Consider the following 57,671-nt stretch of genomic DNA (forward strand, 5'->3'; position numbering starts at 1 on the left):
ATACTAATCGGTCGAGGGCTTATCCTACGAACATCTGCTCGGATGTTCAACTTCGGACAACAATCAGCTAATGAAAACCTTCGCAAAGGTTCGTATCCAGTTTTCAAGGCGTAAGCTTTGAACAAGGTTCCTGAATAACACTGTTCCCTGATAGCTCAGTTGGTAGAGCACTCGACTGTTAATCGAGTTGTCACAGGTTCGAGTCCTGTTCGGGGAGCCATCATGCTCTCATAGCTCAGTCGGCAGAGTGCATCCATGGTAAGGATGAGGTCACCGGTTCGATTCCGGTTGAGAGCTCCAGTGATTTTTTGCAAGATGGCCCGTTGGTCAAGTGGTTAAGACACCTCCCTTTCACGGAGGTAACAGGGGTTCGAGTCCCCTACGGGTCACCATTTTTTCTCTCTATCTCGGAGGCTTAGCTCAGCTGGGAGAGCATCTGCCTTACAAGCAGAGGGTCGGCGGTTCGATCCCGTCAGCCTCCACCAGTATACTGGGGATTAGCCAAGCGGTAAGGCAACGGACTTTGACTCCGTCATCCCTAGGTTCGAATCCTAGATCCCCAGCCATTTTAGTTTGAGTCATTAGCTCAGTTGGTAGAGCACCTGACTTTTAATCAGGGTGTCGTAGGTTCGAATCCTACATGACTCACCATTTTCACCTATTGAGAATGGAATTGGATATGCGCGCGTATGGCGGAATTGGCAGACGCACCAGACTTAGGATCTGGCGGGCGACCGTGGGGGTTCAAGTCCCTCTACGCGCATAACAAACAGAAGACCCTCGTTGAGGGTCTTTTTGTGTATAACTCTGTAGATAACTATCGCATAATCGGTGAAACACTTGCTATGACTGCATTACTTATCCACAATTTCGCCGAATGTTGTGACAATTTGCACGATAATAAACGGTTCTTCACAGAGTTGTGCATGGTGTGGGGATATAATTTCAATGGGCTCACGCTAACACTTGACGGATCTAGTGAGAATGATTATCATGATATAGTACAATAATGAGAAATATTATCAGAGCAGGACGGTTTGTTCTGCAAGGAGCTGTAAATAGATGAATTCATTCATGACTTCCAAACTCAATATCGGCTATGAGGAACGCCTTATTGTCGAGAATCTAAATATAATCATCCCTAAAGGTAAAATCACTGCGCTTGTGGGAGCCAACGGATCTGGTAAATCGACGATTCTGAAGACGATGGCTCGATTGATGTCCCCTTCTGCAGGAACGGTGCTCCTGGACGGCAAATCGGTGCATAAACAATCCACGAAGGAAGTGGCGAAGCAGCTTGCAATCCTGCCCCAGAATCCAACGGCTCCGGATGGACTGACAGTGGCTGAGCTTGTCTCTTACGGGCGTTTCCCTTATCAGAAGGGTTTTGGCTCGCTCAGCAAGGAAGACCGATCTGTCATCCAGTGGGCAGTTGAGAAGACGGGGATGACGGAATTCGCCGATCGACCAATTGACCGTCTATCTGGCGGTCAGCGTCAACGTGCGTGGATTGCGATGGCACTGGCTCAGCAGACAGATATGCTATTCCTTGATGAGCCTACAACATTTCTTGATATGACGCATCAGCTTGAAGTATTGGAGCTCTTGCAGCATTTGAATGAAACGGCTGGCAGAACCATTGTTATGGTCGTTCACGACTTGAATCATGCTTCGCGGTACGCCCACCATATGATTGCCATCAAGAGCGGTAATGTGGTTGGGGAAGGTACACCGGTTGCCGTTATGAACAAGGATGTCCTCCGTGAAGTGTTCAGCATCGAAGCGGATATCATTCTGGATCCTCGATCTGGCGTACCGCTGTGTTTACCGTATGCACTGGCTCGTACAGGAGCTCCTGCGGCGGTTCAACAAGAGATTCCACAGCCGCTCAGTATGTCGGTATAGCAGCTGTGAGAGCAGCGTCATAAGCGCGATACATCGCTGGTCATAGCAGTATGGCCGGCGATTGCAAAGGAATCATATTTTTTTTAATTAAAGGGTTGCTTTTCATAATTCAGCATGATATATTATTACTTGTCGCGCTTGAGATAAAGCGACTGCCACTATGCGGAAGTGGCTCAGCGGTAGAGCATCGCCTTGCCAAGGCGAGGGTCGCGGGTTCGATTCCCGTCTTCCGCTCCATTAGTGCCCTTAGCTCAGCTGGATAGAGCGTTTGACTACGAATCAAAAGGCCGGGAGTTCGAATCTCTCAGGGCACGCCATTCTTTAATTGCAGCATTACATAACGGGATGTAGCTCAGCTTGGTAGAGCACCTGGTTTGGGACCAGGGGGTCGCATGTTCAAATCGTGTCATCCCGACCATCTTCTTCTGCGGGTGTAGTTCAATGGTAGAACTTTAGCCTTCCAAGCTAATAGCGTGGGTTCGATTCCCATCACCCGCTCCATACAATTGATAATCAAAGCCTTGGTACTCCAAGGCTTTTTATTTTTATATAGTTTCACCCTTATTCTTCCATGCAGGAAAAAGCTTCAACCGACTGTTAATTTGTAGTATGATGGTTAAAGTTAAAAACCGACAATACGGGTTAAATGGGCTTATGTTGATGATTTTAAGACCTGAAATCTGAGAGTAAGTCGTATAAATACACATGGCAAGTAGAATTCATGCGTTAAATCCGAAGATTTGCTTACGAGTGTTTTTGCTCCGTTACACACAAAGACTATGCTTACGAGGTGGTTTTGCATCATGCGAAACCTGGAGGAGGATTAGGGAATGTCGGAACATGCTGGAACGACTGTCACAAGCACAAGGCCGCAATCAAACAATTTACTTCGCCGAGACGTTCGGTTCTTGGGGAACATTCTTGGGGATGTACTTGTCCACCAAGGCGGTCACGAGCTGCTGGAGAATGTAGAGAAAATCCGTGAGATGAGTAAAGCGCTGCGTGCGCAATTCCTGCCGGAGCTGTATGAAGAATTCACTGCAGTTATTGATGCTTTGAATCCGGAGACGCGTCATCAGGTTATTCGTGCGTTTGCGATTTATTTTCAACTCGTTAATATTGCGGAACAGAATCACCGTATTCGCCGTAAACGCGATTACGAGCGTTCTGCCGGAGAAACGGTACAGCCAGGATCGATCGAGAGCGCCATTCAAGTGCTTAAAGATCAAGGAATTGATGTAGACAATGTTAGAAGCATTATTGAAGATATTTCACTTGAGCTCGTAATGACGGCTCATCCAACAGAAGCTACTCGCCGCGCCGTGCTTGATATTCATCAGCGCATTGCAGCGGATGTCGTGGAGCTGGACAATCCAACGCTGACTTACCGTGAGCGTGAGAAATTACGTGAGAAGCTGCTTAATGAAGTACTGACGTTGTGGCAAACGGACGAGCTTCGCGATCGTAAACCTACGGTTATCGATGAAGTTCGTAATGGCATGTACTATTTTGACGAGACCTTGTTCGAAGTGCTTCCAAGTGTTTATGAAGAGCTTGAGCGCTGCTTGGACAAGTACTACCCAGAAGAGCGCTGGCATGTGCCTACGTATCTCCGCTTTGGTTCGTGGATCGGCGGCGACCGTGACGGTAACCCTTCGGTAACGGCAAAAGTAACTTGGGAGACTTTAACGCTGCAGCGCGGACTTGTACTGGAAAAGTATGAGGAGCTGCTGAAAGAAGTTATGAGTCAGCTCAGCTTCAGCACGAATATCATTGAGGTTTCACAAGAATTGCTGGATTCGATTAAGAGTGATCGCGAGAAGATCGACACGCGCAGTGTGGATCTATGGCGTAACGATAAAGAACCTTACCGGGTTAAGCTCGGCTATATGCTGGAGAAGCTCGCTAATACATCGAAAGATGCACTTAAAGGCTCGGTTAAGCGCTATAACAGCGCGGATGAGCTGAAAGCGGATCTGTGTATCATCGATAGAAGCTTGCGTAATCATTTTGCTGATTATGTTGCGGATACGCACATTCGTAAACTGATTCGCCAAGTTGAATTGTTTGGCTTTCATCTTGCTGCACTGGACGTTCGTCAGCACAGTAAAGAGCATGAGAATGCGATGACTGAAGTGCTTGCGAACATGAATATCGTGAATAATTATGCGTCATTAACAGAAGACGAGAAGATCGAGCTGCTGCATAAGTTGCTGAACGATCCGCGTCCGCTGACTTCGCCGCATTTTGAATATTCCGATAGCACTCGCGAGTGCTTGGATGTTTATCATACGATTTATCGTGCGCAAGCAGAATTCGGTGTGAACTGTATCTCCAGCTACCTGATCAGCATGACGCAAGGCGCGAGCGATATGCTTGAAGTAATGGTGTTTGCCAAAGAAGTCGGTTTGTTCCGTAAGGAATCAAACGGCAACGTTCGCTGCACGCTGCAGGCAGTACCTCTATTCGAAACAATCGACGATTTGCATGCGGCACCTGGCATTATGGAGCAGCTGTTTGCACTGCCGATCTACCGACAAGCTGTTGAAGCGCGCGGAAATCTGCATGAAATCATGCTCGGATACTCCGACAGCAACAAAGACGGCGGCGTGGTTACGGCGAACTGGGAGCTGCGCGTAGCGCTTAATGCGATTACAAGTGCAGCGAAGAAATTCGACGTGAAGCTGAAGTTCTTCCACGGTCGTGGCGGAGCGCTCGGACGCGGCGGTATGCCGCTGAACCGCAGTATTCTTGCACAGCCTCCACATACGGTTGGAGGCGGTATTAAGATTACGGAGCAAGGGGAAGTACTGTCGTCCCGTTACTCGATGAAGGGCATTGCTTACCGCAGCTTGGAGCAAGCGACTTGGGCGCTGGTTACCGCTTCCCGTTTGGCGAAGTATCCGGAACAAGAAGCCGGAGCAACTGCAGAGTGGGAAGAGATCGCACGCGGCATCTCGGAGACGGCGCTCACGAAGTATCAGGATCTGATTTTCCGTGATCCGGATTTCATGACGTTCTTCAAGGAGTCGACACCTCTTCCGGAGGTTGGCGAGCTGAATATCGGTTCCCGTCCGGCCAAACGTAAAGGCAGCGACCGTTTCGAGGATCTGCGCGCTATTCCGTGGGTATTCGCTTGGACGCAAAGCCGCTACTTGCTGCCTGCATGGTATGCAGCCGGAACGGCACTGCAAGGGTATGTCGCAGGTGACGAGAAGCGTATGAACACGCTGCGCGTCATGTACGAGAAATTCCCGTTCTTCACCACATTAATTGACAACTTGCAAATGGCGCTTGCGAAAGCCGACCTGCAAATTGCCAAAGAATATGCCTGCATGATTTCAGACACGACGATCCGGGACCGCATCTTCACTCAAATCGAGGAAGAGTATGCCATGACATCTTCGTTCATTCTGCAAATCACAGGCCAAGCGGATATTCTGGATAACGTACCTGTTATCCAAGAGTCGATCCGTCTGCGTAACCCGTACGTAGATCCGCTGAGCTACATGCAAGTGCAGCTCCTGAAGGAACTGCGCGAGAAACGTGCCAACGGCGAAGCCGATGATCCGGAGCTGCTGCGTGAAGTGCTGCTCACAATCAACGGAATAGCGGCAGGACTTCGCAACACGGGCTGATGCACGACCATTGGTTTGGGTGACCGGTAGGTCACACAGCATTGGTCGACGACCATTGGTTTGGGTGACCGGTAGGTCACACAGCATTGGTCGACGATCATGGTTTGCACTAGCCTTCGGCTTGGGCAGCATTGGTCGAGATGTTTGTCCCCGAAGGGGGACAGTAGCATCCCTTTATCATATCGTGCATAACATTCATAAAAGGGGCTGGACGCCCGGACAGCTGTTGTCCGCCCGGGGTCCGGCTTTTTTTCGTTGTTATCCGGTCATCTGGCAAGGGAGGCGGCTGCGCATGAAGCGGGATCCGTTGTATTGGTTGTCCTTACTCTGCGTACTGATGGGGGCTGCGAGCTACGGGCTGCTGCCGGTTATTATTAAGAAGGCGTATGAGGACGGCTTTACGCAGGGGCAAGTGACCGTTCATCAGACGGGCATTGCGATGGTGTTGTTATGGCTGATTGCACTCGTACGGTGGAAGCGGTGGCAGAATCCTCTTCGAGGATCGTGGCTGAAGCTTGTTCTAATCGGTACATGCGGACTCGCGATGACGACGATTCTATATAATGCGGCGCTGCAGCGCTTGGACGCATCGCTCGCGATAGTATTGCTTTTTCAGTTTACATGGATTACCATCTTGCTAGACAGCATTCAGAAACGGACATGGCCCGGCAAGCTGCGTTTGCTTGCGATTGTTATCGTTATGATGGGTACCGTGCTTGCCGCCCAACTGCCGGAGAACGGGCTGACCAAGGTGAGCGTCACCGGTGTGCTGGCAGGATTCTTGTCCGCCGTGTCTTATAGCTTGTTTATTTGGTGGACGGGGCAGCTTGAGGGGCAACAGGATACGGTTATACGCTCCGCTGTCATGGTCAGTGCGGGTTTTATACTCATTACGCTTCTCTATGGCTCTGGGGCCTTCCCAGCAGGTCGAGAAGCAGCACTGGTTGGCTGGGGATTGCTGCTTGGTACATTGGCCCAAGTCGTACCCACATTGCTGTTTAATATCGGGATTCCCCGCATTGGCAGCAGCTTATCTGCCTTGCTCGGCGCTGTAGAGCTGCCGGTAGTGATCTTGACGGCATGGGCTATCCTTGGAGAGCCGCTCAGCTTAGGGCGGGTAGTTGGTATCTTGCTTATTGTAGCAGGGATCGGAATAGCCGAATTGTCGACCGGTAAACGGAAGGGGAACTCGGCGCGTTTGGAGGAGAAGCATTGAAATCAGTTGAGGCGAGATTAGCCAAGTTAGCTTTGAAAGGCGACCAACGGGCTTTTGCAGAGCTCGTGGAGCTTTATCAGGACAAGCTTTATCATATGTCATACCGAATGCTGTACAACCGCCAGGAAGCGGAGGATGTCGTACAGGATGTCTTCCTGCGTGTATACAAGAATCTAGAGCGTTACGATGACACGATGAAATTCTCAACCTGGATTTATCGGATCGCCACGAATTTATGTATCGACCGATTGCGCAAGAGGAAGCCGGTGTATTCCTTAGATGCGGAATCAGGTGAACACGAGGGTCTTGATGGTTACGCCATGATCCCAAGTGATAACCGTACGCCGGAGAGCGAGATGCTGTTATCGGATACGCAGCGAATCATTCATCAAGCCATTGAGACGCTGCCGGCTAAGTATAAGTCGGTTATGGTGCTTCGCTACTTAGAGGAGCTGTCCTTGCAGGAAATCGGGGATGTGCTTGATATGCCGGTAACGACAGTGAAAACCCGTGTCCATCGCGGACGGGAGTTCCTTCGTAAGAAACTGGAGCATAAGCTGTAGGCAGAAGCGGATGAAGCCGGTTGTTAAATTCTGGTCAAGCGCGGATATTCAAAAAAAGTGAAACATCGCCGCCTTGCACACGTAACGTATATTACTGTAACTAATGAAGAAAGGAATGGCTGCTATGAATTGCAACGTCGCCGTCATGCTGATGCATGATTATTTGGATGATGAGCTGCCTCACGATGATCTGGCTGAATTGAAACTTCATATAGATTCCTGTGAATCATGCCGCGTAAGGCTTGAGCAACTGGAACGGACGGAAGCGCTGACACATTCGATGATGGACACTCGCGTCACGATTTCGCCGCACCAATCCGCGCAGCTCACGAGTCGCATTATGGGCTCGCTGCCCGTGAAACGCCGTAGAATCGGTTTTGCCAACTGGATTCGGAATCATCCCGCCGTGTCGGTTGCCGCCGTATTTGCCCTTGTAATGTTCTCCAGCTTCCTCGCTATGTGGCAGCAGGATAACGATCTCACCGTACGCGGTGCGGATCTCGCACAGGTTATTATTGAAGGAGATACCGTTACTGTACCGGAAGGCGCCCATGTGAAGGGAGACCTTACGGTTGAGAACGGCAAAGCAAACGTACTTGGCGATGTAGAAGGCGATGTAACCGTGATTTCAGGTAAGTTGTATCAAGCCTCTACCGCACATATATCCGGAGAAGTGAAGCAGATTGACCAGGCGCTGGACTGGTTTTGGTACAAAGTTACGCATTCCATCAGCAGTTTGGCCTATTGATTTATGACTGCCTCCTCTTGCGGGAGGTTTTTTTGTGAAAAAAAAAGGATTTGCATCCCCGGTTCTAGAAAATAATAAAGTTAGAAATCCGATAAAAGAATTAAAATGCCCAGGCATTTGGTCTTTGGGGGTTGGCAGATGAACTATTTTGCAGATTTGACTTGGAAAGAATGGATCAAAGATCTTATTGATATTTCCGTTGTTAGCTACATTATCTATAAATTGATTCTGCTTGTCCGAGGAACAAGAGCAGTTCAGCTGTTGAAGGGGATCATTGTCCTGGTTGCGACATGGGCCATCAGCACCTGGTTCAATTTGTATACGCTCAAGTGGCTTATGAATCAAATGTTTACGTTCGGGGTCGTTACGATTCTGATTATTTTTCAGCCGGAGCTTCGCAGAGCGCTGGAGCAGCTTGGACGGGGCAGTCTGTTTAGCCGGTCCTCTGTAGTGGAGCGGGATATTAGTGATCGGATCGGAGAGATCATTAAGTCGCTTAATTATATGGCCAAACGCAAAATCGGCGCATTGATCGTCTTTGAACGCAATACCGGGTTATCCGACTACATCGAATCCGGAATCCAAATGGAATCCATCGTGAGCTCGGAGCTGCTTATTAATATCTTCATCCCGAATACGCCGCTTCATGATGGAGCCGTTATTATTCGAGGTAGTCAAATTATGGCGGCGGGCTGCTATTTGCCGCTGTCGGAGAACCCTTTTATCAGCAAGGAATTAGGGACAAGGCATCGTGCCGCAATCGGCGTGACCGAGGTGTGCGATGCCGTGTCGATCGTCGTATCGGAGGAAACGGGTCAGATTTCACTTGCAGTCGGCGGGATGATCGTTCGCGACATTAAAGAAGAATCATTGATCTCGAAGCTGTTCGAGGAGCTGAACCCGAACTCCAAGGCGCGTGAGCGTCAAGGTGCGAAGAAACCTTTCTGGAAACGGAAAGGAGGCAATCAGCATGGATAAATGGTTAAGCCATCCGACGGCGATTAAGATCCTCTCGCTGATGATCGGAATCCTGATGTGGGCCGTTGTGCATTTCGATTCGGAGAAAACGCCCAATACGGTGGCTAATCTGACGGAAACACAGGAAATTGATGCGGTTCAGGTCACGCCGATTGGAATGGATGATAAGAATTATGCGCTTCGGCTGCTTGATCCGGAAGTCGTTCATTTGACGGTACAGGGCTCGAAGTCGGATTTTCTGATCGCTTCACGCAACAATGATTATCAAGTCACGGTCGATCTCAGCCAAGCAACGGAAGGACGAAAGGTGCTTCCGGTTAAGGTGAATTTGCCGCGCGGACTGGAGCTCATTGAAGTGCGACCAAGCAACGTGACGGTCGTATTAGAACGTATCGTTACGAAAGAATATGAAGTTACGGTTAAGACCGACGGTATTCCGGGTAAAGGGTACAAGATCGGACAACCTGTTGTGAAGCCGAACAACCGCGTGCATGTGACACTGCCGAAGGATCAGATGGATTTGGTCGCATCAGTCGGAGGAACGGTATCGGTTGAAGGTGAAGAAGAGACGGTTAACGATAAGAAGATGAAGCTTATAGCTTACGATAAGGAAGGCAATGAGCTCACGGACGCAGTCATCAACCCGAGTGTGGTCGAAGTGGAAATTCCGATAACAAAGCCGTTTAAGAAGCTGCCGCTGCAGATTGGATTTACCGGAAAGCTTACGGACGGTTACGCGATTGCCTCCTTTAAACAGAGTGTGGAACAGATTACGGTATACGGACCTCAGGACGTGCTGGACAAGTATGATTATTATGACGGCATTACAATTGACTTGTCGAAGCTGACAGAATCAGGTACGATGGAGCTCGATGTTCCACAAATAGAAGGAATTGCCACAGTAGATCCGCTGACAGTCAAGTTCGAGTATTTGATTGTACCTGCCGAGACTAGAGTAATGTCACATTTGCCGGTGAAGATGATTGGTCTGTCGGAGGGCTTGAACGCCAAAGTGACGATGCCGCCAAACGGCATGGTTGATGCGATCGTGAAAGGGGCCTCGAACGTTCTGGCTCAGCTGCAGTCCAAGGATGTTCAGCTCATCGCAGACTTAAGCGGATTGGGGCCAGGCAGCCATGATGTTCCGCTTGAGGTACATCTGCCGCGGTTCGTCGATCAAGCACCAAATGCGCCGATAACGATTACGGTGGAGATAACAGACAGTACGGAGACGATTACCGATCCTGGCGGCGGGGGAGACTCCGGAGGAGATCCGGCGACGAACACGCCTGATTCCGAGGCAGTGAACGGCGGAGAAAATGCGATAACCGGAGATGAATCTGCCGGCGAGACTAAAGGTAATAGTGGCGGCGCAACGAATTCGAATGCAAACTCCAACACAGGAGCATCGGTGCCGTAGCGTGGTCAATGTTGAATGATGCCTATTTGAGAATAGATAAAGGGGATTTCAGTATAATGGGAAAATATTTCGGAACAGACGGTGTACGCGGTGTAGCAAACCGCGAGCTCACGCCTGAGCTTGCTTATAAAATCGGTCGCTGCGGCGGCTACGTTCTTGCCGGTCAGGCTGAGAAGCCGAAGGTTGTTATCGGGCTCGATACCCGTATTTCAGGTCCAATGCTGGAGGCATCGCTGATTGCGGGTCTGCTGTCCATTGGGGCAAGCGTTGTACGAATCGGGGTTGTATCGACTCCTGCAGTGGCTTACTTAACACGTGTGCTGGGTGCGGATGCGGGTGTCATGATCTCCGCTTCGCATAACCCGGTTGAAGATAACGGCATTAAATTCTTTGGCGGAGACGGCTATAAGCTCTCCGACGATACAGAGCTTGAAATCGAGCGTTTGATGGATGCGGAAGTGGATGAACTGCCGCGTCCGGAAGGCGGAGATATCGGTACGGTTACGGTGGATGATACGGCAAAACGCCAATTTATCGACTTCTTGAAGACGACGGTTACGCATTCTTTCACAGGGTTAAAGATCGTGCTCGACTGTGCGAACGGTTCCGCGCATTCCATTGCGCCTACTGTGTTCCGTGAGCTTGGTGCAGAAATCATTACGGTCGGCGCTGAGCCGAACGGCCTGAACATCAATGATGGCGTAGGTTCGACGCATCCGGAATATCTGCGTGAAGAAGTGCTGAAGCATGGCGCGGATTTCGGACTTTCCTTCGACGGTGACGCGGATCGGTTGATCGCGATTGACGAGAAAGGCGAAGTAGTCGATGGCGATTACATTCTGTGCATCTGCGGTGATGCCATGAAGCGGGCCGGCAAGCTGAAGAACGATACGGTCGTAACGACAGTTATGAGCAATATCGGTTTCTTCAAGGCTGCTGGCAAAATCGGTCTGAACACGGCACAAACGGCGGTCGGTGACCGTTACGTGATGGAAGAGATGCGCCGCGGCGGATTTAACTTGGGCGGCGAGCAGTCCGGTCATGTTATTTTCCTCGATTACAATACGACCGGTGACGGTATTCTCACTGCCTTGCAGTTGACGGACACGCTCGTTGGTTCCGGCAAGAAACTTAGCGAACAGCGAACATTGATGCGCAAATATCCGCAAGTGCTGATCAACGTGCGCGTTGCAGATAAGAGCACCTACAAGGATAATCCGGCGATTGCCGCGGTTATCGCTGAAGTGGAACAGGAGCTTGGCGACAACGGCCGCGTGCTTGTGCGTCCTTCGGGCACAGAGTCACTTATCCGCGTTATGGCAGAAGGTCCGGATAAAGAGCAAGTTGAGGCTTACGTAGCTCGTATCGTAGACACGGTGCGCGCAGAGCTTGGTGCAGAGTAGTAAATTGAGGCATTATCGTTCATAACTATTGGTGATCGGGCAACCCTAGACATACGCAGTTACTGCGAACGTCTGGGGTTGCTTTTTGCAAGGAATGGGATCATGCGAAGTAAGATAGGCTGTTGGATAATATGTGCGTTTTGTAAACGGTTACCTCAATTATTAGTTGCACCTCAGCATAAAAATGAATATAGTAGGAGAAGTATCATTCAGGAAGCGAAAGTGAGGATAGAGGTTGTAAGCATCGCAAAGCGCCAGAGCTTGCAAGGGTTTATACAACTGCTGCACGGTCCATTCGGAAATGGCCATGCAGGTAGTCGGGTGTATAAAGCGGCAAGCTGACGAGGTGGAGGTGTTCGGAATGTTCGGCGGGGACCTCCCGGTATTGCATTTAACCGTAAGCCGATACTCAAATAGACCGGGCGACCGGGCTGACAAAGGGTCGGTAAAATGCTCCATAGGATTTGTGAAGCACCTGCGGCAACGGAAGCCGGAGTGTGTCGATTTGAGATTGTAGATGTACACGGCAGTGGCAGCAACCCACAGAGGGGCTGTCTCTATTGCGTTGTGTTCGGACTTATTTCTTGTTATTTTTCAAAACGCACGGATGGTGCGCTTTCTTTCTTATTGTCTTTTTTTGATATTTCGAACCTTAGCAGGGACGATGCCGGCGAACGGAGGCGGCTTTGTGCCGACCCATTCTGTATTCATGGCAACCGTTGAAGCGGGGTAAACTACCCAATACGGAGGTCTATTCATATGTGTGGAATTGTAGGATATATTGGTAAACGGGATTCGCAGGATATTTTGATCGAGGGCTTGAAGAAGCTGGAATACCGCGGTTATGACTCGGCGGGTATTGCTGTTTTCACGAAGAACGGTCTTGAAGTGCGCAAGTCGATCGGTCGCCTTGCAAACCTGGAGCAGAAGTTAGACGGACAGCCGCTTGAAGGCTCCGTTGGTATCGGTCATACGCGCTGGGCTACGCATGGCAAACCGTCGGATGCTAACTCCCATCCGCATACAGACAACTCGCATAAGTTCTCTGTCGTGCACAACGGCATCATCGAGAACTATCTGGATTTGAAGGATGAGCTGATCGCCAAAGGCTGCAAGTTCGTATCCGAAACGGACACGGAGGTTATTTCCCACCTGGTTGCCGATGAGTACGATGGCGATATCGTGAAGGCGGTACAACGTGCGGTTAAACGGATGCGCGGTGCTTTTGCACTTGGCGTATTGACCGAATATGAACCAGAACGTCTGGTTGCTGTACGTTTCGCTAGCCCGCTCGTTATCGGCGTTGGCGAAGGCGAGAACTTCATCGGATCGGATATCCCGGCTATTCTGGAGCATACGCGTAATGTGTACATTCTGAATGACGGCGAAATGGCGATTTTGACGAAAAACGGTGTCGAATTGATGACGACTGAAGGCGAATTTATTTCCAAGGAAATATTCCATGTCGATTGGGACCTGGTAACGGCGGAGAAAGCCGGATTCGATCACTTCATGCTGAAAGAAATATATGAGCAGCCAAAAGCTTACCGCGACACGATGATGGGCCGTATTTCGGATGATGGCCGTTCCGTGGAATTGAACGAAATCGGCATGACTGCAGACGAGATTCGTGCGATCCGTAAGATCCATATCGTAGCTTGCGGTACGGCGATGCACGCTGGTTTGGTTGGTAAAACCGTTCTTGAGAGCCTGGCTCGCATTCCGGTTGAAACGGATGTGGCGTCGGAGTATCGTTACCGTTCCCCAATCATTACGCCTGACACGCTTGTTATCGTAGTTAGCCAATCTGGTGAGACAGCTGATACATTGGCTGCCCTGCGTGAAGCTAAACGCTGCGGCGCACGCGTCTTGGCGATTACGAATGTCGTAGGCAGCTCGGTTTCCCGCGAAGCGGATGATGTGATCATCACGCAAGCAGGACCTGAGATTGCGGTTGCTTCGACGAAAGCTTACACATCTCAATTGATCGCGTTCTACCTGCTCGGTCTGTTCTTGGCGGAAACGCTCGGTACGAAGGACAGCGCGTTTATCGCTGAAGTAGTTACGGCGATGCACCAGCTGCCTGAGCAAGTGGAAAGCATTCTGGATAACGCGCCTGTACTGAAGCAAGTGGCAGATAACCTTTCCAAGCACAACAACTTGTTCTTCATCGGCCGCGGCGTTGACTTTGCAGTGGCGCAAGAAGGCTCGCTGAAGCTGAAAGAAATCTCCTACATTCACTCCGAGGCTTATGCAGCGGGTGAGCTGAAGCACGGTACGCTTGCGCTGATCGAAGAGGGCATTCCGGTGATTTCGCTGATCACGCAAGAAGATCTGTACGAGAAAACACTTAGCAACATTAAAGAAGTGAAAGCTCGCGGCGCGCATGTGCTTGGCGTGATCAATGAAGGTTTGGAAGTAGAAGTGGCGAAGTCGGTTGATGAGCTCTTCGCGATTCCGAAGACGCTGCCTCTTCTCTCGCCGGCATTGTCGGTTGTTCCACTGCAGTTGATCGCGTACTATGCGTCGCTGGCACGTGGTAATGATGTGGATAAACCGCGTAACTTGGCGAAGAGCGTTACGGTGGAGTAGGGATTTAGCAGTAAGGTGACAACAACAATTACAGACTAATATAAAGGGCAACCAGAGGAGCATCACTCTGGTTGCCTTTTTTAATGGGGTCAAGTTTATGGCGGACTCTAAAAGTCAGCTTCTAATTTCTATAAAGTAATTTTACCGGCAGCCGTCACCGCCTCGTCAATCGTAAAGCAGGGCTTCATCCGGAAGGGCCGGGATCGAGTTCAGAAGCTATGTTTAAGGTGGTACCGTTTGGTCTAGGTTTTAAAGATACGAGTCCGCCGACTACAGAAGTAATGAAGCGATCCCGTGCGGTAATGATGCGAGTACATCGGTTTATGAAAGCCAAGGACTGCTTTTATTGTAATATACAATACAAATAAATAAAAAAAAATACATAACATATTGTCATCACCTTTTACATTTGTTATCATAATAACAACGAAATACAATTTAATACAAAACAATACAATTTTCGAGAGGATGATACTATGTTAAGTAAGTCGATACGATTAACAAAGGGGGACGTAATCGGTCTTCAGGAACTCATAAATCATGATCCTAGAATTGAAAAGGGAAAAAGTGAAGCGCTATATTATTCATTTAAAGATGCAGCTGCAAAGATTCCAGATTGGCGAGAAGTAGCAGCAACTAAATTTGAAGGTGATAACAATGTTGAACTTGATCCGAATGAATATTCAACTATTAGGACGTTTAATATTGAACAGGGGGATTTCAATGTAGTTGTGAAAAGCTTCAGGGATCAGTTAGATTTATCAAAGCCTAGAATTAGTTATATGACTAGGCTTTGTATTCTCGCCGCTAGAATGAGATTGAATGTGAATAAAACAACTGTACCCGTAGAAGTTATAAAGCTCAAGGTCGATGGCATTTCTCTAATTCGAAAGGTAGCCGAGTTATTAGAAAGTGATACCGAAGAAGCATGGGGGAAAATTACAGCTATCAAGAAAATTGTAGATGGAGGATTGGAGTGACAAATATAAATGAAGTGAGAGCTACCGTCCAATTGTTAGCAAAGCATGCCGATTATATTGCGTGGACAGAGTTTGGTGATAAAGGAAATTCTTGTTGCGGTCCATACAGATTGGATTCAGAGGATGAGATCAATAAAGATGCCCTCGCTTTAGCTGCGGTAAAAATGGTTGTACCGAAAGAGTCGTCAATTCACCACGATTTGACCAGATCTGTGGCCCGGGTTATTGGACTCAAGCGCGTTAAATATGACTGGCTAATTAAGCTTCTTGGAAGAATCGTTGCTGTGTCTGGTTCTTTTAATGCGTTTCTTGACATGCTTAAGCTTTCGATAGCAGTTAAAACTGCTATGTAACAACGTGGGCTAACCACAAAAGCAGTGTTGCTGAGGAAGTTTCTATGTCACCTCCAAGCATAGCCCCAATCTGAAGCCATTTCTGGAAGCGAGGAGACTTGATGTGGATAATAAAAGAGCAGAAATCACTTGCAATCGTTGTGGGAAAGCCAAGGAAGTTACTGATTATGGTTATGAGGACGACCAGTTTCATGAAATTGAGTTCGTATTCGGATATGGCAGCAAATTTGACACTGAGAGATGGAGCTTCAAGCTTTGTGAAGACTGTATCATAGAATATGTAAAGGCATTCAAGTACCAACCAACGAAGACAGCATATCTATAACATTAAGAAATTGTCATATCATGTGCGCAGCGAGACTATTGAATGCGGGGATGACTATGAAAAAAGAACTAGAAGAACACTTGGCGAATCAATTTTTTTTCATGAAAAGAGGAGAAAGTTATGAAGAACAGGAGGAAAGTGGCCAAATACACGATTTATTTGGTGCTTACGGATGTGAAGTTGGCAACGGGTGGCATGAGGTGCTCCGCGGACTTTGCACTGAAGTCAAAAAGTCATACGAAAGCGCGGGGTTGCCTGTAGACATTGTTGTTGATCGGGTAAAGGAAAAGTTCGGGAAGTTACGTTTCGATTACCATCTGATAGATAGTGGTATTAAAGCCGTTGATCCCTTTGATGATGGCGGTCTTCAGGCAAAATCCAAGCGTTCCGAGCTTCATCGGGATGTTAAGAATATTGTACGAAAATGGGAAGATGCATCAATGGCGGTATGCGAATCTTGCGGTGGTGCCGGCGTGTTGCGAAGGGATTTAAGGTGGGTACAGACCCTATGCGAACAGTGCTATTCACCACGGAAACAAAAAATCGACGAGTTGCGATCGAGAAAGGAGTAAAGTAATGGACAAAGTAAATGAAGAAGAAGTAGAAGTACAAGTTAATCAGGAGGCATTTGACTATTTTTATGATGAAGCCTTGTGTAACCTAAGTGAAGAGGATAAAGGTGAAGTGTTCGACGGCTTTGATGACTAATTAGGTTAGAGAGCCAAAGGATAGTCTAATACTATTTTTCTTTTAGATGATCACACTTAAGGGCCTGGGAGAGAATTCCCAGGTCCTTGTTGTATGCTGCGCTTATTTTTCGGAGTTGTTCCTAGTTTAAAATACTAGCAATATTGAACGATTAGCTAGTTTATACGAACTACAATTCGGTAACTCTAGTAGTACTACCAAAATGTCATGAGAGGAGCGCTAACTATTGAAATGTATCAATTGCAATTCGATAGATATCGGAAAGATTGGTCCTCATCAATATTTCTGTTGGAATTGTTGTATCGAAATGAGTCTCGTCGGTGAGAAGCTAGATGTGTATCAGGTAGAAAAGGATGGATCGCTTAGTTCATTGAATGATTTGTTCACGGCAGAAGAGGTTATTAATCCTGAAAATACAGAAACTCAGGATAAGATCGTTTTGTAGCGGAAGTATCCCCCAATCAGTTTGCTTGGTATCACGGCTTGCAACAAGCAGAATGAAGCTGTCGAACCGCTGCCTGTAAAAGCTACTTACACGGGTTATATCACCCAAAAAACCTCTGATCCAATTCTTGTAGCATCAGAAACAAAAATGACCGGTAGCGAGATGTATGGGGCCATATGGCTGGGGCCTCCGATATGTACTGCACATTTAAGGGCCTGGGAGAGCAGCATTCCCGGGTCTTTTTTTGTAATTTAGAAGACGATACTAACTTATTCGTAAAACAGCCCCGGCGAGAGGAGGGCTCGTGCAGAAGACCTACCCTTGGGGCGACGAGCTCGAGCCCGGCGGCGAGCACCGCTGCAACATCTGGCAGGGGACGTTCCCCCCACTTAAACGAGGCGGCCGACGGATACGCGGGAACCGCGCCAGTTCATACCTACGAGCCTGCGCGACAAGCGTTGAACCGGGCGCCTGTCTAGGCACATGCTCAAGAGTCCGACTAGAACTTCATGTTATAACGCCTATAAGTAAACCTAATAAGCCGCATAAATACTAACGTTCCAATAACAAACATTAATTTCCCTCATCAACTGCCATTATTGTGGAATCCGGAACGTCGAGGGTTTGAATGTGTTGTATGATTTGATCTTGTCTAACGACCAATCTTCTTCTATAATAAATCGTGTATGATACATTAAAGGGTCGGTGATCACTGTGAAAAAGGGTTTAAGCCGATATGTGCTTACCGATGAGATTTATGCTTTGCTCAAGAGACAGATTATGAATCACGAAATCCCTCCTGGCGAGAAGATCAATATTGATCAATTGGCTCGCGAGCTGGAGGTCAGTAATATCCCAATTCGAGAAGCGCTGTCCCGATTAACAGCTGAAGGATTAGTTCACATGGTGCCTTTCAAAGGCATGTACGCGAATGAGATGACGCTGCAAGAGTTGGATGAAATTTTTGAAATTCGAATGAACCTGGAAACGCTTGCTCTATCTAAAGCAGCACCTCTCATCCCCGACAACAGAATTAGAGATATCGTCCGGGACATGGAAGAATGGTCTACTAACAAGCCAACGGAAAACGAAGAGAAGCTTCAGCGGATTGCGGAAATGAATCGGAACCTTCACGGTTTACTTTTGCAATACTGCGATAACGAAACGCTAAAAAATCTAATCAACATGTATATTGAGCGCATACATAGATATTTATCGTTTATCCATAAAGAGATGGAGCTTCAAGTCATTGAAGAAGAGTGGGCGGAGCACATGCTTGTCGTCAATGCTTTGGTTTCCCGCGATTTTGATGGTGCAGCAAACCACCTTCTTCAGCATTTGAAAAACTCGCATATACGTACGAGAAACTTCTTCCTATAATTTTTTTTTTTGAAATAAATCATACATGATTAATGATTAATTATTGTTGGGCGATTAGACGAGTTAGTGGGGAAAACGGCTATCGTGACCCGGAGAGGTCCACTCCTCAATTCGGTTTCATTACGGGCGTAACTCTTCCAGTAGATGGGGGAGCGTCACTCGGTTACTAATAGTTTCATACTTTCATATCCAATGAATGGAGCGGTTACAAATGAAAATTACGAATGTAGAAACGTTTGTCCTGCACGTACCGATCACACCTCCGATTACTGATGCCATTAACGTCGCGACGCATTGGGGCTTAGCTGGTGTCCGCATCTATACGGATGAAGGCTTTATCGGTTATGGATATACGGGAACTTGCGCCCATGGCGACGATATGATCGCCGATACAATTGAAAAGTATTACAAACCTCTATTAATCGGTAAAGATCCGTATATGGTAAAAGAGCTGTGGGACGAGATGCGCTTTGGTAAAATGCACTGGATTGGCAGAGCTGGAGTTACGCACATGGCACTCGCGGCGGTGGACATTGCGCTGTGGGACATTATGGCAAAAGCATCGAATAAGCCGCTCTGGCAACTGCTTGGCGGAGCGAAGTCCAAGCCGATTAAAGCGTACAACACGAACGGCGGATGGCTCAATTGGTCGAAAGAGCGCCTGCTGAAGGATGTGGCAGCGATCGTCGAGTCGGGCTTTACGGGTGTCAAAATTAAGGTCGGAAAGCAGGATCCGCGCGAAGATTACGACCGCTGTAAAGCGGTTCGCAAGTTAATCGGTGACGACATTATATTTATGATCGACGTCAACCAACAATGGAACATCAATACAGCGATGACGTGGGGCAAGAAGCTTGAAGAATTCGACCTGTTCTGGCTCGAGGAGCCGCTCAATCCGGACGACATCATGGGTCATAAGAAGTTGGCCGATGAACTGAACGTACCGATTGCGCTTGGCGAGCATGTTTATAACAAATACGCCTTCCGCGATTATATTCATCAAGGTGCCGTAGAATACTGCCAAGTAGATGTGACGCGCGTAGCCGGCATTACCGAGTGGCTGCAGGTTGCGGGACTGGCTGCATCTTACGATGTACCGATCTGTCCGCATGTCGGGGATATGGGTCAAATCCATCAGCATCTCGTTGCCTCCACTCAGAATGCGATAATGCTGGAGTATATCCCTTGGATTCGTCACATCTTTGAAGAGCCGGCTACCGTCAAGGAAGGATTCTACGTGCTGCCTGAAATGCCAGGTGCTTCAACGACTATATTGCCGATGTTCTTTGATGAATACCGTGTAAGGTAAAACGAAAGAAAAATGGATGAGTTCCCGATGGCTTCCTTCATCGGGAACTTTCCTAGATGGAAAGAACCCGAACAATGGGAAATTGTTCCGGGTTCTTTTAGTTACCTAATGGTCTTATTCAGCTTTTTCTGATCTTCCGGCAGCTTTGCGAACTTCTCGCGGTACATGTCCAGCACGCGCTGGTAGCCCATTCTGCCAAGCTCTTCTTGAAACGAGTTCCAGTCGCTATCCATGTTCAGCTCGCCCGTGACGAACTTGATCAGCTTCCCCGTTATCAATTTGTCTAGCGGGGTCATAATCTTCGTAATCGTGTTTAGCTCATCCTGCTTGAACGGAACAGCCGGCCCATCGAAGAATCCGATCCGGCTTGCGTTTTCGTTATAGGACTGCTGCGCTTCGAGCCCCAGTGCTCCCCAGCTTCGCTTATACTCCGCATCTTGATCGTAGGGCACCCATATACCGGTTCGGCCGTCGATACCTGGCTGCTGCGGCGGAACTGTCCCCGTCGGGTTCAATTTCGTTTGAATCTTGGACGTATACGTACGCTCCCCGTTAGCCCAAACGAACGTATCTCCTTCGATCCCCCAATTGACAAGCTCCATCATTTCAGCCGAATATTGAGCATCAAGCAAGCGGATCAATTCGTCGATATGTTTGGATTTAGCGTTGATCGCGATGACCCACGTTCCCTGCGTATTCGGGTACTGAACTTTCTCGAGTGCTTGAAGGCCGGTATCGGTAATGAAAGGGAGGACTGCTTTCAAGTTAAAGAAGGAATCTTGTTTTTTTCCTTTTTCCTGCCACCCGTCCATCTCTATAAAATAATCGTTAAATATAGCGAATGTTTTGCCCGATGTAATGTTCTCGAAATACTGCGACTCCGCGGTCGTTGCAAAATCGGGATCAATCAGCTTCGCCTCGTAAAACTTCCTGGCAAGCTCGACCGCCTTCTTGTAGTTGCTCTCCACAGGTCCGAACTTATAACTCAAATCTTCGTTATTGAAGTAAATGCCGTAATGCGTGTGATAGGCCATGAAGAAGCTTTCCAAGAGCCGGTTCGGCCCCCACCGATTCGAAATCGGCTTCGAATCCGGATACATGTTCTTGAGCTGCTTGAGCGAATCGTATAACTCATCGAACGTCTTCGGTAGCAGCATTCCGTTGCGATAGAAGATATCCGCACGCAGCATATAGCCGACCGGCATTTGCCCATACGTGTTGAAGCCGTCAATCCCATACAGCTTGCCATCCTCGGTGACGATGCTGCGGTAGATTTGCGGGTACTTGCTTATCCAGCGCTGCAAATTCGGCATCCGATCCAAGTAGGGCTGTAGATCGAGCAACATCCCTTGCGGACCGAACCGCTGCACCATTTCTTTGTCGATGATGAAGATATCCGGTTTCTCTCCGGACGAGGCCAGCAGCTGCTTGATGCGTTTGATATAATCGTTCACCGGAAACTGAATCCAATCGAACTTCAACTGCGTAAGCCGCTCGTACTCGAGGTCGATCATCGTATTTCGTTCCCTAGCGAAGGAAGGGACGGCCGCTTTAATTACGATCGGCGGCTCAGCTTGCTTGCCTTCAGCCTTCTTATCGAATACGACGAACAGACAAGCAGCTGCAAGCAGAAGTATCGCGGTCAGTAAGGGTACTAGGATGATTGTTCGATGTCTGTACAGCATATATCTCATCACCTCTCTGCTGCTGCTTGCTGATGCAGCGCTTGGTTGCCCTTGCGGTACTCGTTAGGCGTCACGGCTTCGAGCTTCTTGAACATGCGAATAAAGGCGTTCGCATTATTGAAGCCAACCTGTTTGCCGATGTCATTTACCGTAAGCGCCGAGCCAACCAAGAGTTTCTTCGCTTTATCGATTCTTAGTCCATTAATGTAGTCGGTAAACGTAACGCCTAGCTGCTTCTTGAAATATTGCGAAACATAGTTGGCATTCATGCTGAAACGATCGGCAATCATCGTCAAATTGGCCTCCGGCAAATGCTGCGCAATATAATCCAGCATCCCATTAATCGTCTTCGACGATTGGAGCTGGTTCTGGATATGAACGGATAGCGCGCGATAGATATCTCGGCATAAGGACTCCATGATCCGGGGATCTTGAACGGTGCCGATGTAAGGGATGACTTCGTCGGCAGGCATGTCAAATAAAGATTGATCGTCTATGCCGCGAACATAGACGATCTCGACCGCGAGATAGACCAGATCGCTCGCCAGCTGTTTGAACGATTTAAACGGCATGTCCTGATTGTGCGCCTCCCCAAGCAGCTGTTCCAACAAATGAGCGGCGCCTTCCACATTTCCGTGATCCAAATGCTTGTATAGCATTTCTTTCTTGTCTGCCGCGAGATAAGCGCTAGCTCTGCCGCCTCGGGATTCATCCGCGTCCGTAAATAGGACGCCCTCTTTATTCACGCTTCGCAAATCCAAGACAGCACAAGCTTCTTTATAGGCCTTCGAGGTTTGCTCTAATTGATGAAATATCGGGCTGATGCCTACAGCTAGATTTACGCTTACAGGCTGATCCTCTAGGAATGCCGCGAATAAATCGCCTAACCGCTGAACACACGCATGTATGTCCTCCGCGTTATGTTCCTGTAAGAAGAGAATGCTCTCATGCTCTGAAATATCAAGCGCAGGTTTGTTGAAGTCGGCTAAACGCCGTTTCAAATCTGCAGGTGACCGCTCGCTCCAAGCGGAGAAGCCGACTCTGACGACCGCAAGGGCGAAGCAGTCCCCGCCCCGAAAAAAATCGTATTTCTGCTGCAGGCGGTCAATGTCTGCCTGATCAATCTGCTGATTCAGCGCACGGTAAAGCAAGATTTGCAGGAGCGAGGGCATGCTTTCCTGATGAAACTGCTGCAATGACGTCATATTTTCTTTTATATAATCGTATTCTGATCCGCCATGCTCGAAAGGGGACATTGCAAAGCGTTTCATCTGAATGACGATCTCCGCCAGCGGCGAATAGATGCCCCGCGTGAATACGGCCGAAATGAACGTCCCGATCAGCATGAACAAGACCATTACACCGATGGTCCAATATAGAAAATGGTTCGTTGGGCCGGTCAGCATGTGCTCCGGAGTCACGATCAGGAATCCAAGATTACTCCAGGTCGAATGTTGAAAAGACAGCATGTACCGTTCACTGCCGATTTTCACGGTCGATTCGGTGCTGCCGTCGGTCGCATTCAAGCGGAGTGACTTTGCATCGAACGTTTCGCCAAGCTTTTTGCGGTCTGTTGTGCTAATAAATCGGTTATGAAGCGTATCGACGAGGTAAATATCTCCCTTTTTCGTAATGTTCATGTCGTCAATCAATCGATAGATTTTTTGTTCGTCTATATTAATGGCCATGTAGCTGCGCGCATGAGCAAGGCTTTCGATGTTGAGAAGAAGCGGAACGATGCTCTTATATCGTTTCTCTCCGGAGTCGCCGCTCTGCGTCGTTACGTCGGTAGCGGGGAAGATGGAAGAATCGCTGCCACTCTCGGGCGCGTTGTTCCAGAAGGCTTGCGGGTAGTCCTTGTAGCGATAATGACGATTGAAATAAAAAGTCGGATCGTATGATCCGGAACCGGCCAGTACAGTATTAAGGTTCTGGAAATAGATAAAGGCATCATCGACTACATCATCGCTAATATACAGACCGTACAGCTTATTGCTCAATTCGTAAGAGGCGGAGCTATAGTTCTTTTGCGATTTGTCCGTCATGGCAACCAGATTGAGAAAATCGGTATCGGAGGCAATGCTATAGCCTTTGTCTTTAAGCTTGTTGAACAAGCCATCAAGCGACGAGGAGACAGCGCGCAAATAGTTCCGGTTCGATTCTTTCGCGTCGCCGATCATCCGGTAGTTCGAATAAACAGCTATCGTGGCGGACGAAACCATCAGCAGCACAGTCAGCACAAAAAAGCGCAGGAAAATGCTAACCAACGTCTTCTTCTTCATGCTAGCCGTCGCTTTGCGCGGAATCGACTTCAACAGTTGTATCATGATTTCCTCCTAGGACGAATAAAGGACAGACATGTAGGTCTCACCTTACATGATAAGAACGGATAGCGTCAAGAAGCTTATTTCGCCTAAGGTACCTAACAAAAGTTATATGGCCGAATCTAACATTTTGATGATGATCTAACATCTTTTAAATTGCGGTTGAAAACGGTTTCTCCTATCGTTAGGTCAGACAGCGGACGTTCGAAATGAACGATAACGGGTCTAAGCATAAAGAAGGAGGAATCGCGTCGTGAATCAGACGGCATCTGCGAAAGGCATAATGAAAGCGCGTTCCGGCACAAGCGGGCCAAACCGATTTTTGAGTGAATGCATGCAGCAAAAATATTTGTACCTCATGGTACTCCCCGGCTTTTTGATCGTGCTGGTGTTTGCCTACTTTCCAATGTACGGCGTGCTTGTAGCATTCAAAGATTACAACGTGGCAAAGGGAATATGGGGGAGCGAGTGGGTCGGTCTCAAATACTTTAAGCAATTTCTGGACAATCCAATGGCCTTGCGAACGATCAAAAACACGCTCATTCTCGGTGCGTACGGACTCGTATTCGGATTTCCCGCACCTATCATTCTAGCGCTGCTCCTTAATGAGATCAGGCATACGGCGTTAAAGAAGTTCGTGCAGACCGTCTCATATTTTCCGCACTTCATATCTACCGTCATTATCGTGGGGATGCTCAAAGAGTTTGCATCGCTCGATGGCTTGTTTAACCAGATTACGGGGCTATACGGCCTAGAACCAATTAACTTTATGACAGAATCGAAATACTTCCGCACGTTGTTCATCGGCTCGGGCATCTGGCAGGGGATTGGATGGGGAACCATTCTATACTTAGCCGCTCTCAGCAATGCGGATCCCACGCTTTACGATGTGGCATCGATCGATGGAGCAAATCGGTGGCAGAAGATCAGGAATATATCGATTCCGGCTATTATGCCTACGATTATCATTTTGTTCATTTTGTCCGTAGGTGGAATTCTAGGTACCGATTTCATGAAGGTGCTGCTCATGTACAACCCGAGTACTTACGAGAAGGCTGATGTAATCGATACCTATGTGTACAGATTAGGGATTGAAGGTGGACGATTCGAGTATGCGGCAGCCGTCGGATTGATGATATCGGCGGTATCCTTCCTATTCGTCCTCATTACGAATCGACTGTCACGCAAATACTCGGAAACGAGCTTATGGTAGGTGAATCGCATGGTATATAAATCAAGTTTGGGATCCCGTATTTTTGATGCGGTTAATATCGGACTCATGCTGTTGCTAGTGGTTGTAACAATATACCCGCTGCTCAATGTAATTTCGGTTTCCTTAAGTCACTCCGATTATATTTCGCTAGGGAAGGTAACATGGTTCCCAAGAGGGTTTAACACGATGGGATATAGCGTCATCTTCGAGAAGCCGATGCTCTACATCAGCTATCGCAATACGGTGCTTTACGCCGCGGCGGGTACACTGTTGACGCTGTTTCTGACATCGCTGATGGCGTATCCGCTCACGATTTCAAAATTTCAGCTCAAGAAAAGCATTACCGTATTTCTAGCCATTACGATGTTCTTCAGCGGGGGCATGATACCGACCTACTTGATCATCAAACAGCTGCATATGCTGAATACCTTCTGGGTTATGGTCGTGCCTGGCTGCATCAGCGCCTATAACGTTATTATTTTTCGGACATTCTTTCAAAATATTTCATCGGAGCTTCGGGAATCGGCTTATATCGACGGAGCGAATGACTTGGTCGTACTGTTCCGCATCTATTTGCCGCTGTCCAAGGCGCTGCTAGCCACCTTCGCCTTGTTCACTGTCGTGGCGCACTGGAATGTATGGTTTAATGCGCTGATTTATTTGAAGGACGAGAATCGGTATCCGCTGCAAATGTTCTTGCGCTCCATCATTTTCACGCAGCAGGAAGGGCAAAGCTCGCGTGTAAAGGAGATGATCCTGAACCGGCAGATCAATCCGAAAAACATCCAGATGGCGGCGATCGTCATCACCATGGCTCCGATTCTATGCATCTATCCGTTCGTGCAAAAGTATTTCGTCAAGGGCGTCATGGTAGGTTCTATCAAAGGGTAACGAGCTTCATCTCTGATTCTGTTGCATGCCCTATGAAGGGAGGTGAACGTTTCAACGAGCTTTGCGGCAGGGATAGAGAGTTGCATTTGCATTCCAATCCATTTCGTTCAACCTAGAGGGGGATCTAGTATGAAAAAATCGTTTTCGATCTTGAGAGTACTGATACTGATTACGCTTATATCGACTGTATTTCTAAGTGCATGCAGCAAATCGAATGATGGGAATACCGCTTCATCCAATAATTCCGAAGCGAACGCTCCCGCGAACGAAGCTTCCGCACCCGAAGAATTGAAGCTCAAGGTTGTGATCCCGCACTTCGGAGGCGATCCGACGGGAACGCTCATCCAGCAGCAATATGAGAAAGAAATCGAAGCCTACATGGGGACTAAAGTCTCGATCGAGTGGACGCGCATTCCATGGGGCGAGTACAGGGAAAAAACGCAAATCATGCTGACAAGCAGCGATATTCCGGACGTTATGCTCGTGCTCGGCAACGATAATATTGTCAAATACGGCGTGCAAGGTCTTTTCCTTGACCTGAACAAATATATCGATCAAGAAGAGAACTACAAAACCTTCGTCGACGCTACCGAGAACAAAGAACAATACTTGATGACCGAGAACAATCAATTGTTTGCCTTCTACGACGGTTATTCGAATCCTTCTGATGTAGAGCCAAGCCAATACGCTGCCGCCTACCGTCTTGATGTATTCGAGAAAAACAACATCAAAGTGCCGGCTACGCAAGAAGAAATGTATGCGGCCGCGAAGCAGCTGAAGGCGTTGTATCCGGATTCTTATCCGATCGGTCAAAGCGAACAGTATTTGGGCTACGACGGCATTCTGAACGCCAACCATACGTCGAGCGGCATCTACTGGAATGGCACGCAGTATGTATACGGACCGACTGAAGATGCGTACAAAGAGGGGCTCATGTTCCTTAACAAGCTTTATTCCGAGAAGCTGATCGATCCGGCCTTCTGGTCGGACGAGATCGATCAGGCGAAACCGAAAGCAACGAGCGGCAAAACGTTCATTTATCCGCAGCTGTGGTCTGGTTACGTTGCTGATTTCAATGCGAATAAGGAAGCGGGCGTAACATGGACGCTTGCGATGACGGCAGATAATCCAACATACGGTAAAGCGTGGAAGTACGACAGCGAGCCTAAAGGAAAAGGGCTGCGAAACGGCACTGGCCTCGTCATTTCCGCGAAGACGAAACATCCGGAGCAGGTCGTGAAACTGCTTGATTATCAATACAGCGACCAAATGATCGAGCTGTTGATGTGGGGGATCGAAGGCAAATCATACGAAGTGAAGGACGGACATAAGCAGTATCTTTCAGCGCTCAAATCCGCTCCGGACTTCGTAGACCAGCTCGCGAAGATGGGGGTTTCCGCATCCATGAGCACGCGTCCTGGCATCGTCTTTACGCCGCAAGAGAGAATCGCCGTTTATACTTCCATTCCGGATGTGCTGTTCTACCACGACGGCAAGGCGCAATTGGAAAACTATTATATGGCGTCGAATAACTATGGCGGCAGCGAATCGATCTCGCCGAATGACAGAGCGCCGAAGGTGATGCTGTCGAAAGACGAAACCGATGAAGTAGCGAATACGATGACGCCGATCGACACGTATGTCAAAGAATCAGCGGTCAAATTTATTAAAGGCGAGATGGGCTTTGACCAGTGGGATAACTACCTGGATACGATCAAGAAAATGGGAGACTTGCAAGCGATTCTCGATTTGCAGAATAGTAAAGTGAAGAAATAATAAGGCAAATAAACCATTTCCTCCTTTGATGCTTCCGAACAAGGGGGGATGGTTTATTTATACCGGGAGGCTGAAGCGATGAGCAAGCATGACTTGATAGTTGATCAACCAATCGCCAGATGGGATGAGGCGCTGCCTCTAGGCAACGGATTGACCGGTTGCCTCTTATGGGGAAATGGGAAGCCGCTCCGATTCAGCTTGGACCGCGGCGATATTTGGGATTTACGGCTGGCGCCTGAGGCGCTGGATAACGGGTTCACCTATGCGGAAATGATCGATTGCGTGCGCCGCGGTGATCAAGAGTCGCTTCTTAACCGGTTCGACAGCTTCTATGAGACTTATCCTTACCCGACGAAATTGCCAGCGGGCAGTCTGGAACTGCGCTTCAGCAAGCACGCTGACAAGATGAGGAGTCATCTTGCCTTAGAAGAAGCTTGCGCGCATGTCCAGCTTACGTTCGACGATCAGATTGTCGGTGTATCCAGCTTTCTGCACGCCTTGAACGGACTCGGTTATATCAGAATGACCGGGGCTGCGGAAACAGATGGACTTTTGGAAGTTCTGCCTCCGGATTACGCGGGTGCGTTTCAGGAAGAAAGCAACGACCCCGTCTTTGCTACAAGCCTTACTCGGCTGGGGTACCCGGCTGCGGCTAAACACTCGGAAGGCAGCTTGCAATGGTTCTATCAGCGAACGTGCCATGAGCTGGAATATGCAATTGTCGTTGCGCAGCGGAAGACCGATGACGGTACGCGAGAATGGGTTTATGCGATAACGGCCAATCATGACGGAGAGAATTGGTTAGAGAATGCCAAGCGTAAAGTAACGGACGCGAGTATGGATGGATTCGATCTTGCGTTCCGCGAGCATAGTGCTTGGTGGGGGCGTTATTGGGCGAAGAGCTCTATCTCGCTGCCGGACGCGGAAGCGGAGAAGCAGTGGTATTTGAACAACTATTTATTTGCTTCATGCTCGCGCAAAGGGGCGCCGCCGATGCCGCTGCAAGGCGTATGGACGGCGGATGAAGGGCTTCTGCCGCCGTGGAAAGGCGATTATCATCACGACTTGAATACAGAGCTTTGTTACTGGCACTATTTGAAGGCGAACCATCTGGAAGAAGGAGAAAGCTTTATCGATTTCTTGTGGGATTTGCGGCCTCAGGGCCATCGGTTCGCGCAAAGCTTCTTCGATGCCCCGGGTCTCAACCTGCCTTCGGTCATGACGCTTACTGCCGGAGCAATGGGCGGTTGGGCAATGTACTCCATGAGTATCACCAATATCATCTGGGTGTGCCAGGCGTTCGATCATTACTGGCTGTATACAGGAGACCGTGATTTTCTGCGCGATAAAGCTTATGTCTATTTCAAGGAAACCGCTGACTGCGTGCAGCGATGGCTAGTACCTGGCGAAGACGGCAAGCTGCGTCTGCCTGTATCGAGCTCGCCCGAGGTTCACGACAATTTGCTTGAGGCTTGGTTTGATCCCATGAGCAACTACGACCTCGCGCTTCTGATTTACTTGTTCCGTCGATTGAAGGATATGGCTGATTGGCTCGATCATGAAGCTGATGCCCACAGATGGGCGAACGTGCTAGCGGGTCTTCCAGAGCTTGCCGTTAATGAGCGTCATGTGCTGATGCTGAATCCGAAAGAATCGCTTCAAGAAAGCCACCGGCACCACTCGCACATGATGGCGATTTATCCTTTGCAGCTGCTTGACCATCGAGGATCTGAGCGTGATCGCAAAATCACCGATGCAACGATTGCGAACCTAGAGCGTCTCGGCAAAGGTCAATGGGTGGGCTATAGCTTCGCTTGGGCAGCTGCTTTCTATGCGCGGCAAGGCAACGGAGAAGCGGCGATTTATCATCTTCGTCAGATGTGGCAGCATACATGCTCGCCGAACGGTTTTCATCTGAACGGGGACTACAAGCGAGCAGGCGTCTGCATGTTTCATTATCGTCCTTTTACACTGGAAGGCAACTTCGCTGCCGTTAGTGCACTGCAGGAAATGCTTTTGCATACGGATGGAGAAACGATTCGCCCATTTCCGGCTATTCCACGCGATTGGGCAAAGCGAAGCGTCGAATTCCGCGATTTTCGCGGCGAGATGGGCGTGCTTGTTTCGGCTAGGCTTCATGCAGACAAGCTTGAATATGTCGAACTTCGTGCCGAACGCGAAGGAATCTTCCGCGTACAGAATAGTTTCGCTGGAGAAAGGCTGATGTTGCGAATTGGCTCTACCGATCAAGAGGTTCATTGCAGCAGGAACGAGATATTCTCGATCGCGCTGGTAGCGGGCGAAAGGTGCATGATTACTTCACTCTAAGAGCGTTTGGACTATTTTCAAAGGAGTGGTGGGAATTATGATCAATCTGTTGGTCGTTGACGATGAACCGCTTGGTCGGATTCCGTTTTACATAAGTTCAAAAGAGGAAATAGTGGTAAATTATTGAATCTCTACAACCGATAACAAGGTATGTGGTTCAATATCATATACTACGAATAGGACGTGTCATATGGTCAGAAAGCTTATCGGTTTGTTGCTTGTCTTCTGCTTGGTCGTAACTACCCCGCTTGTAGCGGGCGCTGCTTCTGTTAGTAAGCCGATTCAATTGGTAGTGAATAATAAACAGATTGCCGGCGTCAATCCGATTGTCAAATCGGGCGTGATGTATGTACCTTTTCGCAAATTATTTGATGCTATGGGGTATAAGGCGAAGTATGGTCCGGGTACAGGGCAAATCTCTGGGACCGTTAACGGCGCTAACATTCTATTCTGGTCCGGCGATAATGTTATAGAATATGACGATGGCAGCTACTATTTAGACCATGTCATTCCTGTCATTAACGGACAAGTGTATATCCCTCTTCGCCAGTTTGGACAAATCGCGAAGTACTCGGTTTATTATAATCAATCGAAGCTCACCGTGAGTTTAAAGTCATACGGCTACGGTCAAGAGGCTGCTGTGAAAGAGCTCGTTACGAAGTATTACGAAACCTTTAGTCCCAAATTACTGACATCTGACAATCTAACATTGGGCTATATGAATCTGGAATACGATTATGAAGCGAATCAAGCAGTCAGCGAAATCCCGGTCCGCGACTTCAAAGTGAACATTGATCGAATTGAATATACTTCTGACAATGAAGCAACGCTTCAAGTCACTTATAGCAAGCGTACGGAAGAATTGAACCGTGAAGATGTGTTCGGGTACAACATTCGCTATGAAGCAGGACAATGGAGAATCGCGCACGAGGGCATGATCTTTAATAACATGGAAGCTCCGGAGGACATCGACCAGAAAGCTGAAGCCATCATGAAGAACCGCTTTAACGAGCAGAATGCCGTTTTGTCGGATCTAAGAACTTACTATACAGCGTACAACGCAGAGGACCTTAATCGAACGCTGCAATACACAGCTCCTTCGTTTATCAAACATTGGAACGACTATGTCTTGGGTCCAGAAACATGGGAAGACAGTCTGAAAGGGATTTTTGACCATAGCGAAGAGAGGTACAAGTTATCCGATGAACGAGTCGTCTTCCTTGGACAGAAGGAGGCTGTCGTCCAAGGGATGCTTAGTTGGAGCGATGTGACAGAAGACATTATGGAAGGCGACGATATATACGAAGCGCTTATTTATTTGGAATATGCCAATGGTCGCTGGAATTATAAAGAAGATATTAGCCTCGATCAAGACTTCGATCGTCGCGAAGAGGTTGTACTGTTCAAGTGATAGGGATAGCGAAAAGAGCAGAAGAGAACTTCTGCTCTTTTCTATACTCCAATTATTTCTTAACCACAGGCACCCAGAATTCGCCGTAGAACGTACCGTCCCCGTTATCTTTGCGATAAGTCGCATTTGGACCGCCGATGTAAGCATAATCAGTAACTTGGGTCAAGACTTCGCCAAAAGCACGGTAAGTCAGCTGATCAAACAAGGTTTCTTTGTCACCGTTTCCTGCAACCACGATGTACTCGCTCTCCGGAAACTCGATGGTGCGCGTTGCGTCAGCCACTGATTTTCTAGCTTCTACCGCGAAATAATTCCACGGTTTGCCTTGATAAACCTCGTTGACGGACCATTCGCGATCGTCCTTTGCGGCGTCTTTGAGTTTATTAAAACGTCCGTCAGCCTTAAGTTTGTCCCAAAACTCGGCTTTTTCTTGCTGCATCGCCGGCATGTCTTGGAAATTGGATTGGATGGAAAAACCATAAGCGGTCAATGTGAATGATTGTTTGTGATCAAGTGTGTAAGCTGTCATGTGCATGCTCCTTTTTCCAGAGATTAGCCTTCGACTTTTTTGACACGAAGCCACATTTCGCCGTAGAAACCACCGTTTTCATCTGTTTTGACGAAGGTTGAGTTACCGGGACCAACGTATTTGTAGTCTGTGATTTCTTCCAACATGCCGCTGAAAACTTTGCCTGTGATTTCATCAGCAAGGCGTTCTCTGTCAGCGCCTGTGCCAGGAACGACAAGGTAGTCGCCAGCTAGGAAATCGAGGACGATCGCGCCTTCCACGTCGAACTCACCCATCACGCCGAATCCGCGCCAAGCCTTGCGGTCGATGGCGAAGTTGATTTGATATTCTTGCCCGTCTGCGAGCGTGAGAAGTTCAGCAAGCTTGCCGTTTTCAGTGATTTCAGCTTTTTTCGCTGCCGTTTTGGCTGCATTGCCTGCCCAGTCGTTGTAGTCTTCAAGTGTAACACCGAAAGCAGTCATTTTGTAGTTTTCTGAGATGGTTTGGATGGAGTAGTTAGTCATATTATTCTCTCCTTTGGGGGATGTAGTTGTTTACAAGATTGATTCTAGATGCTGAATGTATCAAAAAATGATACCTTTTATTGCAGCATTTTTGATACACTAGAAGCATGAAAAAAACAGAACGAGTGAACCTAATCATGCGCTATATCAATAACCGTGCGCATTTTACGATTGCCGAGATCCAGCGGGAATTCAAGATTTCCCGCGCGACAGCGATTCGCGACATTAACGAGATTCAGGCTTTAGGTTTTCCGCTGACGACCGAGCTTGGGCGAGGTGGCGGCTACAACGTGCTGCAAAACCATTATCTGCCCGCAGCGCGCTTCACTCCGGATGAGCTGAAGGCGATTTTTATCAGCTTTATCGCCTCCAAAAATTCACAGCTGCCTTATCTGCAGAATCGCCGTTCCATCACGGAGAAACTCATCGGCATCGCGTCGCAATCCCAACAGGATGAGCTGATCGAGCTGAATAACATCTTGCTATTTGAGAATACCAATCCCGCCAATCCGAATCTGTTGGAGCTCGATGATGCGGCGCCTGCGGAGCTGAACCAGCTGATTTCGCTTGCTGTGCGGGATAAGCATTTGCGCGTGACGTATGAGCTGAGTCTCGGCTGGCCGCAGCTGCTGGATGTATATTTGCTGCATATCTTTAACTCGAACGCGCAGTGGCTGGTCGAGATTTATGATTTGGATACGGATGAGTTTCGTTATTTGCCTGTCGACATGCTGCGGGATTCGGCCATTTCGGAGCAGGCGATGAAGTTATCTGAGCAAGAGATCCTAAGCAAGAAGCTGCTTCGTGCACGCCAGTCCAATCTTGTTGTGAAGCTTGATACGACCGGGATTCAGCGCTTTAAGCGTATGCACCCGCCGGGGATCATTTTGTCCTTTACCGGGATGTTCCAGTCAAGTGGGATCTTCAATGTGCAGCTGGATGTGACCGATGCCGAAACGCTGGCGTATTATGCGGATTGGCTTTTGTTTCTGGGGAAAGGGACCGAGTTTGAGCGGATTCCCGATGAACTGCGCGTGATGTTGGAAGCGCGTTTAGCAAATTTAAGATTTTCATGAGTTTTTATCTGAAGGTTATTAAAAATGTTCAGGTCCCGATGATGCGTTATGAATTATCGGGACTTTTTGCTGCTTCTATTGGGTTAGGGAACGTTCTGGGGCTTGTTGGTATCGTATTTTTGATGACAGTTGAAAAAGTTGAAATCCTTCGGCAATTTTTACGTATACCTATTGCACATATGTATTTTCTAAAAGGGAAACTTACTGGCGTAGGGGGCGAATCAAGTTGGAATCATTGTGGTTGGAGTATGCATGGGCTTTACTTATTCTTATCGGTTTGGAAGGGTTGTTGTCGGCCGACAATGCGCTCGTGCTGGCAGTCATTGCAAAGCAGTTACCGGAGGAACAGAAGAAACGAGCGATCAATTACGGGATCATCATGGCCTTTGTCTTTCGCTTTGCCGCCCTGTTCGCGATATCCTTTATTGCGAATGTGTGGCAGGTGCAGGCGATCGGCGCCGCCTATCTTCTTTACCTAGGCCTAAAGCACATTATTCAAGAGCGATTCGGCAAAAAGAATAAAGATACGCACGCGGAAGAGAAGCAAGTAGCAGCAGGCAAAGGCTTCTGGCCAACTGTCGGCAAGATTGCGCTGGCCGATCTCGCTTTTGCGATTGATTCCATTCTCGCTGCGGTTGCGCTCGCGCTTGGCTTGCCGGATTCCCCGCTGAGAGAGTTCGGTGGCATGGACGGGGGGCAATTTATTGTTGTGGTGCTTGGCGGGGTTGCCGGATTGGTACTAATTAAATACGCTGCTGCTTGGTTTGTACAACTGCTCGGACAACGACCGGCACTCGAGACAACGGCTTATGCGATTGTTGCTTGGGTGGGGGTAAAGCTTGCTGTGATTACGCTTGCTCATGAGGATATCGGCGTTTTTGATCATCATTTTCCTCATAGCACGGGATGGACTGTAGTCTTCTATTCTGTCTTGGTTGCAGTTGCCGTTCTTGGTTGGTTTGCGCCCAGCAACAGAGTTTCAAAGACGAGCACTTCTTAATAAGGCCGCATGGCAAGAATCCGCTGCTGCCGAGGACGGCTGCCGATGACACCTGTATAGGAAGGAATTAAATAGAGCTATGCGTAATACACCTACCGTTTCGAAGGAACTCCTTCAATCCTGCTTAAAGGAGCAGTATGAATGGACTCCTGCGACACTTGAGTTTCTTCCGCTGGGACTTGATTACAGCTCTGCGGTGTATCATGTGGTGAGCGAGCAGGGAACTGACTATCTGCTCAAAGTCACGTCTAAACCTTTATACGAACCTCAATATCAGGTTCCTCGATATCTTGGCGATCAGGGGATTACAGGTGTCGTGGCCCCCATTTCGACCAAGAGCGGTACCCTGTGGTCCTGTCTAGAGGATTTGATTGTCGTGGTCTACCCCTTTATCAAGGGGGATTCAAGCTTCGAAGGAATGTCGGCGGAGCAGTGGAATAAGCTGGGGACTACCTTACAACTAATTCACAGGATTAATTTACCACCTAAAGGATTGCAATCGCTCCGACAGGAGGCCTTTGATGCCACGGAATATGTTCGATGGATAAGTACCCTTGAGGATCAACTTAAACGCTTCGAAGGCGGAAGTCCATTGGATCGTACACTGCATGCTTCTTGGGTAGAGCATAGGTTGACGATACACTCGAAGTTGACCGCATTAGAAAAGCTGGCTGGGACGCTCCAATTGCGAAAGATCCCGCATGTCATCTGTCATGCGGATCTGCATCCGGCCAATGTGATTAGAGATCAGGCAGGGCAAGTGTTTGTTATCGATTGGGACGAGGTGATGCTCGCTCCCAAAGAGCGTGATTTCATCTTTGTCAGTCATCCGCATGACCAAGCATTCTTCCAAGGGTACGGAGCCGTAGAGGTGGATGAGGAAGTGCTCGCCTATTACCGCTTAGAAAGGGTCCTTCAGGATCTAATAGAGTGTGCTCGGAACGTATGGATCATGGATGATTTAGGAGAAGAAACGAAGGCCGAAGCCCTCAAATTGTTTCAAGATATCTTGGCGGCGGAGGAAGCTGCTAGGTAGGCCGCAGTATTCATCATATAAAAAACAGAACCTCCGGGACACCGTCGTCCCAGAGGTTCTTCTTTCTTCACTAAGTTATTCGACGGGCACCAAGCTGTCCAAAATCTCCTGCAGGCTCAGCTCGCAGGCTGCCATGGACGTGTCCGCGACGCCATAATACATCTTGACGACATCGCCTTCCACAAGCGCTCCGCAGGCGAAGACGACGTCTCCGAAGAAGCCTTTCTTCTCATAATCGGCGTCCGGCTCCAGAATGGGTTTACCCGAGCGGGCGATCACTTTGGACGGATCGTTCAAATCAAGAAGCACGGCCCCCATGCAATAGCGATGCTCGAGCGTCGCACCGTGGTATAGCTCCAGCCAGCCGCGCTCAGTTCTAAACGGTACGCAGCCGCCGCCAATGCGGCCGCTGTCCCACATGCCCTGGCGAAGACCGATCAGATGCTTGTGATTGCCCCAGTACAGCAGGTTGTCCGACTCGGCGATCCACATTTCCGGGTTGCCGGTGCTCTTGGTCGTCGGACGGTGAAGCGCGTAATATTTGCCGTTTACTTTCTCCGGGAAAATAAGCACGTCTTTGTTATCCGGCCCGAAAATCATGCCGTGGTAAGTGACGTTCACGAAGTCGGTCGTAGAAATCATCGACTCGCCGACGCCGACCGGGCTTACGGCTGAGTAGTAAATGTAATACGTGTCGCCGATTTGCGTAATGCGCGGATCCTCGATCCCGAACGTCTCTAGCGAGTTCGACGGATAATGGAACGGCTTCTCATCGACAGTGAAGCTATGGCCATCCTTGCTGCGCGCGATCCGCAGGTAGGAAATCGAGGTTAAATACTCGAAGGTTGCGCTATGCGACTTGTTCTTGATGACGCGCGGGTCCGAGAAGTCGTAGCGCTCATCATCAAGCCGAAGCTCGATCAGGTCCAGATCTTTCGTGGCCGTATTGTAAACCGGCGCCAGCACAGTGCCCGGGACGGAACTGATTGGCCGTTCCGCCACGCGCAGCAGCATAATAATTTCATTATTGTAAGACGCGATGCCGGCGTTGAACGCGCCGATGACCTCGAAATTGTCACGGTGCGGTTTCACGTCGAGCGGCGTAATTAGTGGATTTTCTTCATAACGGTATACGTTCATAACAATCGATAACTCCCTTATCAAGCAATTTCGTGTTCAAACCGCGCAAACGGATCTGCAATGGTTATCCGCTGCGCATCGGCGTCGCTTATGCCGGCGTACAGGACGGCCGTTCCATCCCCCTTGCGGACAAGACCGCCGCTGAAGACAACGTCCTGGAGATCCGGACGCTTCGACGGGCCGGGCAGAAAGGCGGAGCGAACCGCGATCAGCTCGATATCCGAGAAGGTTCCGTCGGCTGGATCGAAGACAAACGCCATCGGGTAATAGTGACGGTCCCCTTGATCGTCGAACGAGGCAATGTGGCCGAGTACGCCAACCAGACCGTTATGAAGCAGGTGGGCTTCATTAGCGCCGCCCCACTCCTCGTCGGCGAATTGTCCGTCCAGCAGCGGTGCTTCGTTGATTCGATCGACGGTTAGCTCATCCAGCGAGGCGATATGGGCGTAGCCGATTTTGCCGCGGCCGCCTTTGGTGCCTTGTGGACGCGTGAATACGCCGATTGAACCGTCCGCAAGCTCGACGAGACGGATATCCTTCATGCCGTCAGGCCCTTTAAAGAATGGCTGCAGCGCGGCGATGCTCTTGCCGCGGTAGAAGACGGTTCGCCATTTCAGCGCATCCGGCTTCATGGGATCCGGAAATATCTCCACGCCGCCGAGCACGAGCTCCCCGGCAATTCGCGTGAAGAAAGGATCTTGCAAGCGGAATGACGGCGCGCCGGCTCTAGGCGACCAGCTTCCGCCCTGCTGCGTGAAGAACAGGATATCCGAATGCTCGCTGTCGCGCGACTCTACGCGTCCTGCAATGACTTGTTCGCCTTCGTCCGTGAACGGTGCGGTAATATTGTAAACGTCCTTGCCTTCTAAGTCGTCGCCGCCTGTAAAGACGATCTTCTGTGCATCGCGCACCGAGGCTTCCGAGGATTGAAACGCTCGTAGAAGCTCTTCGCATGTTTTTGTAGCCGTTTTGTTCAAACTCAAGCTCTCCGACTCCTCTCACCCAAATAATTGCTATTTCAAGTTGAATTGCATGCCTTCTTGGAATTTCTTACCGAAGAAGATGAACAGAATGATGATTGGGATCGTCAGCAGCACGGATGCGGCGTAGAGCGGCCCCGGGTAGGTGCCGTACGGGCCGAACATTTGCGATAGCAGCACGTTCAGCGTTAGCTTATTGTCGCTGCGCACGATGATCATATCCCATAGCAGCTCCGTCCAGCGTTCCATAATGAGGAACAGGAAGATGACGGTCGTGATCGATTTGGACATCGGAAGCATGATGCGGTACATGATTTTGAAATCATTGGCGCCGTCCAGTTTGGCCGCTTCGATGAATACCGACGGGATTGCCTTGAAGAAGTTCGTGTACATGAAGATCGCCCACAGGCTGACCGCCTTAGGGAGAATCATCCCCCAGTAAGTGTCGTACAAGCCGACCTTCTGAACGATCAGAAACGTCGGAATGAGCAGAATAATCGCCGGGAAGAACATATGGAACAAGACGAAGTTGTTAATCGTGTCCCGCCCGCGGAAATTCAGCTTGGAAAGCGCGTAAGCAACCATGATGCCCGACATCATCATCAGGGCAGTCGAAGCGATCGACACGAGCACGCTATTGAAGAACGAGCTTACCCAAGGGCGTGTAATACCTGTCTCGCCGCCGGAAAACAGCCAATTGTACGATTTCGTCGAATACGAACTCGGTATGAATTTCTGGTCGACCTGGCTCCAATCCGCGAACGAATTAAGCACCATGTATAAATACGGGTAGACCATAATGAACAGAAGGATGACAGCCAGCCCATAGCGGACAGTCAGCTTGCTTTTACTGTTTCGGTTAGTCCCAACCATAGCGTTTCCCCCACAGTTCCAGCAGTTTACGGATGATGAAGATCGAGATGAAGGTTGCAATCGATGCGAGCAGCGCCACGGCGGATGCGTAGCCGGCTTTCAAGTTTTTGAAGGCTTGGTTAAAAATCTCCATCTGCCACGTGTTCGTAGCAAAATTCGGTCCACCGCCGGTTAATTGATACACTTCCGTGAAAATACCAAACGTGACGCCGAACGCTAAAATGAGCGTCGTATAGAATGCCGGGTAGAGCAGCGGCAGCGTAACGCGCCAAAATCGCTGCCGTTCCGTGATGCCGTCGATCGCGGCGGCTTCGTAGATCTCAGCGTCGATGCTATTCAGTCCCGAAGTCAGAATCAAAGCGTAATATCCCGTGAATTTCCACGCCAAGATCAAGCCGACGACGAACAACGCTGACATCGGAGTGCCGAGCCAGTCGATGTTTATGCCTGCCTTGCGAAGAACCGTATTGAGCGGACTCGAATAGGACAGGAATCCTTTCACAATCAGAGACGATACAACCCCGGAAGACAAGTAGGGCAAGAAGAAACCGATTAGAAACAGGCTCTTAAATCGTGGCAGGTTGTGCACGACGACCGCAACGCACAATGCGAGAACCGTTACGAGCGGGACGAAAATCATCATGAATTTGTAAGTCACCCAGAACGCGGCGTGCACGCCGGGCGATTTCAGGGCATCCGTAAAATTCTTAAGCCCAAGAAAGTTGTAATCCGGCGCGATCAAGTCCCAGTCCGTAAAGGAAAGGTAAAACGACCAGATCAGCGGGCCGAAGAAGAATATCAACGAATAAATGAGGTAGGGGCTGGTAAATAACCAGCCCAACCGATTGTTTTTTTGATCCATTAGGACAACTCCCTCTATTGAAGAGCGGCTTCAATGGCTTTCTTCATATTAGCCCAGCCCTCAGCTGGCGCGATTTCACCGCGTACCACCTTGTTGAAGGCTTCTTGACCGATAAGCGTTTGTAGGTCGTTATATTTTGCATTGTCCATCGGAGGCACGGCATTCGGCACATTCTCCGCGTATGGCTTCAATTCCGGATTCGCATCGAGCACGGTTTTGAACGATTCATTTGTTGTTAAATCGTCGCGTGCCGGCGGCAGTTTTGTTTGCTCCAGCCATTTCACGTCATTCTTCGGATCGGCGTAGACCCACTTGATGAAGTCAACAGCCGCTGTTTGCTGCGCTTTCGAAGCTTGGGCGAAGATGACGAGACCTTTCGTATCCGCGAACGTCTTGCTTGCAGCCGGGTCAGTACCATCTGGCACGATAGGCATGCTCAGCGCGAACGTTTCGTTTATTTTAAGTTTAGGGAACTTCTCTTTCCACATGTTGAACGTCCATGGACCGATATCGGTAAAGACGCCAACGCCGGTTTCGAAAGGATCTGTAACGGTTTGCGACAGAATGCCTTTTTCCTTACGCAGGTTATCTACGAACGTCAATACTTCCGTGCCTGCTTTGTCGTCACCGACAAATTTGCTGCCTTCGACGAAGTGGTTGCCGCCAGATGCTGCATTGTACAGCATGAAGAAGTCGAACCAACGTTTCCAAGCGGTCGGATCAGCTAGATCCGGTTTAGCCCATACGTATTTATCCGGGAATTTAGCTTTCAGCTTCTTGGTCGCATCCAGCATTTCACTATAGGTTTTCGGAACTTCATTAACGCCCGCTTGCTTTAGAATGTCGATGCGCCAGCCGAACAGCATCGGGTTGGAGTAGATCGGAAGCACATATTGATGGCCATCGGAAAACTTCCAAGGCTCAATCGTGTTTGTCATGTTACGGCCTTTGATGACGTCCTCGAATCCCGGCATCGATTCTAATGGAAGTAATGCTTTGCTGTTAGCCAGCTGAGCCGCGAATCCGCGGTTAATGTTCTCCGATATCGTAGGCGCGCTCTTACCGGCAATAGCCGATTGAATGCTCGCCTCAGAAGTAGGTGATTCTTTAATGGCACTAACGTTGATTTTTACTTTGTCATTGACTTTCTCGTAAGCTTTGGCTAAATCAGCCCAGTATGCTTGCTGAGTCGGGTTGGGAGCAGCCCAAAACTCGATTGTGGTTACGCCATTTCCTGAATCAGCGCCTTGATTTTGGTTATCGTTGCTTTTGCTGCCGCAGGCTGCGAGCATCGAACCGGCTATTGCGGTGATGAGTAGGGTGGAAGCGAGCTTTTTCATTACGTGAAATTCCTCCTTTGATGTGTAAACAAAATAAGTAATGAGGTTTGTCATGACTAAAGTAACGTTACATTATTTTTGTAAGCGCTTGTGTCATCAATTATTGATTATTTGTAACGCAAAGTCAAGTGATTAATTTGATTTCCAGATGCTCTGTCAATGGACAAGATATTTACAATATTATTTTGTAACGTTACAATATAAGAAAGTGCTGCGCGGTAGGGAAGTCTAACCATTTGCTATGCTGCGTCGAAAGGGTGTTTTGGTCATGAAACCGAAAGTAACGATGCAGAATATAGCCGACGAGCTTAATTTATCCAAAAACTCCGTCTCGCAAGCCTTGACCGGAAAAGACGGCGTCAGCGAAGATACTCGCAAGCTGATTATCGAGACGGCCCAGCGGATGGGCTATGTATATAGCAAGGGCAAGAAGGAGATGAGCAACCTCCCGATGAGCGGCAAATTTGCGCTGATTGCCTCGGATTTTGCCTTTAGCATGCACAGCTTCTTTGGGCAAATCTATTTGAGCGTGGAGAAAGAAGTGAAGCAGCAGGGCTATGAGCTGGTCATTCAATCGATCGGCCCCGATGCCGTCAAGGAACTCCTTATGCCGCCAATCGTGCAGAATCGATCGGTAGATGGCATGATTATCTTGTCCCATATTACGACTGATTATATTAATGCCCTTCTGGATACAGGCATACCCGCCGTTCTGATCGACCATCATCACCCGCAAATTAAGGCAGACAGTATACTTACAAACAATCGTTTCGGTGCTTATGAAGCAGTCAGCCATTTGATCGGGTTAGGACACTCCGACATCGGTTTTGTAGGCGATATCGCTTTCTCGCCGAGCTACTACGAACGATTAGACGGCTATCGTATGGCGATGTATGAATATGGGCTTCCTATAAAGGAGGAATGGGTCCATACCTCGGCGCTTGAAGACGGCTCGTTCATTTGTTCCTATATAAAAGAGATGAGTGAACGGCCGACAGCTTGGTTTTGCGTCAATGACGGTCTCGGCTTCTTCCTAAACGCCGCGGTACAGCAGCAAGGTCTGTCGGTACCGGAGGACGTATCTATTGTAAGTTTCGATAACGGCTATCTGTCCCGTATCTCCACGCCGCCATCCACGACGGTGGAGGTTGACCTGAAGCTTTACGCTGTCAAAGCTGTTGATCGGCTGATAGAGCGCATTAATAATCCGGACGATCCCTATACGGAGCTGCTCCTGCCGACGCGATTGATTGTGCGTGGGTCAACCGGTGGGGTCCGCGCGGAGTGAGAGGTGAATGTGATGAACCCTAACAACACTCAAACGATAACACTCGGTATGGGGTGCTTCTGGGGCCCCGATGCTTTGTTCGGACAACTTGCGGGTATCACGAGAACGCGTGTAGGTTATGCCGGAGGAACGACCGATAACCCTGCGACGCGGCATACGGGAGATCACACCGAGATGGTCGAAATCGAATTCGATCCGGCTGTCGTAAAGTTGGAGACGATCTTGGATCTGTATTGGAACAGCCATAATCCGGCTAATATCAATAATTACAGAGATCGTTTGTACAATTCCTTGATCTTGTATCGCGACCCGGCACAGCTAAGTGTCATCCAGAAGGTTATGAAGAACAGAGGGGAACAAGGAAAAGGAGTGCCGGACACCGAGTTAACTCCATTTACCGTTTTTTATCCTGCTGAGGATCGAAATCAGAAGTTTTATTTGAAAAGATACCCGGATGCTGTAGACAAGCTGCGAACGCTCTTCAAGGCCGAGGATGACCTGACGAATGCAGCATTGGCTGCCCGGTTAAACGGAATTGCGAAAGGCTTCGCCAACATGGATACCATTGTCCAAGACATCCGGACTTGGCAGATCAGTAACGAGGAACAAGAGGAGATCATCCGGCTCATTAAGCAAATTAAATGGTAAACATTACAGCGAGCTAGGAGCGAAGAAAATTCTTTATTTCGGAGCGGGAGTATCCCAAGCGGTTTTCCAGTCATTAATGTGCTGAAATACACTCGAGAAGGATGCTCCCTTCTCCGTGATTGAATATTCGACGGACACAGGTACGGTCGGAAATACTTGGCGTTTGATCATTTGATGATCTTCTAAATTCCGTAAGGTATCGGTTAAACCCTTCGTATTGACGTTACCCAGATTTCTTCGCAATTGATTAAAACGTTGGGGCTCCTTCAGCAGCTCCGTTATGACTAGAAACGTCCATTTGCCTGAGAGAAATTGCAACACTTCAGAAATCGACTTGATGCAAGTTATCTCGAATTTCGTGGATTCCAAATGTATCAGCTCGCAATATTTTTTAGCTATTATCGGGTTTTTGTTGGGTTCTTATGTGACCGATTAATAAAGGGACAGCGCAGAAAGTCTGCGCTGTCCCTTTTAGATTGCAGATTATTACCCAGCTATAGGAGCTCCGGTCACAGGGTCCGTACTCGGATCCCAGTTCGGAAGAGGATCCATGCGGAATCGCGTCAGAACCGTACTGCTGATTTTCCAAACACCCTGTTCTTTTCTATATGATTCGCGGTATTGACCATACCCGTGATGTCCCGGATAGGCATCCTTCGCGTCAGGGAAAGTCAGCAAGTCATCCATAGCCCAAACGGCTGTGGCGTTATCCTTGTCGATGATCTCGATCTCGGGCATATAGCCGTGGTGAACCGTAGGAGCTCTATCCACTAGTTCCCCGATCATTTTCCCGTACGCTGCGCCGCCGCCTTTAGAAAAATCTTGGCCTTGTGAAATAATGAGGGCATCGGAAGTGAAGAGCTCCCCAAATTCCGTCCATTTCTTCTCATCAACATAACGGAAATAACGGGCTTTCAATTGTTTGATTTGTTCCCTATTCTCCAAACGCTCATATCGCTCTTCTAGTTCTGCGATTTTCGCAGCGAGTTGCTGATTGTTTTCCAACATATGAACACGTCCTTTGTTTGTTTTGTAGAAGCTTCTTCTTATATGAATTGAACGATATCCGCCATGGGACGTCTTGTCTTCGCGCGTTTCGGTTGGCTGGCCCGATAACCGAAAGCCGTCATCACGCTCAAGCCGAATTCGTCGTTACCGAGTAGTCCTTTCTTGCGCAGCAGCTCATTGACGGCATCCATATCGAAGCCTTCAATCGGACATGAATCGATGCCGATGTGCGCCGCTGCCGTCATCATATTGCCCATTGCCAAGTACGTCTGCTTCGAAGACCAGTCCAGCAGCTCGCGTTCCGAATTCAAATGAAGGTCGTCGTAGAACTGTGCGTAGGCTTGCTCCATGCTTTTATAAACTTCTATAGGCATACCCTTCACTCGGGTCATTTGATCCATTACGTAAGAATGATCATGAGTAAGTCCTTTTCTGGCCAAAATAATAACGAAATGGCTCGACGTTGGCAGCGATCGCATCGCACCCGATACATGCGGCGCGAGTTCTCCTCTGAATTCCGAATCTTGTACGACTACGAATTTCCAAGGCTCATTGCCTCCCGAGCTGGGAGAGAGACGGCCCGCCTCGAGTATGAATTGAAAATCCTTATCCGCTATTTTTCTCGCCGGATCGAATTCTTTGGTTGCATGCCTGAAATTAAAAGTAGACATCAAATCCGTTTTTTTGGCCTCGATATTCATTGCTAGAATTCACCTCACGAGTTGTTTTTTTAAGCTGGGCATTGAAGCTTCAATTGCCTTGGAGACCACTATAGCAGGTATAAATCTGTTGCATAAGGAGGCTATTATTATAAATCTAGTTTATAAAAGTAAAGCCAAGAGTCTATCTACCATAAGAAAGAAGGAGTGAAAATCGTTTTGCAGCGGAGGAGGAGGCATCGCACACGAAAAGGCCGAGGGAGAGTACCCACGGCCACTTAATAACTTAGGTTGTCTAGCGATCTTAGCGATTCGTTTTTTTTGGTGACTTCGCTGTCTAGCTGACAAAGGAATGAGGTGGGAAGGATCACCTGTCACGCCGATCGAAGATGACGTGTAAGGCGTACAACACGTTCGCTGCTTTCTGGTCTCAAATGACATATGACGTGTACTTCGTACAATTCATACGTTTCTTTCTCATGAATTTAGTGGGTTATGCGTATTTCAAATGCATGTTATACACGTTAATTACCTTTTTTCTCGGAAGGCTTCAGTTTGTCGTGCAGTTTGTACAACTCAAGGAGGAAGCCGGCCTTTTGTTAGGTTCGAAAGAATTAGTAGAGTTAATTAACGGGGTTTACTTCGTCGCGTTTACGATCCGGAAGAACGCGCGGATATCATCGATCATTAAATCCGGAGCATCAATTGCGGCAAAATGTGTGCCTCTGTTAAATTCGCTCCAGTGTACAATATTGTGGTTCTGCTCCGCATAACGACGAATCGCAACGTCGGATTGCTCAAATACGGCAACGCCTACAGGTGTTGGACTTGAAGCCTTAGGTGCCCAGGCACCAGGATCATGTGCACCTTCATAATACATGCGAGCAGAAGAGTTGGCCGTTCCAGTGAACCAGTATAACATCAGATTGGTTAAGAATCGGTCTCGGTCAACAGCCCCCACAGCATCGCCGAATCCATAGAACATCTCGGATGTCCAGGCGAGCAGTCCGACCGGGGAGTCATGCAGCCCGTAAGCAAGCGTCTGCGGTCTGGTCGATTGAATCATGTTAAAGCCGAAGCGCTCGCTCATAAATTGACCCAGACGCGCGAGTCGGGCTTTTTCTGCATCAGTCAGTAACACGAACACGTCCTCTTCAACCTGTCCCATAGGGATGAACCCCATCGTGGCAGCATTGACATGCACACCTGTAACATGAGTTGCAGCTATCCGGCTTATTTCTGGGGCGATCATCGCACCCATATCGCCGCCTTGTACACCATAACGTTCATAGCCCAACCGATTCATTAATTCCACGAAGGCTTGGGCAGCTCGTCCGGATGTCCATCCTGCTTCCGTTGTAGGACCGGATAAACCAAAGCCAGGAATGGATGGTGTGACTAGGTGAAAGGCGTCTTCTGCATTGCCGCCATGAGAGGTCGGATCGGTGAGCGGTCCGATAAGATCAAGAAATTCGACAGGTGATCCGGGCCACCCGTGAATGAGCAAGAGCGGCTTGGCATGGCTCTCTTGGGATGTAATATGGAAGAAAGCTGTGCTCCAATAGTTCGCCATTTCTTTCACAAAATAAAGCGGTACCCCGTAATCCCATCCCGTTCCCGGAATCTCATCAGGCCAGCGAGTACGTGACAAACGCAGATGAAGGTCGTCTAGTTCAGCCTGCGAGGTTTCAAGTTGGAAGGGGTGGATGGCTTCAAGGCTCGAGTTAAGATGAATAGACTTCTTCATGGTTAATTCCTCCTGAGAGTTAGTGACACGGCTGCGTGCCGTCACAGCATGCGTCGTAGATCGAACATCACGCCAACCAGAACCGCCAGCAGGAGCAGCAGGCCGACGAACCGCTTGTCCGCTCTCCCTCGGCGAAGACAGAGCAGCGCTTCAATCCCCGTCACGGCCATGGCCGTATACAGGATCGTATGAATTACAGGCACCAGCAGCAGGTAGGCTGCATACAGTCCGCCCAGCTGAATCGCCAAGAGCAGCAGCGGTAATGTGAGCAGCAGTCCGCCTAACTTTACCTTGAGGGAGTAGCCCTTTCGGTAAGCCCACAGCTGGAATATGCCGTGGCCGATGAACAGTACAGCATAAATGACAACGTGGTAAATACTCATATAATGCCGAGGCGCTTCAAGGCTTCCAACGTGACCGTCTTGGCCGTCGACCCGCTGCTGTCTACATTGGCGGCGAACACCCAGTCGGTCTTCCCGAGCTCTACATAGCCCACATACCAGCCGAGGCCGTTGTCGGACAGCCGCGTCCCCGTCTTGCCATGTACCGTGTAGTTGTCCTGGTCGTTATCAATCATGATGCGCTTGACGGTTTTCTGCGTTTGCTCTTGGAAGGGCAGCGTCTCTTCCACCAGGTCTTCTATGAAGTCGACTTGCTCCTCCGCCGAGATCTTTAGCGAGCTGCTCAGCCAGAAGGTATCGATGCCCCCGCTAATATCCATATTGCCGTAATGAATTCGCTCCACATAACTCATCATCCGCTCGGTTCCGATGTCCCTGGCCATCGCCTGGTAATACCAGATTGCGGATGACCGCATTGCCGAGGCTAGTGAATGGTCTCGGTTCCATACCTCGAACGGACGGATGACGCCGTCCCACCTCTTAACGTCATATTCGTCCCGAACCGCTCCTACCTCGAGACCGATGAGAGCGTTCGGCACCTTGAACGACGACTCTGGCGTGAACCGCTGCCGGCTGCGCTCGGCATTGCAGACATAGACTCGGTCCGTCCTTAGGTTCTTGATGATCACGGTGCCCTGCACGTCATGGAACAGCTCCTGACAGGGGAGCTTCATCTCTTTGGGGGCAGCATGTACTGGCAATGCGGTAATGCCTATTGCACCCATGAACAGTAAGATGACGAGCGCCAGGACGACGTGGCTCAACTTGTTCCAAGTTATCAAATTGAATTCCTCCTTTGGCTTCCTCATAATGGAATAAGAGGAAGGCTCATGTCGACAACACTGAGTATAGAGGAATTAACGGCGGTGCTGCTTCGCCGTTTGCAGCGATTGTACCCATACAGTTGGCTGAGAGGAGTGCATGTGGAGATGCTGTATGAAGCGATTGTGGAACAGCTTTTGCAAGAGATGAAGGCCGGGAAGCGGAGGCCGGGGGACAAGCTGCCGTCGATCCGGGAAGGGGCGGAAGCGTTCAACTGCAGCCGAAATACGATGATACGGGCGTACAGGGAGCTCGAGCAAAACCACCGGATCTATGCCGTGCCGCAGAGCGGCTATTATGTCGCGCATCGCCGTCAAAGTGGGGAAGAGGCAAGAAGCTCAACTGAGGGGAAGGATGCCATCGATTTTGAATGGGCGGGTCCGGACCGAAACGCCATGCCGTACCGGGATTTCCAGCACTGCATGAACGAGGCCATCGAGAGGTACCGCGAGGACATGTTCACGTATTCGGAGGGGCAGGGTCTCGCTTCGCTGCGATTCCAGCTGGCCCGGCATTTGCGGGAACTGCAGGTGTTCACCATCCCGGAGCACATTTATGTGGTGACCGGCTCTCAGCAGGCGCTGCATCTGCTGGTGGGACTGCCTTTTCCGAATGGCAAGAGGAATATCGTCTTGGAACAGCCCGTGCATGTCGGCATGATCGAATCGCTGCGGGGCTATGATGGCGAAGTGTACGGTATCCCGTACGAGGAAGGCGGTATGGATTTGGAGCGGTTGGAAACGTTGTTTCGGGAAGGTGACGTCAAGTTTTTTTACACCGTTTCCCGTTTCCACAACCCAACCGGGTACAGCCACACGAACGAAGCCCGCAAGCGCATGGTGGAGCTGGCTCAGCGGTATGACGTGTATATCGTCGAGGATGATTATATGGGGGACCTCGATGACGATTCGAAGAACGATCCCATGTTCGCTTACGATCCGTCCGGAAGGGTTATCTATGTGAAAAGCTTCTCCAAAGTCATGCTTCCGGGCTTACGCCTTGGTCTGGCAGTGCTGCCGGATGGACTACGGAAGGATTTCCTGCGGGCGAAGGCTGCAGCCGACGTGCATTCGCCGCTGCTGACGCAGGGGGCTCTTGAGGTGTACCTCGAGAGCGGTATGTTCGCCGCCCACATCGGCCGGATGCGGAAGATTTACCGCCGTAAGGCGGTGCTGCTGCAGGAAGCGTACCGCAAGTATCTGCCGCCGGGAACCGCCTATACCAGATCAACCTCCGGCTTCTATACCACGATCGGCCTGCCGGCACCACTCCGGGCGCAGCCGACGGCCGAATACTTGCTGCAGCTCGGCGTGCGGGTCAATCCTGCTGCGCACATGTACCTGCCGGAGTTCCGGCAAGACGGTATCCTCCGGCTGAGCGTCTCGCAGGTAGAGGAAGGACTCATCCAGCCCGGCATCCGGGCAATAGGTGACGGCATTCGAGAGCTGCTTCGGCAACGCATGGAAGTAAGGTTTGTGAATCAAGGATAGGCACAAGCAGGAGATTCGGAGAGAGTAAATCAAATCTTATTCAAATTCGACAAAACTCATCGTATTCTCGCAGATAGTATGACACTCTTTTTTCACCGGACATCATAAGATGTAGGTACGCATAAGTTCCTACTTTCTCTATGAACAACATTGGGGGGATGGGCCGGTGGACGAGCAGTTTCTGAAGAGGTTGCATACATTGAATCGACGCGACGAGTTGAGATCCAGACTATTGATTGATGGAGCTAAGTTTATACTGGAACGAAACAAGAAGATGAGTTGGTTTGGGAGATATCTGAAAAATAAAAAGAAAGCCGCTACCCCAGTCAAGTACTAACGGGGAAGGCCGTATATGGTTCAAATAGAGAAACCCCGAAACGGCTGCTCATGCCGTGTTTCGGGGTTTTCTCATGCGATTATCGTTTAAGCGCGGCCCATCAGCTTATCGTCCGTTTGATCAACTTCGCCATACCGACACGGAGGTTGACGGTGGAAGAAACTTCGATGCCCTAGCGCCCATTGAGGATGCAGTGGCGAACATCGTCGATGGTCAGGCAATCGTCCCGCAGGATGTTGCGCACGACGCCGAATTGGACGGGGAGATGCGAATCGCTGCCGGCTACTATCGGTTTGCCGAGGCGTGCGGCGAAGACTTCAAGCTCCCGCCTTGTTCCTGTCTCACGTCCCCGCAATTCGCAATTTGCATTCCGTATCTCACACCTCACACCTAGTAACCCAGTAATTCACATTCCGCATCGCGCATTCTGCGAAAATCTAACGAACCGTGGGGGCCTTATTTGGCCGAATTTCGGGACTTCGAAATTCTAACGAACAGTAGGGGTCTTATATTGGGATTATCGGCTTCGAAATACCCACATACGGTCAAATAAGGCCTGTACGATCCGTTAGAGATTTTTATGGAGGCATTATCGGTCAAATAAGCTTCGTACGGTTCGTTAGAGCTCTTCCGCATATAGAATCTCAAGGCTCAGCCCCTTAACAACCGCATTTTATATTGTAAGGGTTGTGACAGTGGTTATTTTTCATCAAAAGCCCTTGTTCATTCTCTAGCGGTTGCCAGAGAGCTTATTTGGGCATTTATCAATTGGAATCCACCATTTTACTGGAGATAACGTCTCTCACAACCGTTACCGTAGGAAAAGTCGATTTTTCCATGAAGTAGCCACGCTGACAACCGTTAAACTTTCTCGGGCAGCCTCCGGCAAAGATGCCGAATAGGAGCAAATGTACGGGAGCAGGATGGCGGGGAAGTGGGCATTGGGCATATGGCATTGGGAAGTGGGCATTGGGCATTGGGCATAGGCAATGGGAAGTGGAAGTGGGTTAATGGTTCATATCGTTAATAAAGCAAGGCTCCTTCCTTTACAGGCAGGAGCCTTTGGTATGTTCGCTCGAAATAGTAAAGAATTGTAGATTCGAAGTCGGCAACGGATGATATTCGCGAGCCGAGCCCTCCCGTAAGATTAAGTTATCGGCGTTCAGGGCCCTGAATGCCGAGTACCTTCTAAGGAGAATGGAGTGGTCTTTACGCAATGAAACGGCAATCCGTACTCATCAAATGGTTCTCTATGGCAGTAACCTTAGGTTTGATCATAAGCTGCTTTCCGATTCTGCCGGCGGCAGCCGCAGGGGATTCCGCAGCTTCGCTAACGGCATCTTACACGTACCACGGTGACCGTCTGGAAGATGCGAACGATGGCATTGTATCCTATGACGACGACCCCAAGAGTCGCTGGACTTCTTATGAATCCACCAACCCGCAGGATTGGGTACAGTTTGAATATGCAAGTCCCACATCCAAAAACACGGCGGGCGTTTATATTTTCGACGACGGCGGGGGCATCAAGGCTCCGAGCTCGTACGACGTCCAGTATTGGAACGGAACAGATTGGGCGAACGTTCCGAACGAAACGAAATCGCCGGCTGCCCCTACGGGCAATGAGCTGAATCTGGTTACTTTCGACTCCATAACCTCTGCGAAATTCCGTGTGCTCTTCACGCATTCCGGCTCGAAGAGCGGCGTGACGGAAATCGCCTTCGTTGATTCGAACACAGAGCCAATTCCCGGTGCGGAAGTATCGCCGCTTGGCAATGCATCGGCATCCTATACGTTCCGTCTCGATCAGGTAAGTCACGTTAACGATGGTATCGTGTCCTACGAAGCGGCTCCCGCGAATCGCTGGACTTCCTACGAATCTCCGAACGAAACCGACTGGGTGCAGACGAACTTTGGCACGTCGAAGCGGAAGGACGCGGTCGGCATCTATCTCTTCGCAGACGGAGGGGGTATCAAGCCGCCTGCTTCGTACGACGTTCAGTATTTAAATGGGAGTAATGAATGGGTGAGCGCTGCTAATCAAGTGAAAACGCCTGCCGAGCCTGCAGGCAATGCGCTTAACCTGGTTACGTTCACTTCGGTGGAAGCGCAGAAATATCGGATTCTCTTCACGCACAGCACAGCTAAGACCGGCGTTACCGAAATTCAGTATGTCGATTCCTCCACACAGTCGCTGCCGACGGAGCCTTCCGCGGGCACGGCGACGGCTTCTTACTCAAACAACGGCGATGACGCTGGCTTTGTCAATGACGGTATCATCTCGTTGAATGATTTTCCGCGTAACCGCTGGACGGCATACGGCTCTCCGAATAGTTCGGATTGGGTGCAGACGGAGTATGAGAATGCACGCTCCAGCAATATGGCCGGTGTCTATCTCTACGATGACGGCGGTGGTGTGAAATCACCGGCGTCGTTCGATGTTCAATATTTAAGCGGCGGTGAATGGGTGAGTGTTCCCGAACAAGTGCGCACACCAGCCGAACCGGTTGCGGGCTTAAATCTCGTTGCTTTCAACACGGTGATTGCAAGCAAGTATCGCGTCGTGTTCACGCACCAAGGTGACGCCAAATCCGGGGCGACCGAAATCTCGTATGTCGACACGAACAAAGAACCGGTACCGACGGCACCTCCTGTTGTGATAGTCGAACCTGCGATCGAAATCATCTCCCCAACGATTGGTTCGAATGTGTCGGGCAATGTGACTATCGACTTCAAAGCCCCGGAGATGAAGAATGTATGGGCGAGAGTCTGGCATCAACCGGATGAAGCCAATCCGGATCCCAATGGCTATGACGCCTGGATCCAGAACGTTGCACCGGATGCGGAGGGAAATGGCTCGATCCAAATCGATGCCGACACCTTGCCGCATGGTCCACTGACCGTCATCTTGAATGCTTGGAATTCAGCGGAAGGTGATCCGAACTTCACAAAGTCCACAACGAGCTACTTGCAGCTGTATAACGAAGGCGGAGTCGTGTGGAAGCAAGGACTTCCGGCAGCGCCGCCGCAAACGGCAGGCATGCATGTACTGTTCGAGGATGATTTTACGGGCCCGTTGTCGGTATCCAAGACGGGTGAAGGCACGAGGTATGCATCGCTGAAGCCGGACTGGCCGAATGGCTCGGAGTTCGGCGAGGCGATCTTCGCAGATCCGACTGATGCGGTTAATCCGTTTGCCATTCTCGGTGACGATCATTTGCGTATTCGTGTAACGAAGGCTCCGGATGGTTACGTTGATCCGCAAGGCTGGAACCGCAAATATATCGGCGGATTGCTCTCTTCCGTCGGATTAGATGGAACCGGCATTGCCGCGACGAATGGTTATTTTGAAGCGCGAATGCAAATGCCTGCAGGCAAAGGAGCATGGCCGGCATTCTGGTTAATGTCCCAGAACAGTTCAGGTCCGGATCATCTGCCATCGACGGCTGAGCTCGATACGGTAGAAGCCTACGGTCACGATCCCAGCGGTGCATGCCAAGCCAAGCATTGGTGGTCAGGCAGCCCGGAAACGCATCAAACAAACTGCTCGGACGACAATTTCGCTTACGGCGACAACGCCTCGACATGGCACACGTATGGCACGCGAATTACCGATTCGGAAGTCATCTATTACATCGATAACGTCGAGGTATGGAGGCATGCGTCCTTCGAACAAGCCAATACGCCGATGTACTTCATGCTCAATCTGGCACTTGGCGGAGGCTGGCCGATCGATCTGGCGAAATACGGCGATCAAATCGACTTGTACGTGGATTATGTGAGGGTGTTTGAACCGAACGCAGTTGTTCAGCCTCCAACGTCCGGTTCATCTGCGCCTGCGCCAATTCCGGAAACGAAGGTAGTCGGAGATACGGTCGTAGTCGAACCTAGTGTATCGACGAATGCAACTACGGGAACGACGACGTTAGCCGTGAGCAAAGACGTATGGAAGCAAGCCCAAGACCTTGCAGCAGCAGCCAGCGGTATCCATAAAATCGTACTCGAAGCGCCTGCAGCATCCTCATCTCAACAAGCAGCTCCAACCTATGAGCTCAAACTGCCTGCCGACGCTTTATTGGGCGGTTCGTCGCTAGCGATTGAAGTGAAAACGCCGCATGCATCGGTCGAGCTGCCGGGCGATATGTTGAAGGGCCAGTCCATCGCTTCAACCGAGGTTTCCATTCAGATTGGCCGCATAGATACCGATACTTTGCATGCAGAGACGAAACAACTAATCGGCAATCATCCCGTTATCGAGCTGACCGCCCTGGATGGGGATAAGGCAATTTCGTGGAATAACCCGCTGGCTCCGGTCCGGGTCCGTATTCCTTATGTGCCGACGGCGGAGGAATTACGGAATCCCGAGCATATTGTCGTGTGGTACGTGGATGGATCGGGCCAAATCCATGCTGTGCCAAACGGACGTTACGATGCCGAAGCGAAAGCTGTCGTCTTTACGACAACCCATTTCAGCGCGTATGCCGTTGCTGATGTCCGGAAGACATTCGAAGACATAGGCTCATCGCCTGCGAAGCAAGCCATCGAAGTGTTAGCTTCCAAAGGCATTATTAAAGGAACGTCAGATCATCAATTCAGTCCGGAACTAACGATTTCCCGCGCGGATTTCGTCGTGCTGCTTTCGCGAATTCTGGAATGGAAAGGACAGAAGTCAGACGACAGCTTCTCCGACGTGTCCGCCACGGCCTACTACTCGGATGCCCTGCGCACCGCCAGAGCAGTAGGTATCGTCTTGGGCAGCGGAAATAACAAATTCAATCCGTCCGCTTCCATCACGAAAGTCGAAATGACGACAATCGCGAAGCGGGCATGGGCAGCTTCTCATCTCGATGCTGCAGCGATCGGCGGCCTGTTCGACCAGCTCGGCAATACGCCGACTCGCGCGGAGACAGCAGCGCTGCTCTATGATCTCTACCGCGCAAGAAGTTGAAATCGGTCGATCCGATGTCAACAACGGACGATAGGCTTGAGCATAAAGCTGTTTTATCATTAAGTATATAAGGAACGATTCCTTACGACACACATATAATCGGGGAGGCACAGTATGAACAAGAAGCTGCGCAACAGAAGCTTGACCGCATCCGTTGCTCTATTGCTGGCAGTTACGACTGCATGCGGCAATAATAGCGACAATGGCGGGACTGACACGAAGAACAACACCGCGACTACAGCTGAATCCACAACCACTAACGAACCGGCACAAGCCGAGAACGAAGCTCCGGCGGCGATCGATCCGAACGCCAAATACGATCCGCCGATCGAAGTAGCGGCTGTCCGCTACACAGACCCTACTTACAAATTCAAAGACGGCGACACGATCGAGAACAACGTGTGGACGAGAGCTTACGAGAGCGAGCTCGGCATCAAGATCAAGTACAAATGGATCGTTAATGGCGACCAATATGGCCAGAAGATGAACCTGACCATTACGTCGAACGATCTGCCCGACATCTTCCAGGTCGATTCCGTGCAATTCCGCCAATTGGCAGAAGGCGGCCAGCTTGAGGATTTGACGCAATACGTCGCGGACTACGGTTCCGAATTGACGAAAACCATGATTGACCGCGGAACCAACGCCAAGTCGGCGGCTATGTATGACGGCAAGCTGATGGGTATTCCGCCTGCCGAAGATTACCTAGGCGGAGCTCCGCTACTGTATGTTCGAACAGACTGGCTCAAGAAGCTTAGCCTGCCTGAACCGAAAACAATGGATGACTTCATTGCAATTGCCGAAGCCTTCACGACAAAAGACCCGGACGGCAACGGCAAGAACGATACTTACGGCCTTGCTGCTTCGAAGGACTTGTTCGGCGGATACCCGGACTTCTCCGGTTTCATGAACGGCTTCCACGCTTACGCGAACATCTGGATTAAGGACAGCTCCGGCAAGCTCGTCAACGGCAGCACGCAGCCGGAAATGAAGAACGCCCTCGCGAAACTGCAAGAGCTGTATAAAGCAGGCATGATTGACAAAGAATTCGGCGTCAAAGACGGCGGTAAAGCAGCCGAGCTGCAAACGGCCGGCAAAGTAGGGATGAGCTTCGGCGCCATGTGGAATCCGCTGTGGCCGCTGCAAGACGGCGTGAACAAAGATCCGAACGCCGAGTGGGGCGTGTTCCCGATCCCTTCCGTGGACGGAACGCCTGCCATGGCGCAATCCAAAGCTGATTTCAACGCCTTCTGGGTCGTCAAGAAAGGCGCCGAGCATCCGGAAGCGATCGTGAAGCTGTTCAACCTCTACAATGAGAAGATCATCGGAGAAACGGCTGAGCCTGCCAAGTTCCACAGCGCGGATGGGATCGAGTTCTTCAAATACGCGCTGCTGCAAGGCGGCTTCGGAACACCGCAAGGTCTGCTGTCCGTGCATAAGAACGTGGTTACAGCGTTGCAAGCCAATGATGCAGCCAAACTGACGCCGGAAGAGAAGAGCTACTACGACAAGATCGTGCTGTTCAACGGCGGCGACAGAACGAACTGGGCCACGAACAAAGTATTCGGAGCCGGCGGCTCGTGGGATGTCATCGGAGCGAATTACGTCGATCAAAACTTGCTGATGAAGAGTGAGTTCTTCGGTGCTCCAACGCCGGGCATGACGGACAAACAAGCGATTTTGGATAAATTGGTATTGGAGAAGTTTACGAAAATCATTCTAGGTGCGCCGATCTCTGATTTCGACCAATTCGTATCCGATTGGAACAAACTGGGCGGCGAGCAAATTACGCAGGAAGTAAACGATTGGTACGCCAAAAAATAATAAACACCATGAATCATTAATCCTCATAAGTAATACACGCAATCGGGAGGTCGGGACTTGCTTCCGGCCTCCCTTCCTTATCTTGTGCCGGGAAGGCGGTGTCCGTAGATGTTGAAATCGAAAATGCGCCGACAGCTGCCTTTGCATCTGATGGTGGCTCCCTCGTTCCTGCTGGTGCTGGTGTTTAGTTACGGCCCGATCGCAGGACTCGTTATAGCGTTCCAGAAATTTTCCGTCGTGAAGAGCTTTGCCCACTCCCCGTTCGTGGGATGGGACAATTTTGACTACATGTTTAAGCTGCCGGACATTTGGCAGGTCATTGGCAATACGGTCTTCATCGCCGTGATGAAAATCGCAGCAGGGTTAGTTGTGCCGATTGTGGTGTCACTTCTGCTGAACGAAGTGCGTAAGCACACGTTTAAGCGTTCGATTCAAACGCTGATCTATCTCCCTCACTTTCTATCGTGGATTATTTTGGGCGGCGTTCTTATCGATATTTTGTCGCCGACTTCAGGTATTGTGAACCAATTTCTCGGCGTGTTCGGCGTCGAACCGATCTTCTTCCTTGGCAATGTGCATTGGTTTCCGGCCGTCGTTGTCATCTCGGACGTGTGGAAGGAGTTTGGCTTCAGCACGATCGTCTACTTGGCTGCGCTTGCGGGTATTAATCCGGCGCTTTACGAGGCAGCTGTTATCGATGGAGCGAACCGCTGGAAGCAGATGGTGCATATCACGCTGCCGGGCATGGCGCCGGTCATCGTACTTCTGGCAACTTTGAGCTTGGGCAACGTCTTGAATGCCGGGTTCGATCAAATCTTCAACTTGTACAGTCCGATCGTTTACGAAAGCGGAGACATCATCGACACGCTCGTGTACAGGCTCGGTCTTGAGCAAGCGCAATACAGTCTGGCAACGGCCGTAGGGTTGATGAAATCAGGCGTATCGATCGTTTTGATATCCGTTTCCTATTATCTCGCTTATCGCTTGGCCAATTACCGAATCTTCTAATAAGGAGCGGAACCCATAATGAAGACGACTTCCGTATCCGGAAAAGTATTCAATGTCTTTAATGCGTTATTTCTCATCCTGCTTGCCTTTCTCTGTTTGTTCCCGCTCGTAAACGTGCTGGCGGTATCGCTCAGTTCGAGTACTGCGGCGAGCTCCGGCGAGGTGTCGCTGTGGCCGGTGGACTTCACCTGGCAATCGTACAATTTCGTGCTGCAGAAGCCCGAGTTTATGAAGGCCCTCGGTGTCAGCGCAGAGCGGGTGCTGCTCGGGACGGCGCTGAACATGCTGCTGACCATTACGCTCGCATACCCGTTGTCCAAGGAATCATTTGCATTTAGAGGTAGATTGTTCTACGTCTGGTTCTTCGTCTTGACGATGCTGGTCGGTGGCGGAATCGTGCCTTGGTACCTCGTCATTCAGAAGCTTCATTTGTTAGGCACGATGGGAGCACTTATTCTGCCCGGAGCGGTGAACGTATTTAACGCCGTATTGCTCCTTAATTTCTATCGTGGATTGCCCAAAGAGCTGGAGGAAGCGGCTTTCGTCGATGGGGCAGGACAT

At 49.6% G+C, this 57,671-nt stretch carries 47 protein-coding genes, 11 tRNA genes and 1 pseudogene (1 of these 59 running past the window's edge); 43 read left to right on the top strand and 16 right to left on the bottom strand.

Annotated features, from left to right (window positions below):
* Positions 1–144 precede the first annotated feature (144 nt).
* The 28 genes and pseudogenes from AC0YN4_RS18845 to AC0YN4_RS18980 all read left to right on the top strand — a co-directional run bounded on the left by AC0YN4_RS18845 (position 145) and on the right by AC0YN4_RS18980 (position 19,963).
* Positions 145–220 (top strand) — tRNA-Asn (locus AC0YN4_RS18845).
* 4 nt (positions 221–224) lie between these two features.
* Positions 225–300 (top strand) — tRNA-Thr (locus AC0YN4_RS18850).
* 17 nt (positions 301–317) lie between these two features.
* Positions 318–392: transfer RNA gene (locus AC0YN4_RS18855), tRNA-Glu, on the top strand.
* 17 nt (positions 393–409) lie between these two features.
* Positions 410–485 (top strand) — tRNA-Val (locus tag AC0YN4_RS18860).
* 6 nt (positions 486–491) lie between these two features.
* Positions 492–566, top strand: a tRNA-Gln gene (locus tag AC0YN4_RS18865).
* 9 nt (positions 567–575) lie between these two features.
* A tRNA-Lys gene (locus tag AC0YN4_RS18870) sits at positions 576–651 on the top strand.
* 32 nt (positions 652–683) lie between these two features.
* Positions 684–763: transfer RNA gene (locus AC0YN4_RS18875), tRNA-Leu, on the top strand.
* A 299-nt stretch (positions 764–1,062) separates the two neighbouring features.
* Positions 1,063–1,905, top strand: coding sequence for an ABC transporter ATP-binding protein (locus tag AC0YN4_RS18880; protein ID WP_475783338.1), 843 nt, complete (start codon positions 1,063–1,065; stop codon positions 1,903–1,905).
* A gap of 162 nt (positions 1,906–2,067) precedes the next feature.
* Positions 2,068–2,142, top strand: a tRNA-Gly gene (locus AC0YN4_RS18885).
* A gap of 3 nt (positions 2,143–2,145) precedes the next feature.
* Positions 2,146–2,222 (top strand) — tRNA-Arg (locus tag AC0YN4_RS18890).
* Between the two features lie 24 nt (positions 2,223–2,246).
* Positions 2,247–2,323 (top strand) — tRNA-Pro (locus tag AC0YN4_RS18895).
* Between the two features lie 9 nt (positions 2,324–2,332).
* Positions 2,333–2,406: transfer RNA gene (locus AC0YN4_RS18900), tRNA-Gly, on the top strand.
* A gap of 329 nt (positions 2,407–2,735) precedes the next feature.
* Positions 2,736–5,543: a phosphoenolpyruvate carboxylase gene (gene ppc / locus AC0YN4_RS18905; protein WP_475783339.1), complete on the top strand. Its 2,808-nt coding sequence runs from the start codon at positions 2,736–2,738 to the stop codon at positions 5,541–5,543.
* A gap of 292 nt (positions 5,544–5,835) precedes the next feature.
* Positions 5,836–6,759: an EamA family transporter gene (locus AC0YN4_RS18910; protein ID WP_475836484.1), complete on the top strand. Its 924-nt coding sequence runs from the start codon at positions 5,836–5,838 to the stop codon at positions 6,757–6,759.
* Positions 6,756–7,322 carry an RNA polymerase sigma factor SigW gene (gene sigW / locus AC0YN4_RS18915; protein ID WP_090986482.1) on the top strand — a complete coding sequence of 189 codons (567 nt, stop codon included), beginning with the start codon at positions 6,756–6,758 and terminating at the stop codon, positions 7,320–7,322. Before AC0YN4_RS18910 ends, sigW begins: the two co-directional genes overlap by 4 nt.
* A gap of 124 nt (positions 7,323–7,446) precedes the next feature.
* On the top strand, positions 7,447–8,070 hold the full coding sequence (locus AC0YN4_RS18920; protein ID WP_475783341.1) for an anti-sigma factor family protein: 624 nt from the start codon (positions 7,447–7,449) through the stop codon (positions 8,068–8,070).
* A gap of 138 nt (positions 8,071–8,208) precedes the next feature.
* Positions 8,209–9,048: a diadenylate cyclase CdaA gene (gene cdaA / locus AC0YN4_RS18925; protein ID WP_090986478.1), complete on the top strand. Its 840-nt coding sequence runs from the start codon at positions 8,209–8,211 to the stop codon at positions 9,046–9,048.
* Entirely contained in the window at positions 9,041–10,468 is a 1,428-nt protein-coding gene (locus tag AC0YN4_RS18930) for a CdaR family protein (RefSeq protein WP_475783342.1), read from the top strand. Before cdaA ends, AC0YN4_RS18930 begins: the two co-directional genes overlap by 8 nt.
* A 56-nt stretch (positions 10,469–10,524) precedes the next feature.
* Positions 10,525–11,871 (top strand): phosphoglucosamine mutase, encoded by a 1,347-nt coding sequence (glmM, locus tag AC0YN4_RS18935; RefSeq protein ID WP_475836485.1) that lies wholly within the window; start codon positions 10,525–10,527, stop codon positions 11,869–11,871.
* A gap of 759 nt (positions 11,872–12,630) precedes the next feature.
* Positions 12,631–14,463, top strand: coding sequence for a glutamine--fructose-6-phosphate transaminase (isomerizing) (gene glmS / locus AC0YN4_RS18940; RefSeq protein WP_475836486.1), 1,833 nt, complete (start codon positions 12,631–12,633; stop codon positions 14,461–14,463).
* A 476-nt stretch (positions 14,464–14,939) separates the two neighbouring features.
* Positions 14,940–15,443, top strand: a complete 504-nt coding sequence (locus AC0YN4_RS18945) for a hypothetical protein (RefSeq protein ID WP_475836487.1) — start codon at positions 14,940–14,942, stop codon at positions 15,441–15,443.
* On the top strand, positions 15,440–15,796 hold the full coding sequence (locus AC0YN4_RS18950) for a hypothetical protein (RefSeq protein WP_475836488.1): 357 nt from the start codon (positions 15,440–15,442) through the stop codon (positions 15,794–15,796). The genes AC0YN4_RS18945 and AC0YN4_RS18950 overlap by 4 nt, the downstream gene beginning before the upstream one ends.
* A 381-nt stretch (positions 15,797–16,177) precedes the next feature.
* Complete coding sequence (locus AC0YN4_RS18955) at positions 16,178–16,693, top strand: hypothetical protein (protein WP_475836489.1); 516 nt, start codon at positions 16,178–16,180, stop codon at positions 16,691–16,693.
* A gap of 4 nt (positions 16,694–16,697) precedes the next feature.
* Entirely contained in the window at positions 16,698–16,829 is a 132-nt protein-coding gene (locus tag AC0YN4_RS18960) for a hypothetical protein (protein WP_475836490.1), read from the top strand.
* Between the two features lie 226 nt (positions 16,830–17,055).
* Positions 17,056–17,274 (top strand): hypothetical protein, encoded by a 219-nt coding sequence (locus AC0YN4_RS18965; protein WP_475783349.1) that lies wholly within the window; start codon positions 17,056–17,058, stop codon positions 17,272–17,274.
* A gap of 292 nt (positions 17,275–17,566) precedes the next feature.
* Positions 17,567–17,720 (top strand): annotated as a pseudogene (locus AC0YN4_RS18970) (SUMF1/EgtB/PvdO family nonheme iron enzyme); the annotation flags it as partial.
* A gap of 268 nt (positions 17,721–17,988) precedes the next feature.
* Positions 17,989–18,654, top strand: coding sequence for a GntR family transcriptional regulator (locus tag AC0YN4_RS18975; RefSeq protein ID WP_475836491.1), 666 nt, complete (start codon positions 17,989–17,991; stop codon positions 18,652–18,654).
* A gap of 211 nt (positions 18,655–18,865) precedes the next feature.
* The gene (locus AC0YN4_RS18980) at positions 18,866–19,963 is read left to right on the top strand and encodes a mandelate racemase/muconate lactonizing enzyme family protein (RefSeq protein WP_475783351.1); all 1,098 of its coding nucleotides are present in this window, start codon (positions 18,866–18,868) and stop codon (positions 19,961–19,963) included.
* A 101-nt stretch (positions 19,964–20,064) separates the two neighbouring features.
* Here the strand turns inward: AC0YN4_RS18980 and AC0YN4_RS18985 are convergent, their stop codons facing one another.
* Positions 20,065–21,648, bottom strand: a complete 1,584-nt coding sequence (locus AC0YN4_RS18985) for an extracellular solute-binding protein (RefSeq protein ID WP_475783352.1) — start codon at positions 21,646–21,648, stop codon at positions 20,065–20,067.
* 8 nt (positions 21,649–21,656) lie between these two features.
* On the bottom strand, positions 21,657–23,975 hold the full coding sequence (locus AC0YN4_RS18990; RefSeq protein WP_475836492.1) for a helix-turn-helix domain-containing protein: 2,319 nt from the start codon (positions 23,973–23,975) through the stop codon (positions 21,657–21,659).
* A 280-nt stretch (positions 23,976–24,255) separates the two neighbouring features.
* Here AC0YN4_RS18990 and AC0YN4_RS18995 point away from each other — a divergent pair, with 280 nt between their 5' ends.
* The 5 genes from AC0YN4_RS18995 (at position 24,256) to AC0YN4_RS19015 (ending at position 31,591) form a co-directional block, all read left to right on the top strand.
* A complete protein-coding gene (locus AC0YN4_RS18995; RefSeq protein ID WP_475783629.1) occupies positions 24,256–25,185 on the top strand; it encodes an ABC transporter permease in 930 nt (309 codons plus the stop codon).
* Positions 25,186–25,212: 27 nt separating this feature from the next.
* Entirely contained in the window at positions 25,213–26,076 is an 864-nt protein-coding gene (locus AC0YN4_RS19000; RefSeq protein ID WP_475836493.1) for a carbohydrate ABC transporter permease, read from the top strand.
* A 129-nt stretch (positions 26,077–26,205) separates the two neighbouring features.
* Positions 26,206–27,852 carry an extracellular solute-binding protein gene (locus tag AC0YN4_RS19005; RefSeq protein WP_475783354.1) on the top strand — a complete coding sequence of 549 codons (1,647 nt, stop codon included), beginning with the start codon at positions 26,206–26,208 and terminating at the stop codon, positions 27,850–27,852.
* A 78-nt stretch (positions 27,853–27,930) separates the two neighbouring features.
* Positions 27,931–30,180, top strand: a complete 2,250-nt coding sequence (locus tag AC0YN4_RS19010) for a glycosyl hydrolase family 95 catalytic domain-containing protein (protein ID WP_475836494.1) — start codon at positions 27,931–27,933, stop codon at positions 30,178–30,180.
* A gap of 190 nt (positions 30,181–30,370) precedes the next feature.
* Positions 30,371–31,591 carry a stalk domain-containing protein gene (locus AC0YN4_RS19015; RefSeq protein WP_475836495.1) on the top strand — a complete coding sequence of 407 codons (1,221 nt, stop codon included), beginning with the start codon at positions 30,371–30,373 and terminating at the stop codon, positions 31,589–31,591.
* A gap of 52 nt (positions 31,592–31,643) precedes the next feature.
* Here the strand turns inward: AC0YN4_RS19015 and AC0YN4_RS19020 are convergent, their stop codons facing one another.
* Together AC0YN4_RS19020 and AC0YN4_RS19025 are read right to left on the bottom strand one after the other, a co-directional pair.
* Positions 31,644–32,120 (bottom strand): GyrI-like domain-containing protein, encoded by a 477-nt coding sequence (locus AC0YN4_RS19020; protein ID WP_475836496.1) that lies wholly within the window; start codon positions 32,118–32,120, stop codon positions 31,644–31,646.
* A 23-nt stretch (positions 32,121–32,143) separates the two neighbouring features.
* The gene (locus AC0YN4_RS19025; protein ID WP_475836497.1) at positions 32,144–32,623 is read right to left on the bottom strand and encodes a hypothetical protein; all 480 of its coding nucleotides are present in this window, start codon (positions 32,621–32,623) and stop codon (positions 32,144–32,146) included.
* A gap of 107 nt (positions 32,624–32,730) precedes the next feature.
* Between AC0YN4_RS19025 and AC0YN4_RS19030 the strand changes: the two genes are divergently transcribed.
* From AC0YN4_RS19030 to AC0YN4_RS19040, 3 genes are all read left to right on the top strand, one after another.
* A complete protein-coding gene (locus AC0YN4_RS19030; RefSeq protein ID WP_475836498.1) occupies positions 32,731–33,699 on the top strand; it encodes a helix-turn-helix transcriptional regulator in 969 nt (322 codons plus the stop codon).
* Positions 33,700–33,925: 226 nt separating this feature from the next.
* Positions 33,926–34,699, top strand: coding sequence for a TerC family protein (locus tag AC0YN4_RS19035; RefSeq protein WP_475836499.1), 774 nt, complete (start codon positions 33,926–33,928; stop codon positions 34,697–34,699).
* Between the two features lie 79 nt (positions 34,700–34,778).
* The gene (locus tag AC0YN4_RS19040) at positions 34,779–35,735 is read left to right on the top strand and encodes a phosphotransferase enzyme family protein (protein ID WP_475836500.1); all 957 of its coding nucleotides are present in this window, start codon (positions 34,779–34,781) and stop codon (positions 35,733–35,735) included.
* A gap of 75 nt (positions 35,736–35,810) precedes the next feature.
* On the opposite strand, the gene AC0YN4_RS19045 is transcribed toward AC0YN4_RS19040, so the two are convergent.
* Genes AC0YN4_RS19045 through AC0YN4_RS19065 form a run of 5 tightly spaced genes read right to left on the bottom strand, consistent with a single transcriptional unit; the run spans position 35,811 to position 40,930 of the window.
* Positions 35,811–36,875: a BtaManbiosPhlase gene (locus AC0YN4_RS19045; protein WP_475783362.1), complete on the bottom strand. Its 1,065-nt coding sequence runs from the start codon at positions 36,873–36,875 to the stop codon at positions 35,811–35,813.
* 20 nt (positions 36,876–36,895) lie between these two features.
* Entirely contained in the window at positions 36,896–37,858 is a 963-nt protein-coding gene (locus AC0YN4_RS19050) for an MTP-1 family protein (RefSeq protein ID WP_475783363.1), read from the bottom strand.
* 30 nt (positions 37,859–37,888) lie between these two features.
* Positions 37,889–38,728: a carbohydrate ABC transporter permease gene (locus tag AC0YN4_RS19055; RefSeq protein ID WP_475783364.1), complete on the bottom strand. Its 840-nt coding sequence runs from the start codon at positions 38,726–38,728 to the stop codon at positions 37,889–37,891.
* The gene (locus AC0YN4_RS19060; protein WP_091223065.1) at positions 38,715–39,590 is read right to left on the bottom strand and encodes a carbohydrate ABC transporter permease; all 876 of its coding nucleotides are present in this window, start codon (positions 39,588–39,590) and stop codon (positions 38,715–38,717) included. The genes AC0YN4_RS19055 and AC0YN4_RS19060 overlap by 14 nt, the downstream gene beginning before the upstream one ends.
* A gap of 14 nt (positions 39,591–39,604) precedes the next feature.
* Positions 39,605–40,930, bottom strand: coding sequence for an ABC transporter substrate-binding protein (locus AC0YN4_RS19065; protein WP_475783365.1), 1,326 nt, complete (start codon positions 40,928–40,930; stop codon positions 39,605–39,607).
* A gap of 268 nt (positions 40,931–41,198) precedes the next feature.
* Between AC0YN4_RS19065 and AC0YN4_RS19070 the strand changes: the two genes are divergently transcribed.
* Positions 41,199–42,218 (top strand): LacI family DNA-binding transcriptional regulator, encoded by a 1,020-nt coding sequence (locus AC0YN4_RS19070; RefSeq protein ID WP_475836501.1) that lies wholly within the window; start codon positions 41,199–41,201, stop codon positions 42,216–42,218.
* Positions 42,219–42,230: 12 nt separating this feature from the next.
* Complete coding sequence (locus AC0YN4_RS19075; protein WP_475783367.1) at positions 42,231–42,866, top strand: peptide-methionine (S)-S-oxide reductase MsrA; 636 nt, start codon at positions 42,231–42,233, stop codon at positions 42,864–42,866.
* Positions 42,867–42,899: 33 nt separating this feature from the next.
* Here AC0YN4_RS19075 and AC0YN4_RS19080 read toward each other — a convergent pair whose 3' ends face one another.
* The 6 genes from AC0YN4_RS19080 to blaOXA all read right to left on the bottom strand — a co-directional run bounded on the left by AC0YN4_RS19080 (position 42,900) and on the right by blaOXA (position 47,406).
* Complete coding sequence (locus AC0YN4_RS19080) at positions 42,900–43,235, bottom strand: winged helix-turn-helix transcriptional regulator (protein ID WP_475783368.1); 336 nt, start codon at positions 43,233–43,235, stop codon at positions 42,900–42,902.
* A gap of 117 nt (positions 43,236–43,352) precedes the next feature.
* Positions 43,353–43,874 (bottom strand): nuclear transport factor 2 family protein, encoded by a 522-nt coding sequence (locus AC0YN4_RS19085; RefSeq protein ID WP_475783369.1) that lies wholly within the window; start codon positions 43,872–43,874, stop codon positions 43,353–43,355.
* 38 nt (positions 43,875–43,912) lie between these two features.
* Positions 43,913–44,575, bottom strand: a complete 663-nt coding sequence (locus AC0YN4_RS19090; RefSeq protein ID WP_475836502.1) for an NAD(P)H-dependent oxidoreductase — start codon at positions 44,573–44,575, stop codon at positions 43,913–43,915.
* A gap of 595 nt (positions 44,576–45,170) precedes the next feature.
* Positions 45,171–46,280, bottom strand: coding sequence for an epoxide hydrolase family protein (locus AC0YN4_RS19095; protein WP_475836503.1), 1,110 nt, complete (start codon positions 46,278–46,280; stop codon positions 45,171–45,173).
* 41 nt (positions 46,281–46,321) lie between these two features.
* Positions 46,322–46,663, bottom strand: coding sequence for a hypothetical protein (locus tag AC0YN4_RS19100; protein ID WP_475783372.1), 342 nt, complete (start codon positions 46,661–46,663; stop codon positions 46,322–46,324).
* Positions 46,660–47,406, bottom strand: a complete 747-nt coding sequence (gene blaOXA, locus AC0YN4_RS19105) for a class D beta-lactamase (protein ID WP_475783632.1) — start codon at positions 47,404–47,406, stop codon at positions 46,660–46,662. The genes AC0YN4_RS19100 and blaOXA overlap by 4 nt, the downstream gene beginning before the upstream one ends.
* 105 nt (positions 47,407–47,511) lie before the next feature.
* On the opposite strand from blaOXA, the gene AC0YN4_RS19110 reads away from it, so the two are divergent.
* Entirely contained in the window at positions 47,512–48,993 is a 1,482-nt protein-coding gene (locus tag AC0YN4_RS19110; protein ID WP_475836504.1) for an aminotransferase-like domain-containing protein, read from the top strand.
* A gap of 509 nt (positions 48,994–49,502) precedes the next feature.
* Here AC0YN4_RS19110 and AC0YN4_RS19115 read toward each other — a convergent pair.
* Positions 49,503–49,718 carry a PHP-associated domain-containing protein gene (locus AC0YN4_RS19115; protein ID WP_475836505.1) on the bottom strand — a complete coding sequence of 72 codons (216 nt, stop codon included), beginning with the start codon at positions 49,716–49,718 and terminating at the stop codon, positions 49,503–49,505.
* Between the two features lie 828 nt (positions 49,719–50,546).
* Between AC0YN4_RS19115 and AC0YN4_RS19120 the strand changes: the two genes are divergently transcribed.
* The 4 genes from AC0YN4_RS19120 to AC0YN4_RS19135 all read left to right on the top strand — a co-directional run.
* A complete protein-coding gene (locus AC0YN4_RS19120; protein WP_475783375.1) occupies positions 50,547–54,278 on the top strand; it encodes a galactose-binding domain-containing protein in 3,732 nt (1,243 codons plus the stop codon).
* 114 nt (positions 54,279–54,392) lie between these two features.
* Positions 54,393–56,102 (top strand): extracellular solute-binding protein, encoded by a 1,710-nt coding sequence (locus AC0YN4_RS19125; RefSeq protein WP_475836506.1) that lies wholly within the window; start codon positions 54,393–54,395, stop codon positions 56,100–56,102.
* A gap of 108 nt (positions 56,103–56,210) precedes the next feature.
* A complete protein-coding gene (locus AC0YN4_RS19130; RefSeq protein ID WP_475783377.1) occupies positions 56,211–57,110 on the top strand; it encodes an ABC transporter permease in 900 nt (299 codons plus the stop codon).
* An 18-nt stretch (positions 57,111–57,128) separates the two neighbouring features.
* Positions 57,129–57,671 carry the 5' portion of a carbohydrate ABC transporter permease gene (locus AC0YN4_RS19135; RefSeq protein ID WP_475836507.1) on the top strand. It continues 339 nt past the right edge of the window, so only the first 543 of its 882 coding nucleotides appear in the window; the start codon lies at positions 57,129–57,131; the stop codon falls past the right edge of the window.

The organism is Paenibacillus sp. J22R3 (assembly GCF_056269305.1).

What these genes read in the sequence shown, in the direction of transcription:
- AC0YN4_RS18995 (WP_475783629.1), top strand. Translation starts at nt 24,256, where the DNA reads ATGAAAGCGCGTTCCGGCACAAGCGGGCCAAACCGATTTTTGAGTGAA.
- AC0YN4_RS18910 (WP_475836484.1), top strand. Translation starts at nt 5,836, where the DNA reads ATGAAGCGGGATCCGTTGTATTGGTTGTCCTTACTCTGCGTACTGATG.
- AC0YN4_RS19065 (WP_475783365.1), bottom strand. Translation starts at nt 40,930, where the DNA reads ATGAAAAAGCTCGCTTCCACCCTACTCATCACCGCAATAGCCGGTTCG.
- AC0YN4_RS18945 (WP_475836487.1), top strand. Translation starts at nt 14,940, where the DNA reads ATGTTAAGTAAGTCGATACGATTAACAAAGGGGGACGTAATCGGTCTT.
- cdaA (WP_090986478.1), top strand. Translation starts at nt 8,209, where the DNA reads ATGAACTATTTTGCAGATTTGACTTGGAAAGAATGGATCAAAGATCTT.
- AC0YN4_RS19120 (WP_475783375.1), top strand. Translation starts at nt 50,547, where the DNA reads ATGAAACGGCAATCCGTACTCATCAAATGGTTCTCTATGGCAGTAACC.
- AC0YN4_RS19015 (WP_475836495.1), top strand. Translation starts at nt 30,371, where the DNA reads ATGGTCAGAAAGCTTATCGGTTTGTTGCTTGTCTTCTGCTTGGTCGTA.
- glmS (WP_475836486.1), top strand. Translation starts at nt 12,631, where the DNA reads ATGTGTGGAATTGTAGGATATATTGGTAAACGGGATTCGCAGGATATT.
- AC0YN4_RS19070 (WP_475836501.1), top strand. Translation starts at nt 41,199, where the DNA reads ATGAAACCGAAAGTAACGATGCAGAATATAGCCGACGAGCTTAATTTA.
- AC0YN4_RS18960 (WP_475836490.1), top strand. Translation starts at nt 16,698, where the DNA reads ATGGACAAAGTAAATGAAGAAGAAGTAGAAGTACAAGTTAATCAGGAG.
- AC0YN4_RS18985 (WP_475783352.1), bottom strand. Translation starts at nt 21,648, where the DNA reads ATGCTGTACAGACATCGAACAATCATCCTAGTACCCTTACTGACCGCG.
- blaOXA (WP_475783632.1), bottom strand. Translation starts at nt 47,406, where the DNA reads ATGGGTGCAATAGGCATTACCGCATTGCCAGTACATGCTGCCCCCAAA.
- AC0YN4_RS19025 (WP_475836497.1), bottom strand. Translation starts at nt 32,623, where the DNA reads ATGACTAACTACTCCATCCAAACCATCTCAGAAAACTACAAAATGACT.
- AC0YN4_RS18955 (WP_475836489.1), top strand. Translation starts at nt 16,178, where the DNA reads ATGAAAAAAGAACTAGAAGAACACTTGGCGAATCAATTTTTTTTCATG.
- AC0YN4_RS19040 (WP_475836500.1), top strand. Translation starts at nt 34,779, where the DNA reads ATGCGTAATACACCTACCGTTTCGAAGGAACTCCTTCAATCCTGCTTA.
- AC0YN4_RS19095 (WP_475836503.1), bottom strand. Translation starts at nt 46,280, where the DNA reads ATGAAGAAGTCTATTCATCTTAACTCGAGCCTTGAAGCCATCCACCCC.
- AC0YN4_RS18880 (WP_475783338.1), top strand. Translation starts at nt 1,063, where the DNA reads ATGAATTCATTCATGACTTCCAAACTCAATATCGGCTATGAGGAACGC.
- AC0YN4_RS19030 (WP_475836498.1), top strand. Translation starts at nt 32,731, where the DNA reads ATGAAAAAAACAGAACGAGTGAACCTAATCATGCGCTATATCAATAAC.
- glmM (WP_475836485.1), top strand. Translation starts at nt 10,525, where the DNA reads ATGGGAAAATATTTCGGAACAGACGGTGTACGCGGTGTAGCAAACCGC.
- AC0YN4_RS19005 (WP_475783354.1), top strand. Translation starts at nt 26,206, where the DNA reads ATGAAAAAATCGTTTTCGATCTTGAGAGTACTGATACTGATTACGCTT.
- AC0YN4_RS19110 (WP_475836504.1), top strand. Translation starts at nt 47,512, where the DNA reads ATGTCGACAACACTGAGTATAGAGGAATTAACGGCGGTGCTGCTTCGC.
- AC0YN4_RS18980 (WP_475783351.1), top strand. Translation starts at nt 18,866, where the DNA reads ATGAAAATTACGAATGTAGAAACGTTTGTCCTGCACGTACCGATCACA.
- AC0YN4_RS18990 (WP_475836492.1), bottom strand. Translation starts at nt 23,975, where the DNA reads ATGATACAACTGTTGAAGTCGATTCCGCGCAAAGCGACGGCTAGCATG.
- ppc (WP_475783339.1), top strand. Translation starts at nt 2,736, where the DNA reads ATGTCGGAACATGCTGGAACGACTGTCACAAGCACAAGGCCGCAATCA.
- AC0YN4_RS19020 (WP_475836496.1), bottom strand. Translation starts at nt 32,120, where the DNA reads ATGACAGCTTACACACTTGATCACAAACAATCATTCACATTGACCGCT.
- AC0YN4_RS19130 (WP_475783377.1), top strand. Translation starts at nt 56,211, where the DNA reads ATGTTGAAATCGAAAATGCGCCGACAGCTGCCTTTGCATCTGATGGTG.
- AC0YN4_RS19090 (WP_475836502.1), bottom strand. Translation starts at nt 44,575, where the DNA reads ATGAATATCGAGGCCAAAAAAACGGATTTGATGTCTACTTTTAATTTC.
- AC0YN4_RS19010 (WP_475836494.1), top strand. Translation starts at nt 27,931, where the DNA reads ATGAGCAAGCATGACTTGATAGTTGATCAACCAATCGCCAGATGGGAT.
- AC0YN4_RS19075 (WP_475783367.1), top strand. Translation starts at nt 42,231, where the DNA reads ATGAACCCTAACAACACTCAAACGATAACACTCGGTATGGGGTGCTTC.
- AC0YN4_RS19045 (WP_475783362.1), bottom strand. Translation starts at nt 36,875, where the DNA reads ATGAACGTATACCGTTATGAAGAAAATCCACTAATTACGCCGCTCGAC.
- AC0YN4_RS19055 (WP_475783364.1), bottom strand. Translation starts at nt 38,728, where the DNA reads ATGGTTGGGACTAACCGAAACAGTAAAAGCAAGCTGACTGTCCGCTAT.
- AC0YN4_RS19125 (WP_475836506.1), top strand. Translation starts at nt 54,393, where the DNA reads ATGAACAAGAAGCTGCGCAACAGAAGCTTGACCGCATCCGTTGCTCTA.
- AC0YN4_RS18930 (WP_475783342.1), top strand. Translation starts at nt 9,041, where the DNA reads ATGGATAAATGGTTAAGCCATCCGACGGCGATTAAGATCCTCTCGCTG.
- AC0YN4_RS19060 (WP_091223065.1), bottom strand. Translation starts at nt 39,590, where the DNA reads ATGGATCAAAAAAACAATCGGTTGGGCTGGTTATTTACCAGCCCCTAC.
- AC0YN4_RS19100 (WP_475783372.1), bottom strand. Translation starts at nt 46,663, where the DNA reads ATGAGTATTTACCACGTTGTCATTTATGCTGTACTGTTCATCGGCCAC.
- AC0YN4_RS18920 (WP_475783341.1), top strand. Translation starts at nt 7,447, where the DNA reads ATGAATTGCAACGTCGCCGTCATGCTGATGCATGATTATTTGGATGAT.
- AC0YN4_RS19085 (WP_475783369.1), bottom strand. Translation starts at nt 43,874, where the DNA reads ATGTTGGAAAACAATCAGCAACTCGCTGCGAAAATCGCAGAACTAGAA.